Raw genomic sequence first — 53,466 nt, 5'->3', positions numbered from 1 at the left:
CCGCGCACGCATATAGCACTCAAGGACTATCTGCCCAAGAAGCTACTGCTCTTATCAAGTCCAAGAACTACAGCATTGTGATTGATACCAATGGGTACACTAGACATACCGGAATCGGTCTTTTAAGTGATAGGTGTGCACCCATTCAATGTCACTATATTGGATACCATGCAAGCACTTATGCGCCATTTATTGATTACTTTATAGCGGATCAAGTGTTAGTCCCAAAAGGCTTCGATGCTCACTTTGTCGAGAATGTTTATCGCCTGAGGCGGACATGGTTAGCTCTGTCAACAGATTTTCTACCCGATCCAGAGCTGATCCAGCAACGCTCACAAAGAAATCAGTCAATAGTCTTTGGATCATTCAGTCAAGCACCCAAAATAAGTGATCAAACATTGGAGATTTGGTCTTCTGTTCTAGATAGAGTTCCAGATTCTATCCTAGTAATTAAATCAATTAGTCTTACTGAGCCTTTAAAGGAAAAGATCCTCACCATGCTTGAACGAACTAGAATCTTAGGCAGCAGAGTACGATTTATTGCTCCGACAGAGAGCTATATAGATCATTTAAAGTTATACAATAGTATTGATATAGCCTTGGATACTACTCCTTGGTCAAGTGCCACGACTTGCTTTGAGGCGCTCTCAATGGGGGTTCCTCTTGTTGCCCTTACCGGTCGCACTTTGTCGGCTCGCATGTCAACATCAGTCTTGAATGGTGGGGGATTAGGAGCGCAAGCTACTCCTAGCATTGATGACTATGCAAATATCTGTTTGCAGCTCTCGGAGGAGATACTAATGCAGAATATAACAAAACATGGAATTCGCAAACAGGTTGAAGAATCAGAGCTATTTGATAATCGCGATCTAGCAATGCATCTCGATTCTGCCTTTCTTGATATGCATGCCAAGTTACTTGCCTCTCAAGAAGAGACTGCGTAGCTCGTTTCTTGGAGCCAGCATGGAAATGGATTAGGCTAGCATGATCTCACATTGTACAAACAAGAGAATTAAGACTCCCGGTTCAGTGAACGAACCAGATTAGTACTATGGTCATTTCGCACTAACCAGCTAAGGACAAGCCCCCCCCCGATGAATTTTCGTCGGACACTCAAAACGGTGGCTTAGCCCGCTGTCAGAAAAGATATAAGAAATCAGTATTGTCAAATAAATATTATCCACACCAGCCTTATACAAAATGGCCTTGTCCTCAAGACAGGTTAATCTGTAAAGAGCAATCACTCACAAGCAAAGAACTAAGGTAAGCCTGTTCCAAGCTTGTCCCGCAACGGCGATCTAGTTCGTTCAATAGAAAAGCCGACAAGTCAAAAGCTCTGTAAAGCTCGTGCAATAGAAATACTGCAGCCTTAAGCTGATGATTATCCCAATGAGACAACCTCCTAAAGTCTCGGATGTAAATTGCATCTGCCCAAAGAGCTTGACTAATTGGATCGTCAGGGCATTCTGATAGCTGAAGCGGCTTATAAGGTCTTCCCTTGATACTTAGAAAACGCAAAAAAGTAAAGCCTTGAGAGCGAAGAAATGAATCCACATCTGCCATCAAGGGCTGGCCCTCATACAGCTCAACAAACTCAACCTCACATTGAATCACGGATACGGATTTCAAAGTCACTTTTGCATTCTCAAGGATCATCAACTCAGCACCTTGCGCATCGAGCTTGATAAAGTCAGCAAGCTGTGCTTCCTTGATGTCATCGAGACGATGCGTTTCCAAAACTTCCTGCCTTATCACATGCATGAACTCCCCTAGACTTTGGAACAGATCCGTGGTGGAACAGGCCGGTGGAAAGAGTGAGGATGACATGGGTGCATTAGTGATGTGTAGAGTGTGTTTCTTTCCATCTCCTAAGACCCATGGGAAATGCCGTATCGCCACATCACTCCTCTGTGACTTAACATTGAGAAGATTACATTCTTCATTCAAAGGCTGAAAGACGAGCACTTCGGCGCAACCTATTTGTACCCAATGCACCCAAGGATCAGGATGGTCCTTCAGTGCCAGTGCACCCACATCAACACAACGCAATGGCTGCTGCAAACCAAGAAAATCAAACCATGCACGGACAGATATGTCCGAATCAGCTTGCTGTTTCGAGCAAGTTTCTGGTTGGATGGATGGCTGCGAAGACTGGAGATTCGCAAGCTGCTGATCCGCATGGCTAAAGCGTTTGATCACCAAATCAAGTCGACGCTGTATGTCCTCGTCTGCAAATCCCAGTGAGATCAGACTCTCCAGCCTGGGTACAGCTGATCTACCGGTGAAGAAACCAGAAAAGCTGCCGAACTTTTCCATAGCGGCCAAGGCAGAGGCTACAAGCCAAGCCCTAAGCTGATCAGCAGGATTCACAGCATCTAGGGCTGGATCGGGGCATAAAAAGGGCTCATCCAGCACTGGCTCCCTACCACTCTGAAGGTCCGAGAGCATTGCGCTCAAAGCCTCCATGGCCTGCTGGCGTTCGCCTAAAGCCAAACATATTCTTGCAAGGCTAGCCCAGCGGCTAGAGCGGCATCCGGGTTGGCATTCCCGTCGTAGTAAAGTATAGCTGTGGACTAGAGCGTCATAGCGTCTTGCAATCGGTTCATTGCAGGCCTGGGAAATGTTCCACGCGGCTAAGGCTTGGTGAATGACTGCCTGCTCAGGCTGCTGAGAATTAGCCAGCCATCGTGGCATCAGAACTTGAGCATAGGGGCTCTTGTTTAGTGCATCGTTCCAGGATGCATTATGCTGAACGGCTTGGGGACCCACTGGGATACTAGGATGTCCGATAAGTCTGCCAGCAGCTTCCAACGTTTGGACACGATCTGGCTTGGCAGCAAATAGATTGAGCAGATAGCCATCCACCCCTTTATCTGCATCAAAGGGTGCCAGGGCATTCAGACCAGGTATCAAATGAAAGCACTGGTAGCCAAGCTCTTGGAATCGGCAGACAAGATCGAGATGCAGCTCCATTCCAGCCTTCACTTCAAACATCACCAAAGGTGAGAGATCTTCGAAAAAGCGCGCGCCTCCTCGCAGAATTCTTTCCTCCTCTCCTTCGGCATCAATTTTCAATAGATCCACTATGGACCAGCCGAATTCCTCAATGCAGGAATCAAGCGTCGTAACTGTGACGGCTTCTCCAGGCCCCACCGCGAGAGTTACACCATCTGAATCACGACTGACCAGGCTGTTTAACTCAGCCTGGCCAGGCATCTGCAGCCAGGCAGTACCTTGCCGATCTGACAGCGCCTGCTGCACCACTCTCAGGCAGTCGGTGCCATTGGCCGTGACACTTTCTTCGAGCAACTTTGCTGTGTCTGTGGCTGGTTCAAAGGCCCACACCTGCCCAGACGGGCCCACCTTCCGTGCCAACGAGAGGGCATAGACTCCATAGTTCGCCCCGATGTCCACCACAACGTCCCCAGGCTTCACCAAGCTCCTCAGAAACTTGATCTCATCCTCAAACCAGTCATTCTGCTCCTGCAGTACATACGCGGTGATGTGCTCAAGCGAATCAGGCACAACCACCTTGGTCCCATCCACTAAGTCAACGGTGATCGTTGCAGCCAAATTGTCCATGAGCAAGCTTGTTGGTCACCCAAGATACCCAGGGACTCGGGGAAAATCCAGATTCATCAGATTTTGATTTCTTTCACATGCGGGAGGGCATTCGGCGCGCCACTCAGATTTCGTGATTACGAGCAAACCACCGCCAGGAATCGCTCAAATAGTCAGAACGTCCCTGAGTGATGACAGAGCCGTGATGGATTCCTTGGGCTGGATCGAGATGTTGAAGTAAGTGCTACGTGAACACAGCGAGTTCTGGTCGCGAGTCTCCTTAGTTGTGTAGTGCCACCAGGATGTTCCGGCTGACAAAGGGGTGTGAGGTCGACAGGGTTGTGGTGCAACCCAACAGCCCAAGACCTCACATCCCATGCATACACACCCCAATGCCCGCCTGACACCGATCGGTCGGGAACGCCTGATCCGGCAGCACCTTGAAAAGGGCAGAAGCCTTGCTCCGCTGGGCGCAGACCACGCGATCAGTGACAGTACAGCCCGCCAGTGGCTGGCGCGCTTTCGTTCAGATGGGCCAACGGCACTGGCAGATCGTCGCAGTGTTCGCCGCAACCAGCGTCGGACGCTTGATCCGCAGCAACTGAAGCAGGTCGTGAAGCTCAGGCACCAGCGCTGCACCCTCCGGAAGATCGCCCGACTGCTGCTGGTACCGATCAGCACCCTGGCCAGGGCGATGCGGCGCCTAGGAGGTTGCTGAAAAACCCATCCAGCTACGGGAGAATGGCGCAACGGCACAGAGCGGATGCGCGGTCAACAGGAGAGGACCGGCCCCCTGATCTCCTACGTCTCCACCGAAGAGCGGATTCCCAAAGGCCACCCTCTACGGCAGGTGCGGCGGCTGGCCGACCAGGCGCTGGATCGCCTCAATCCCACCTTCTGCAAGCTCTATCCCGAGGCTGGCCGTCCCTCAATCCCGCCGGAGCAGCTGCTTCTGGCCCTGTTGCTGCAGGCGATCTACGGGATCCGCTCGGAGCGGATGCTGATCGAGCAGCTGGATTACAACCTGCTGTTCCGCTGGTTCGTCGGGCTCAATCCCGACGAACCCGTCTGGCACCCGACCACGTTCCCCAAGAACTGTGATCGCCTGCTCAACGAGGAGCTCATGGCCAGATTCCTGGAACTGCTGCTGGCTGCGCCGGAGGTCAAACCGCTGCTGAGCTCGGAGCACTTCTCGGTGGATGGCACCCTGCTGCGGGCCTGGGCCTCCCACAGCTCGCTCGAGCGGATCGACGGAATCGACGACGACCCACCACCATCCAGTGGCGGCAACGGCTTTGGAGCTGTTCCTGCCAAGGGCAAGAAGCGAGCCAAAGTCGATTTCAGAGGTCTGCTGCTCTCCAACCAGACCCACCGTTCCAGCAGCGACAGCGAGGCGCGGCTGTTCCGCAAGTCGATCAGCACCGGGGTGGGGTTACCCGCTCCTGGAACCTGCCGACATTGATGAGGCCCTAGCTTATGCGGCCTGGCGCATGGAAGAGCGAGAAGAGGCGCTGGTCCTGAGCTGATGGCCATCAGGCCGTGCACTGGTCCAAGGTGGGCGATCCGCGAGCACCGGATACGGACCTGATGCGATTGGCCCCCTGGTTCTCTCGCTCCTCATGACCTACGCCGCCGAGATTGAGCAAGGTGCGCTGGAGGTGGCCGACAAACGCCGCGAGCGCGTTCGGATCCTGCCTCTGAACAGGCAAGGCTGACCGTCCCAGTCGATCGAGCCAGTCGATCATCAAGCCCTGCCAGGCTGCGCTTCTGGGCGCTGGCCCGGCTGCTGCTGATCCTGTGGGTTGCCGATCAGGACCCTGCGGGCAGACCCTGGCGAGCCCATCGGCCTCCAGAGCTGCATGGACTGGGTCAAGGCGTCGAACAGCTGGAGGGCTCGTCGGCGATCGGCGCGCTGGCCTACTTCACCAAGTCCCATCCGCAACGACATGGCACTGGCTGACGGCCAATGAGGAGCCCGAACCCAATCATGGGGACCCGCCGTGAACGACACCGGCCTGGGATGCGCAAGCCTCTCGGCATCGCCCTAGGCAGTGCCCTGATCGTTGAGTAGTTGGACGTCCGCTGAGCTCGATGCGATCCTCCAGCGGCTCAGCGGTCGGTGACGCGACTGTTTCTGGAGCCAATGTGCTGTTCACGGCTGCCCACAACCCAAACGGCAAGGCAGCGTTTCTGAAGTGAATGACCAATGTGCCCGGTGTCCACGACGTTGGCTGATGGCAACTCAGAAACCTGCCAGCAGAGCCTCCGCCCAATCAGGCAAAGGATCGAAATGACGCTCGATCCTTCCGTGCCTCACCGTGAAGATGTGAGTGAAGGGATGGTCTGCTGAACTATTGTCGTAAACCCTGGCAACGTCGCAGAGCGGCAGCGTTGTTCTCACATGCCGCAGCAGCCTGGGGATGCGGCTCACCACCTTGTCAGCAGGCACATCATGCCCTCCTTCGCTGACCCGCTCGCTGATGCGCGCCTGGTTCAAGGCTGGGCTATTGAGGTGAATCATCACCAAGATCACCTGGTAGCCAAGGGCCTTGGCACGGCCGACGAAGTCCACCTTGGACGGGTGGGAATACACCGTTTCAAAACAGAAGCTGACGCCTCTGAGCAGCAGGTTGTGCCGCTGCTCTTCAGCGAGCTTGGCCGCGTCATAACTGTGCGCCTCGGGAGCGTCGGGATAGGCGACCCGGGCGAGCACATCGGCATTCACAAATGGCACGCCAAGAGGCTGGAGATAGAGGCGATAGAAGGTGGATTTTCCAGCTCCATTGCCACCTACCAGCATCCACAGCTGCCTGGGCAGGGTCAACGCTCCGAGCCGGTGCAGGGCTCGTTGTCGATCGGCTGAAACGACCCATCGCGAAACGTCCCCACGAGCCGTGTGCCATCGGGGCCGATCTGTTCCAGGTGGCCAGGATGGCTGATGCAGGCTTGGTAGCGGAAGGCCGACATACTCACGCTCTGGGCCAGGGTGCCGGACATGCGATCGGCATCCAGCGCCGCAAACACCTGCCCGGGGTCAACGATCGGTGCAGCAACAGGCTCAAGCCGAAGGCGTGTCAGTCCCGCGGCCACATCCAGCAGACTGTCTGGGTCAAGCACTCGGGCCACCTGGCGACCCAGGGCTGCCCAGTATTCAATCTGCTCGGCAGCACTGCGATGGTGACGGGCCCCGATCAGGGCAGCACTCTCCATCAGCTCCTTCTGTAACCGCACGGGAGAAGCGGCTTTGGGCATGACGACGAACCCCCACAAAAGGAATCACCGTGAGACTGTAGCAGAATGCTACGTGGCCATCACGACACGCTGCGCCAACTGCTGGAAGTAATCCTGCGACCAGATCGCCAGGGGTTCGGGCTGGGCGATGAAGCGTTCGATGTCGAGGCGTGCGTTGGCGACATCCAGGTGGCCGATCCGTTCAGCCAGCAGGGCTTGCAGTGACCTGGCTGTGAACGGCTGATCCAGAGGCCAATGGCCGCTTTGGCGCGCACGCTCGGCCAGATGATCGAGATGCAGAGGGATGCCACCACGCACGTACCACTCCAGATCGAACCAATCGCGGCTCGCTGAAACACTTCACATAACACGAATAGGGCTGGAGCAACAGCTGCTCCTCGGTGCTGAATCCAAGCGGCGGATCGGTGTCCACCTCTAACTTGATCCTGAGGGACTTCGCCCCAGGGATGGTCAGCTGAACAATCGTCGTGCTGGCCTTGAGGAAAGCGGAGAGAATCGGGCTGTGGTTGGTTTTCTGCTTCTCGCTGATCTGCACATCAATCCCCAGGCCTGAAAACTCCTCCTCCAGGCCTTGCAGGTAAGGCTGCAGGCGGAAGCCTGGATCGGGCTGCAGCAGCGAAAAATCCAGATCCTCCGAAAAGCGCGGCAACTGGTGAAACAGGCGCAGGCACGTGCCGCCGTAAAACGCTGCCTTCGCAAAGAAGCCACGCCGCACAAGCCCTGCCAGGGCGATCTCCTGCATCACCTGCCGCATCGCCTGACTGCGTTCCCCGTCGCTGTCCTGCGGTAAGCGCCGCAGCATCTGTTCCACAACGTTGTTCACTGATCTTTTCTGCATCAGCCCAACTCCTGTTGCAGGGAGGCGATCACCTTCAGCAGTGTTCCCAGCTGGCGTCGCTTGTAGCCGCTCGCCTGGCACTGGCGGATCTCACGCAGGCTGAGCTGGAGGAGAAGTTCAGGATCGATCCTCAGATCCTCCAGCAGCCACTGCCGCATGGTCGCCCGCGACAGCACCGGAAGCTGCCGGCTGAGCACCAGCCGATCGCATAGGGCCTTGGTGGGACTGGCGATCAGAAAACTCAACCCAGTGGCGTCCTCGCCCAGCTTCTGCCCAATCCCGTAGTAGCGCAACGGCAGATGGTCGTACGAGAACCGCCCCAGGCCGTTGCTGATCCTGCGGGCTGGTTTCAGCGTCACGGAGGTGACTTCCGCGACCCCCTCCGGGATCAGGCCATGAAACGACAGGGCAAAGTCGAGCGAGACGTAGGAAGGACCATAGAGATGGTTAGCCAGCAGGGGCAGGCAGGCGAGGCTGGTGCGCAGGCCGGGTCCAACCAGGTAAAGGCCGCGCCGTAGCGGTTGTAGCGCCCCCTCCCGGATCCATTCGCTCACCTTGTCGTTGGGGCGCCGATAGCCACTCAGCACCTCATCCAGCACGTCGCGCGCTATGGGCAGCGAGCCAAAGCGCCGTAAGGGGTGCTCCAGCCTGGCCGCAGACGAAATGTCTGATTTGAAGGGCATCATCGGATTTTATCCGATGATGCTGGCTTCCCTGGACATCATGCGTCCTCAGCTTGGGCAGGATGCAGCCCGACGCCATGGAGCACCACACCGGCTCGCTGTCTTCGGTGAACCTGGCGGGATCCGAACTAAAATTCCTCTGCAGCATGTGTTGGGGCCATGACGCTTGATGCCTTGGCGCCCTTGCGCCTGCCTGCTGATCTGCGCCTCAGCCCCGAGCAGTTCACCGCTGTGTGCATCGCCAACCCCCAGGCGGTGCTGGAACTCAGCGCCGAAGGTCATCTCATCCACATGACGCCCACAGGCGGTGAAACCGGTGCCCGCAACAGCCGTTTGTTGATGCGCCTGCTGGCCTGGACCGACCGCGTGGGCGTCTGGAGCGCTGGCAGGACCTCACCCCGCAGCAGCGCCGCGGTTTCCCGCCCCTCTGCCCCGATCTGCTGGTCGAACTCGCCAGCCCCAGCGACGCCGGCCCCCGTGGCCTCACCGCCTTGCGCCGCAAGATGGCCGCCTACCAGGCCAATGGCGCCCAACTGGGCTGGCTGCTGATCCCTGAACAGCAGTCTGTCGAGATCTGGAGCAGCGACGCCGATGGCGAACCCCAGCGCCTCCAAGGAGCCATCGCGCTCGAGGCTGGCGAGCGATTCCCCGGGCTGAGGCTGGAGCTGGCGGAGCTCTGGGAGGCCTGAGCGGCCATCAACCAGGATCCCGTCTTACGATTTGGCCATGGATCTTGCAACCGTTTCCCCGAAATACCAGGTCGTGATCCCGAAGCGGGTGCGCGATCAATTTGGCCTCTGTCCGGGGCAGCAGTTGCAGGTGATGGCCCTGCGTGTTTTTTTTGCATGGGGAGAACACCTTCCAACGGGAGGCTGACCGCCTGTGAGCGTGGAGAAAGCCGTCGTGGATTCCTCGGGCTGGATTGAGGTGTTCACTAACGGCCCGCTGGCTTGGTGTTCAAATGGGTGCTGCTTGACGACAGTGAGGCACAGGCCATTCAGGCGGCTGCAGTGATGCAGCGAGGCCTTGTCGTGGATCTCGATAGTCGTCTCGCGATGGCCTCAGCACAACTCAGCCACACGTTGCGACTGCCCATGGCCGACAGCATCATCCTGGCCACGGCCAGAACCCATCAGGCCAGGCTGTACACAATGGACAGCGACTTCAAGGGCCTCAACGACGTGGAGCTGATAATTCGCAGCTGATGGTTCAGAGTCTCCTGCCACTGCTGTTGCTCTCCAGCCTTGGGCTGGCTGACCTTCAGTAGGCGCAGAGAGAGCCGTCGTGGATCTCGACAGTTGACTCACCCATACCAGAGGCCATTTTCCAACCTGTACATTGTGTACAGGTTGGAAAATACTTCACAGCCTCTTCCACCCTGCTGCTGCTCCCCATCCTGGAGCCGGCTGCAGCTGGAAGGTCTCAACGTCGACTGCGGACAGGAACAGGCAGACCCCAGTCTCCATCAATTCAGGGCAGTACCTGATCGGCCAGCCGTCGCAGACGTTGATCGGCGGTGAGCAGCAGAGCCGCTTCCCGCCGGGCCAGGGCCAGGTAAAGACAGTCGTAGACGGGATGGTTCAGATGGCAGGCCAGGGCCAGGGCTTCCACCTGCAGATGGCGGTCGGGCTCAATCTGATCCACCAGATCGGCGGCGTCCACCAGCAGCTGCTGGGGATCCATGCCCGCCAGCCCAACGCCGCGCTGCAGCTTCCAGAGCGCATTTGCCACCTCCGTGAGCATCAGCTCGGGGGCCAGCACCAGCGGTGCTTGTCCGAGTTGCTCCGCCCAGCCACTGGCGATCGGATCATGCGTGATCAGGCGCAGCACCGCCGAAGCATCGAGCACCAGCGCCGGTGCCATCAGCGCTCGCGGTCGCTGCGGATCAGGGATTCCGGCGCCTCCTCCCACTGCAGCGCCGGCCGCTGCTGCCAGCGCTGGGCGATCCTCTCCAGCGCCAGCTGGCGCCGCTGCCTGGGGTCCCCGCCAACAATCGCTTCCAGATCAGCCAGGGCCTGCTGACTCAGGCTGCGCTTCTGGGCGCTGGCCCGGCGCTGCAACAGTCGATGCAGGGGATCCGGCAGGTCGCGGATCTGCAGGGAAGGCATGGGAGGCTCCGGTCTTGAAGCAGTTTACTTGGAATGCATGCGGATGGCATGCTGCGGCAGCTTGAGCTCCTCTCTCACCCTCCCGCCCCCATCCGCGCCTCTGTTTCGATCCGCTGCATGCCACCCCCCGCAGGCACAAACTCCTGCCGCAGCTGCAGGCGCAGCAGGCCGTCCGGCTCCTGGGCAGCGGCCAGCCCAGGGTCGCTGAGGCCATCCAGCAGCACCCGGTTCTGGGCCGCTCCGGCGCTCGGCTCGCCGTGCAGCCCGAAGGCCGGGCCGCAGCGCATCAGCACCCGGCCCCGCCAGATGGCGCTGGGGGCGCTTCCCACCGTGTAGGTGATCGGGCCCTCCGGCGTGATGAGCTGCAACACCGGATCCCGGCCGCCCAGGCCGCAGGCGGCCCCGCTTCCCTGGGCGAGGTCGACACGCTCGGCACGCAGCAGATCGCCCCGCAGCAGGGCCAGCACCCGCCGCTGCTGGCCCCGCTCGCGCAGTTGGCGCACCATCCGGTCCACCTGGCGGCCATCTGCCACCAGCGCCTGCAGCACCACCCCCCACACCAGCAACCCAAGGCAGGCCGCCAGCAGCAGCTCCACCAGCGAGAACCCCGCCGCTGCGGTGGCTGTGATCGTCCGGCGGTTCATGGCCGCGGATCCGGCAGGCAGCCGCCCGGCCCCTGCCGTCCCAGGCGGGTGATCCCCAGCGGCAGGGCCACCACCACGCAGCGCACCAGGTCGGTGCCCTCGGTGCGCAGCAGCACGGTGCCGCCGTCGATGATCAGGCCGTTGCTGGTGAAGCGCACCGCCGCGGGCAGGTTGTGGCTGAGGCTTACCGCCGGTCCGCCGCCGACGCCCTCGCCGAGATCGATGGCTCCTCCTTCGCAGGGCGGCAGGCTGCTGGCCTGGGGTTCCTGCCAGCCCGTGGCGGTGAGCGCCAGGGCGCAGGGTTTGCCCAGACGCAGAGCAGCATCCCGCCCCCGCTCGAGCCCCAGCATCACGCGGCGGCTGGCGCCCTCCAGCCGGGCGGCGGCCAGCTCCGTGCTGGCGGTGGCCAGCCCCAGCTGGGCCAGCAGGCCCACCAGCACCACGGCCAGCAGGGTTTCGGGCAGTGTGAAGCCGCCCGGATCAGGGGTTGCCATGGCCCCCTCCCTGCGGCGCGGGCCCGCAGAGCCCCAGAACGGCCGGCACATAGAGCCGCTGCCGCGGTGTGGCCTCGCCCTCCACCGCCAACCGCAGCACCACCCCGTCGCCGCTGGGCGAAGGCTCCAGCTGGCGCGCCAGCCCCGGGGCCAGGGGATCGGCGGCCAGCCGCTGCAGCACCTGGGTGGTGGCGGTGGCGCAGTCGCCGCCGCCGGGGACCAGCTGGCGCAGGGCCGTTTCGGCCCGCAGCAACGCGGCCTCGGCCTGCTCCATCCGCTGTTGCTGGCGTTCCTCGGCCACAGCCGCGGCGCCCGCCAGGGCCCACAGCTGCAGGGAGGCTCCCGCGGAGGCCGCAAACACCGTCGATCCGATCAACAGTTCCAGCAGGCTCATGGCCCCACCCCCCGCAGGCTCACCAGGCGCACGTCGGTGATCTGCGCCGGTGTCATCTGCACCGCGAAGGCGCCCTGGCGCGCCGGCTCGTTGCCGGCGGCGGCCAGTTCCAGCAGCAGTTCAGCCGGGGCCAGCTGCGGGCGCCAGTCCACCAGCCGGTAGGAGCGGCCCAGCACCTGGCCGGCCTTGAGGGAGGCGATCGCCGGGGCGGGCGCGCAGGCCAGCCCTTGGGAGTCCCACTGCGCCAACGGCAGTGGCAGCAGGCAGGGATGGCTGCGGTAAAGGTCGGCCAGCAGCTGCTGGCCCGCCGAGGCCAACCGGTCTTCCGCCAGGCGCTGCTGCTGCTCCCGGATCCCCTGCAGGCGCACCTGGAGGCTGGCGGTGTGGGCCGAGAGGCTGCCCAGCAGCAGCACCAGGGAGGCCCCCATGGTCAGGGGCAACACGAACCCCTGTGATCGGGGGAGATGATGGCGGCAAAGCAACGAAGGCATGGCGGTGACAGCGACGTCTCCTCCAGAGTTCCCACCCAAGGACACCAGGTCCGGCCCGCCATGACCCACCTGAGGAGCAAGGACACGCGGGATGAGGTCGACGGCTTCGTGGGCCGCCATCAGCTCGACTATTCCCTGGGCCAACTGCGGCTGGTCGGGCTGCTGTTGCTGGTACTGGAGCTGAGCACCCTGCTTCTGGCGGGGAGCTTCGCGAGTGTGGAGGCTCCTGCGGGCCGTCTCAGCGGACTGATCGGCCTGTCTCCAGCCCTGCCGTTGCTACCGCTGGGATTCGGTCTGTACCTACTCGGCGGCGGCCACAGGCGTCATCATCGCGAGCAGCCCTGGACCGCAAATCTGCATCGGTTGCTGCTGCCCGTGGGACTGATCCTGCTGCTGGTGCTGCCATCGGTCACGATCCATGACGCGGCGACGGTGGCCCACCTGAAGCACGGAACGGGAGACATCACGCCGCTCCGGCACGACCTGCTCAACCCCCTTCGTCTGATCACTACCCTGCTGCTGCAAAGCGTCACCGGTGCCGGATTGCTGCTGATGCAACGGCAGGGACGGCGGCAGATGCAACGGGTGGGGCTAAGACCAGCATTGTTCTTCCGAACGGACTCCACGGGACCGATACAGCACAAACTCAACCGATCTCCTGACAGGGACTGAAACAGACGGCCACCATGCTTCCTGCCACTCATAGCAGGAAATCAATTGAAAGTATCTGAAGGGGCTAGGCTTAGAAAACTGGCACAATATTGGAGAAGCAAGAAGAGAGTAACGTATCCGCCAGCTACGTTGATCGACCGAAGTTTGCATAGATCCAACGACGCTACAGTTATGGCTCATAACCTGCAAAAACGAACATTTGATGGCAAGGATGAGAATACGCCATGCTCTTTCACCCAAGCACAGACGAAAGAACCCGACGCAATAATCTCCTGAAAACCACTGCTGCACCGATGGCTTAACTGAGGAACAAACCTACTCAAGAGCTATATCAGTTCAGTAGCTCGATGCGGATATGTGCCGGCGTAGCGCCGGATCCATACAGCACGCCCAAGGGAAGTGGAGGTCTGTCATCCAATCGACTGCACATTAAGCGCGAGGGGGAGCAGCTTGATGAATGACCTAATTATTGCAAAGGCCTGCTTCATCAGAGGCCAGATCCCTTCACTTTAGCCAGAAGCCGCCAAAGCTGGAGCTGCCGTTCCTGGCCGATTAAGGGATAGGCCTTGACAAACCGGCAAAGTTTGGACCACTGGGGAGTAGAATTGGCAAATTGCTCTCAAGCCCTAGGAGGAAGGCAGATCCCATGACCCACCGGATGCTGCTCGAACTTCTTTCTCGCAAGTCAACGAAGCATTCAACAGAACAGAAGCTCTCAGAGGATGACGGCTTTTCATTTTTGGCTGTCCTCTTTGTAGTCCTCGTTCTTACGCTTGGCACGCTGGCCGTTGCTAACCGCAATAGCCTCGGCTCACTAGGCTCTGCCTATCAAAGCCAAGGGCGCATCGCCCGCGCCGCAGCAGAGACAGGGATGACACAACTAGTAAGTGAACTCAACCGGCCCCGAAATCGGCCCTTGCTTGTCAACGCTGAATCGCTTAACTTACGAACAGTTTCTGCCATTCAGACTGCAGCGCCCGGAACTTTCTCTACACAAAGTTTGCAGGGCAAGGCCGCTCTTAATCCAGATCTCTCGGCGACCTTTGGATCAGGCACACTAGCCAGCCAACTCATTAGTGTTGGCGATGGCAGCCAACAAAGATGGCAAGTAAAAAGTATATCAACATCCAACCCAACCCTTAACTCGGTACGCCAGAACGTTACGTCGTCAAGCTTTGGAGTCGTTAACACTGGAAACTTTTCTGTTTCGGTCGGGTCAAGTACGATTCCGGCGCGTACTGGTGAGATCACATTTACGGTTGAAGGCTATGCCTACCAAGGAGGCAACAAGGTAGCCACAGCAACACTTAGAAAAACATTTGAAGTTGTGCCTAAGTGCCAAGACAGAAGTCTAAATGGCTACAATTCAGTATGGGGAAATGACACGAGGAAATGCGCCCTCGGACTCGGCCTTTTGTTTCTTGCGGGCGCGGCAAACAACGGCACTGGCACTTTCGACGTCACAGGAAATGCTACCAAGATCAATGTTACGCCTACCTGCATCACCCCCACAGGAACATGCACCCCATTTGACTTAACTTATAACCCCATTGTCTATACGCCACCAGCCGTTGACCGAGCGCTACCACTGTTAACCACAAGTCTTCAGGATGTCGTCAACAAATGCCAAAGATCATCCGCAACCTACCTTGGAAATGCAACATGCAATTTCACAAATACTGTAGATTACAACAAGACCTCACCATTAAGTACCAACAATTTCGCAGCATGGCCTTTAGCACTACGGAATATCTGTGCGCAAGAAACAATTAGCGGCAAATTAATTACCGTTTGCAGCTTCAATAGATTAACCAACTCAAGCAATCTAAGGTTTGATACTGCGGGTGGACCAATTCGCTTCTTTTTCCCGAACCCAGACATAAACGCCACGACCCCAACCGTGACCAATGGAAGCGGCAGTAATAGTATTTCCCAAATCAACACAACAACCACTGCTCCTGTAGCAGGCGATTTTGCTTGGTTCGGGTGCAACATAACCCAGTGTCCAACAATGCCCTTTAGTGATGGGAAATCGCCCAACGCACAAGTGTACGCGCAGAAGTTTGACATCAACGTAGGCAATGGATCTTTTGGCCCCGGGTTTACATATTTCCCCTATGGTCTTCTCTTTGCGGGAGGCTCTGGTGGTTTCCAAGGAGCTGCTTGGCAAAACGGCTTTGACACACAAGGGAGTACAACTTTGAATGGAACTCAAGCAGATCTGGACAGCATCGCTGCCTTGATGGGAATCACCGGTGAGGTCGGACAGGAGACCACCCCACCATTGATTGATTACGTTTTACGCTCTGTCAGAGAGTTTAGATTCTTCTAGCTATGGCTTACCTTCCTGCTTTTACTCTCGCCAAGGATGTTCGGCTGTGCCGTGCGTCTAACGGCAGAGGCTTTACACTAATAGAGTTGCTGGCATCCACATTGGTTTTAGTCATCGCCGTAGCAGGAACTGCCAATCTTTTCATACGATCCAACCAAGTATCCGCCTCAACAAATCGACGCTTTTCGCTTCAAGCGCTTGTAGATCAAGACCTTGCCAGCATACAGCGTTTGAATGATCGGTACACATGTGCAAGCGGAACGGCATGTGTAATTGCATCCGGAGATCCTACAAGAACAGGCTATTTCCCCGACGCCAGCAATGCAACGTCCGTAGCTTTTTTTGTTAATCGTTGCAATTACAGCGCTGGAGACTTAGTTACAGGCCTTGCTGGCTTGATTGGTTCGAATGTACCATCACCAGCTGGTGTTACACGAACGATTTTATCTGATGGAGCCGATGGGGCCACCAACACAACCCAAAGAGGAGCCCATAGATACCGAGTCAATTATTCGATTACGGATACTGGAGAAGGCTTACGCTCGGTAGAGTTTGTCCCTACAGCAGTGTCATGGTGCCCTTAATGCTATGAAAACGAAGTTCGGTGGATTCACACTTACTGAATTGATGGTTGTGGTTGCCCTTATTGGCATCCTTTCTGCAGTCTCCATCACTGTCTCAGGAATAGAATGGCGAAGAGAGCGCGTCAACGCAGTGGCAAGCGAGTTGGCCGGCTGGCTGCAGGCTGTGAGACGCGCGGCCATTAAAGGCTCAGTTTGTAACGTCAACATCTCTACGGGCTCCATTACAGCAGTCAGCCCAGCATTTGCCACTATTTCGAATCCATTCGTCTGCGGGACCACTCAATCTCTTCGAATCACCGCCCTATCAGGTTCAGACACTTACACGATCACAACCTCGGGTCCAACCCAGTTCAAGTTCACACCACGAGGAACTGTTAATTCGGCTGGCACAAACGTGCAAATGACCACGCCAGTTGTGCTTGCAGTGAGCATGAATGGTGCTGGGCCTACGCGCTGTGTTCGGATTTCACCAGGTTTAGGATTAATTACAATCGGTTCAAGCAACGGCCTTACCTCTGGTGCGTGCGACAACTTCGGAGTTCGATTCTGAACCATGAAAAGCTTTTACTACGCTAACAAAGAAAGGCAGCCAACCTCAGTCCATCATTTAACCTCCATTTCTGGCGGCTTTACCATTGTTGAACTCATCATTGTTTCGGCTATTGGTGCAGTAGTCCTTTTTGCCGCGACTACATCGTTGATTCCGCAGATTCAAACCAGCACCAATCAACTGATTATTCGGTCCCTGAATGATGAATGGGGCAAGATAAACTTTTTTCTTGACTCAGAGATCAGTGAGGCATCATGTGCATCTTCCAGTGGATCTACATTAAGTCTCTTTAGCACCTTTAATTGTTCCGGTACGGCGTTGATTACCTACAGCTTGGCCGGCTCAACACTTTCTCGCACTGGTCCACCGATCAACGACAACGGCTCACTAGGTACAGGTTCGGTGACGTCGGTTCTTTCTGAGAATGTAACTGCATTCACCCCAAACACTTCAACGGCACCCGCATCAAGCCGACAACCATTTTACACCGTTACTTTGTCATCAAATGGTTTGGAATACACCGGGCTAGCGAGTTCGGTACGCATGAGATTGTCCCAGTTCTAATTCTGCAATGCATAAAATGGCAATTCGGCTTTCTATGCTTTTTTCTCTTTTTCTAGTTCTTTGCTTACAAGCTTGCCAGCAACCCACGAGGCAATCAACAGCATCAGAGAGAGAGCGCTGTAGGGCTCAAGCGGAAAATGAATTCACAACCAGTGGAAGCGAGAAGTCATATGCCATTTGTCTTCAGGAGATGCGTAAGAAGCCTTCCCAAGCCGCTCCAGCATCCCCTGCTAAATCAGAGCCTTCAGTCCAGCCTGGAACTCCTACTGCAAAAACTGGCGAGGAGCGCTACATTTATTGTGTGCTACATCAACAAGAGACTATTGATCTATCTAAGCATCTAGACAAGGCGACCTCAATGGTTCTACAGGCTTCAACAAGGCCTGGATCAAGTACCAACGAATTGGTTAATGCTGAAAACGCACATTCTGCGCTGATTAAACAACTTGAACAGCTAATACCGACAGAATACCGTAATGGATTGCCTTTGATTCCTGATGCCCTAACCGCGTTCTCCAAATGCGATAAGGAGGAACTCAAGTGAACGTGCCTTGGAGCCATGGATACTGTGTTTCAACAAGCTACACGAGTGACTACTATCGAGAGTTGGCACCAAACTGGCTTGACTTTGCTGTCTTACTGAAGGGATTACGGCCTCCCAGAGAAAAAGAAGGTATCCCATTTCAGTATTTAGAGCTTGGATGCGGGACAGGCCTAGGCCTTTGTCTTCTTGCTGGTGCGTATCCTGAAGGTCAGTTTGTGGGGGTTGATTTCCAGCCAGACCACATCGTACAAGCACTGAGACTGGCCCGCCAATTGGGTCTCAAGAACATCCACTTTCTTGAAGCGGACTTTCTTGAACTGGATAAGAATCCGCAGATCCTTAGAACTTCAGACTCACCCACACGAGAGTTTCATTACATTGTTGCCCACGGAGTTGTTAGTTGGCTATCTGTACAAGTTCAGCAGGCTCTGCTGAGCATTGTCTCAAAATCACTCGCTCTAGGAGGACTCTTCTACTGCTCATACAACACGTATCCAGGCTGGCTGGCCATGTCAAACTTTCAGCACATGGTAAGCCTTGAACGCCAAAGGTACGCGGATTCTGATCTAGGGTCTGCTCTCACAGCTGCAAGAACAAATTTAATTAGTCTACTTGGCAGTCAGGAATCGCCTTTAGCACTTTTACAGTCTTCCCCAAGGCTATTCGATGAACTCGAGTCCATTGCAAGGTTTTCGACCACATACTTGGCCCATGAGTATGCATGTGAACACTGGGCGCCACTTCGTGTTGCTGACATGCATAAGTTATGCACAGAGCACAAGCTTAGATTCATTTCGTCAGCTACGTTGCCAGAGATTTTTGATGATTTAGTTGCTGATCAACTTAAGCCCACTATACTCAATGAAACAGACCCAATCATTAGGCAGACACTGCTAGATCTTGCCACCAACAAGTATTTTAGGCGTGACGTTTTTGTTCGTGGCATAGAAGTTATGCCCCCTGCTTGTGCCGCACAACGTCTTGGGGGATTGCGTTTTCGCCTTCTCGAAGCTCCAAGCGTAGAGGCTTATCGCTTCCCCACCTGCTTTGGAGAAATCCTCGGACATTTCGATGGCTGCCATACAATTGAGATGGCGTTGGCGGGCAGTCCTAGCTCTCTCTCAGATATTCAGAGCACCACTGGGGAAGCCTTGGGTGATCTCCTTCGTGCCCTTGCCCTCCTCGTCCATGTCAACCGAATCGGGATCGATCGCGGAGACGCGGCTGATCAAGCCAGAGAGTCTAGCCAGAAGATTAATCAATTCATCACCGCACAGATGCAAGAAGGTCAATCCTATTCTTGGCTGATTGCACCAAATATTGGCACCTGTGTAAGCTTCAACTTAGTAGAACTGATTAGCACGCAGGCAATCAGTGATGGCCTACAAGGCGATGTGCTTACTGCTTTTGTGCTTATGGGTCTATCTAGTTTAGGTATTGAATTAACTCGCCCTACCAAGGAGCCTATTTCAGACGCCGCCGAGCAGCGTAAGCTCATAGAATCCCTTGTAGAGAATCTTGCATCTCAAAGGATTCCTACCCTCCATTCTCTTGGTGTCTTACCATCCAATAGCAAAGATTAGTGGAAGATGCATTAATTCCGATTGGTAAGATCTTTTTGTTATTAGAATTGCATAGGCTGGCAAGCCATTCATAAAGCGAGATGCCTCCAGCGTCCCATCAATCAGCCATTTAGCTGAAACAATTATCAGGAATTAGCATCATCGTTCAAACATGTTTGCAAGGCTCATGGCAGCACAGCTTTACAGATTTCGTGCAGCCAGGATTCTACACAAAAGCACAGCCTATGTAAGCAATAAAATTGCCGATCATAGTGACCGGCAGCGAATATGAAAAGACCGGCTTTATCTTGAGAATCAGCGCCCAGAGAAAAGGCCGAGAATGGAAGGTATCTAAAAGTTGACTAGCCGTGAGGAGCCGAGGGCCCTTCTGTTCGGCTTGACTTAATCCGCATCCTAAGCTTGCGACTGAAGCCAAAGGCAAAGGCAGTACCAAGAATTGGCAACGGACCTGGAACATCGCCCGGAACTGGAGTGGCTACAGCCCAAGGGAACGGTACACCATCAAAAACAGGATCCACAGGAGGATCAAGCTGAGCGCCGTTGAGCGGAAAGGAGTACGCAACATCCCCAGTCCCAACAAAACCAAAACATGGACCACCTATGCAGAAAGCATCCATAGCGACGTCATTGGAATTCGGATCAAAATCCCATGCGAAGAAAGGACCTACGTTCTGAAAAACCGGACCCAAGCCAGAGCCCAGTGAAGTAGCAAAGAGGTTGGCAAGAGATTGATTTCCCCACCATGGCATCTGCGGCGCAGGCGGATTTAGACTAGAAAAGTTAACTTCTTGTACTTGAATATCGTAGAGGCCATACCCAGGAACAGATATGACTATTGCAGAAGCGGGTCGTTGTTCAGATAGTGCAAGCGCAACCGCACATATAACAGAAATTCTCGACACCTTCACGAGAGAGGATGCCTTCAGCCTGATTCGATCAAAAGAATGTAGAATTGCCATTGGAAGAAGTGGGTACGGAATTAAAACAAAAGGAGAATTGCTTAGTCGTGCATTAAATCATCAACGGCATATTGGCTTCTGTTTGATTTTAGCAAAGTACCAGCATTAGTCAACCGACCATATCCCTTCTTGCAAATCACTGCAGCGAAGACCATGAAATGACACTTAAGATTGCTTTACATCTTAGTGAAAGGACTTTAGCCGAGATCATAAATCCGCTGTCAACGCAATCTGCTAGAGCTGGGAATGGCGTTGTCTCTCGACAGAATCCGCTCTTTATCATGGCAAAGACTATTCATTCAGTATCACCCTCCAAAGGACTGACAACGCAGACCCGGAGACTCATTACACCAAGATGATCTGTGCCTCAATGTGGGTATTTGCGATTTGCATCAAAGCCATAAGGTGACACATGATGTATCTGCAACTAGATCTTTGGATACATGTTCTGTCGTTTCTTGTCTACTCGCGTCATTAAAGTGACAGTAACCATTTACTGGATTTTCGTCCCCACTCTCAGACTCCGCAGACGCGCTGAGAGAGTGAGATTCAAAGCCGCGCCCCTCTATGGCATCACCGCGCGTTCCGGAGACGGTTTCATAGGATGATGGCGAAGGCATGCAAGAAGCCATGGTCATCTTAGCAACAACCGAAACATTCCGTTTTCTCCCTATCTGCACATTCCAGACAAAGGAGTGACGAGCCCCCATTGGTGTTCTGTGTATAGAATAGGTTGAGATTGATGTGACTCAAGAGCTGGAATTGTGCAGGACTGAGCAGAAGCTTACATGCCAGCCAAGAATTTTCCCGAGTTGAAGATATGCTTGGAGCGACAAGCTTCAAACCCTTCACAAATGATGCTGGCCAAGGTGATCTCATCGATCGGCCCGGCAGGTTCAGGCTCAAGCCCGTCCCTGCTGGGGAGGGGTTCAAATCCAGCCGGCTCTCACACTCCTAGTGGCCATAAAAGAGATGATCGGTGGCCAGAGGGAGAACCGCTGTGTACCATTTCAGATCGGCAGCTCCCACTGTTGCAGCACCATCAACTGATCAAGATCGCTTCCCAAATGGTCATATCCGCGCCCATGGGGGCCGAACATACCCACAAGTTTGCTTGCTCAGGAAGGTGGACCTAGCTGTGCCTGCGCAACACGAACCCATTCAATGCTGGTGGTGGCATGACGTAGTCAGTGTTGACACTGGAGTCAGCCGAAATGTTCACAGGGTGTACCCGGAGTGCAAAACGGCCATGGAGCCAGCCTGGCTGAGGCGGCCTTGACCCGTAAGGACCGGGATGGCCGCCGCGTTGTACACCTCCTTGCGGTCGGCACCGTGCTACACGGATCCCGTGCAAAGTAAAGCCATGACCAACCTCACCCTTGCCCTCGACGACGCACTGCTCCAGCGGGCCCGCGAGGTCGCCCTGCGTGAGAACACAACTGTCAATGCCCTGGTGAGGGAGTTCCTCACCCACTACGTCGATGCCCGGAGCCGCCGGCTGGAGGCTCTCTCCCGATTTGAGGCCGTCGCCTCCTCCTGCCACAGTGCCAGCGCTGAACCCTGGACCCGAGAATCACTCCATGGGCGCCCCTGATGTGCGTCTTCATTGACACCAACCTGTGGGCCTACCGACTGGCTGGAGGACGTCACGCAAAAGCACGAGGTGGTGATCAGCACCCAGGTCTTGATCGAACTGCGCTCCGTCGCGACCCGCAAGTTGTGACCACCGCTCAGTGATCAGCAGATCAGTGGGCTGCTGGAGGCCCTCTCTGGATTCGAGGTGGTGAGCCCAGACAGCACCTTGGTGATCGATGCCTTGATCGTGGCAGCAGCGATCCGCAATCGCTGTGCTGTCCTCTTTTCGGAAGACCTGAGCCATGGATCCCAGACGGAGCTGACGGGTCGGCTGGCGTGGAGGAGTCCTTGCTCGCTATCATGCATGCTATCAAGAGGTGGGTGCAGCCATAGCGCAGGTTCTGATCCGCCAGTTGGATGATCAGGTGGTGGAAGCCCTCAAGGCCCGCGCCCGTGTCCAGGGTCTCTCCCTGGAGCAGAGCCTGCGCGACCTCCTCACCGACGCCGCCCGACACGGGACGTCTGGCCTGCGCGATGAACTGGCCCGCCTGCGGGCCACAACTCCGGCCGCCGGCCGCCATCTGGACGTGGCGGCCCTGATCCGGGAGGACCGGGATGGCCGCTGAACCCACCACCTGGGTGGTGGATGCGTCGGTGGCCTTCGCCTGGTTTGCCGCCGTGCCGGGCTCTGAGCAGGCCGCCTGGCTTCTGGAGCCAGGATCAGCGGCCGTGTTGCTGGCGCCCGATCTGGTGCTGGTGGAGCTGTTGAACGCAGGCTGGAAAAGCCTGCGCCTGGGGGCTATCACCGCCGAGCAGTTCCAGATGCTGGCGCACCGCGCCGCCGAACCCTTCAGCCACCTTGCGCCCTCCACGGCCTTACTGGCCCGGGCCGGCCACTGGTGCCTGGAGCTCAACCACCCGGCCTACCACTGCCTTTACGTGGCCTTGGCGGAACGGGAACGGGCCACCCTGATCACGGCCGATCAGCGGCTGCTGGGCAAGCTCAAATCGCCCAGACCCGGCCTGCCGGCCGCCATGGATCTGGCCCGCCTCACGGAGAGCCGCCCGCTTGCCAAAGCTCCAGCGATGAGCCATGGACCCGTGCGTCGCTCCATGGCAGGCCCTGATGCGCGTCTTCATTGACACCCCAGCGGCGGCGGATGAATCAGACGGCGCATCACCTGGTGCCACACAAGCATGGTCGCAACCACCAGTAGAACCTGACCACAATCGCTTGCGTTGCTAGCACTGACAGCATGACCCGCGCGGAAGTCGTTATGGCCACTCTCACGATCCGCAACCTCGACGACGCCACCAAGGCCCAGCTGCGACTGCAGGCCGCCCGCCACGGACACTCGATGGAGGAGGAAGCTCTCACGATCCTGCGCCAGGCCGTACTCCCGCCGCCCGCCACCGCTGGCAGCCCTGGCCTGGGCAGTCGTATCCAGGCCCATTTCGCCGCCCTCGGCGGGGTGGAGCTGGATCTGCCGACGTGATCGTTCTCGACACCAACGTGATCGCCGAACTGATGCGTCCCCAGCCAGAGCCGGCGGTGCTGGCCTGGGCGGATGGCCTCGCATCAGCGGAGGTGGCCATCACGGCGATGAACGAAGCCGAGATCCTCCACGGCCTCGCCCAGCTGCCGGCGGGTCGCCGCAAGCAGGCCTTGCTGGATAGCTGGCAGTCGCTGGTGACGGCCCTGCTGGGAAATCGCGTGCTGGCCTTCCACCGGGAGGCTGCCCAGTGGTACGGCGAGCTCCTGGCCCGGCGGGAGCAGCTGGGACGACCCATCACCACGGCCGATGCGGTGATCGCAGCCACCGCCCTGGCCCAAGGCGCCCAACTGGCCACCCGCAACGTGAGCGACTTCACAGGGCTGGGCCTCGACCTGATCAATCCCTGGCCTTAGCGAATGGCCAGGCCTCGATGTCTGTGGTGCTGGCGGCCATCACTCCAGCTCTGGTGGCTGTGCAAGCTTCTGCAGTCTGCCGAAATGTTTACAGGGTGTGCCCTCCGGGTAGCTGTCGGGATACCGGGTGGGGATGTAGAAGCCATCCTCACTGATTCAGCTTCAACACCGCCATGAACGCCTCCTGGGGCACCTCCACCCGCCCCATCGCCTTCATGCGTTTTTTGCCCTTGGCCTGTTTCTTGAGCAGCTTCTTCTTGCGGGAGATGTCACCGCCGTAGCACTTGGCCAGCACGTCCTTGCGGATGGCGCTGATGCTTTCGCTGGCGATGATGCGGCTGCCGATCGAGGCCTGGATCGGAATCTTGAACTGCTGCCGGGGAATCAGCTCCTTGAGCTTCTCCACCAGGCTCTTGCCCACGTTGTACGACTTATCACGATGCACGATCGTGGTGAGCGGATCGGCCCGCTCGCCATTGATCAGCACATCGAGCCGCACCAGCTCGTTGCGGCGATAGCCGATCAGGCTGTACTCCATCGAGGCGTAGCCCTTGGTGCGGCTCTTCATCTGATCGAAGAAGTCGGTCACCACTTCCGCCAACGGCATCTCATAGTGCAGCGTCACCCGGTCGGTGGTGATGTACTTCATGTCGATGAACTCACCACGCCGCTCCTGGCACAGCTCCATCAGGGCGCCGTTGTACACATTGGGGGTGTAGATCTCCAGCTTCACGTAGGGCTCCTCGATCGATTCCCGCTTCTGGGGATCGGGCAGGGTGGCGGGGTTGTCCACCATCAACGTGCTGCCGTCGATCATGTTCACCTGGTAGATCACCGACGGGGCGGTGACGATCAGGTCGAGGTCGTACTCGCGCTCCAGCCGCTCCTGCACGATCTCCATGTGCAGCAGGCCCAGGAAGCCGCAACGGAAGCCGAAGCCCATGGCGCTGCTGGTTTCCGGCTCGAACTTCAGCGCCGCATCGGAGAGCTGCAGCTTGTCGAGGGCCTCGCGCAGGTCGGGATATTGATCCGCATCGGTGGGGAACAGGCCGCAGAACACCATCGGCGTGGCTTCGGCATAACCGGGCAGCGGCTCGGCCGCTGGATTGGCCGCCAGGGTGATCGTGTCGCCGACGCGGGCATCGGCCACCGCCTTGATCGAGGCGGCCAGATAGCCCACCTCACCGGCATGGAGGCTCTCCACCTGGCGCTGGTCGGGCGCCATCACGCCCACCTCATCAAGCTCCACCACCTTGCCGCTGGCCATCAGCAGCACCTTGTCCTTGCGGGCGATCACACCGCTGATCACTCGGAAATAGACGATCACACCCCGGTAGGGGTCGTAATAGGAGTCGAAGATCAGGGCCCGCAGCGGTTCGTCCACCTGGTCCGGCGGCGCCGGCACCCGGTCCACCACCGCCTGCAGGATCTCAGGCACCCCCAGGCCGGTCTTGGCGGAGCAATTGATCGCCGTGGAGGTATCCAGGCCGATGATCGCCTCGATCTCCGCCTTGATCCGGTCGGGATCGGCCCCCGGCAAATCGATCTTGTTCAGCACCGGAATGATCTCCAGATCGTTCTCCAGCGCCAGGTACACATTGGCCAGCGTCTGGGCCTCCACCCCCTGGCTGGCATCCACCACCAGCAGGGCGCCCTCGCAGGCCAGCAGGCTGCGGCTCACCTCATAGGAAAAGTCGACATGGCCCGGCGTGTCGATCAGGTTGAGGATGTAGGTCTGGCCGTCAGCCGCCTTGTACTCCATCCGGGCGGCCTGGAGCTTGATCGTGATGCCCCGTTCCCGCTCCAGTTCCATGTTGTCCAGGAACTGGGCCTGCATGTCCCGGGCCGCCACGGTGCCGGTGTCCTGCAACAGGCGATCGGCCAGGGTCGATTTCCCATGGTCGATGTGGGCGATGATGCAGAAATTGCGGATCCGCTGGGCGGGAACGTCGGTCATAGGGGAACAGCGGCCCACCACAGGTTCGATCGATCCTAGGCAGCGGCGGCAGAGGCGATACCGAGCCGCCAGCTCAAGAGCAACCCCTCCACGGTGATCCGTGCGGCCGAGGCTGATGCCATGGCTCTGGTCCAGTCGGGTTCGATCTCCACCGCTGCCGCGACCCGGATCGCTGGCCTGCCACTGCCGCACTTTCTTGAGCTGCTCTCCAGCCTGAGGATTCCACTCAGCTCCAGCGATCCGGCCGACACCGGCTCCGACCTGGAGGCCGCCCGCCGCTGGCTCGGGCTCAACGCCACAGCCATTAGCACTTGATCCCAGCGGTGATCGCCGATACCTGGTGCGCAACGTCTTCGGGCAGGTCCTGATCACGCCGGCCGTTGCGGCGGAACTTCGGATCACAGGGCCGGAGCCAGACCTTGCTCTCTTTGCCGGCCAGGAGGATCTCGCTGCAGCCCGGGTCGAGGGCTGGCTGCACCTCAGTGAACCGGGCCGAGCAGAGGCTTACCACCCGCTCAACCCAGGCGTCGATTCTGGAGAAGCCAGCTGCATCGCCCTGGCGCTGGGGAGGCACCAGCGAGGTCTGGAATCGCTGCTGATCCTCGACGACCGCGCCGGACGCGCCGAAGCCCGCCGGCTGGATCTCGAGCTCACCGACACGGCTGCGGTGGTGGCCATGGCGCGGCTGCGCGGGCTGATCCCCGCCGCCGGCCCGGTGCTGCTGGACCTGTACAGCAACGGTTACTTTCTCAGCGACGCCACGGTTGAAACCGTCCTGGTCAGGACGGGATCGATCCGGTGGCGACCCCCCAGCAACGTGAGCAACACGAGCCAGGACACGGACAGCTCCCGATGGAGGAAGGCCCCATAGGTCTTGTCGATGGGATAGGCGGGCTTGGAATCGATCCCCTGCCACCTGCCGTGGGCGTTCGTCGGCTCTCCCGTCTGGGCCCCCTCTCGCCCCTGTGCAGATGAACGTGCACGAGGCCAAGACCCACCTGTCCCGTCTGTTGCAGCAGGTGGAGGCTGGTCAGGAGGTTGTGATCGCCCCACCGGGAGTCCTCGCTGGCGCGATCAGCGTGTCTGACGATTTCGACGCTCCTCTCGACGATCTTTTCGTCTCCAACCTTTTCCCCATCCATGGAGCCCGTGGCACGTCTGCTGCTCGACACCCATCTGGTGCTGTGGTGGCTGAGCGCCGATTCACGCCTTCCCAGCTCTGTGGTCAGCCTCTTGCAGGAAGCCGGCCAGGAGGTGTTCGTCAGCCAAGCGTCGCTCTGGGACATGGCCATCAAGACGTCGCTCGGACGCCTCTCGGCCGACCTGGCGCAGGTGGACCGCAGCATTCCGGAACAGGGCTTCCGCTGCCTGTCCCTGCGTAACGAACACCAGCTGGCGCCCTACGGACCGACCGTGCGCCTCGTCTGATCCGGCCCAGGCTTCCTAGGCTCCTGACAAATCCCTCTCCTACCCATGACCACCGAAGTGACCACCGAAATGACCACCGAAACCGCCAGCCCCGACGCCGGTACCGACCCCCGGGCCCTGACGATCGACAACGTTGAGCGGGTGCTGGACGAGCTGCGCCCCTACCTGATGGCCGATGGCGGCAACGTCGAGATCGTTGAGATCGACGGACCGGTGGTGAAGGTGCGTCTGCAGGGCGCCTGCGGTTCCTGCCCCAGCAGCACCATGACCCTCAAGATGGGCATCGAGCGCAAGCTGCGCGAAGCGATCCCGGAAGTGAATGAAGTGGTGCAGGTGCTCTGAATCTTTCCTTCATGGCTCTGAACTTTCCCTGCCGGCAGGCAGGTTTTTTTTGTCCGATTGTCAGCGTTCTCTTCAGCACCGCCCAGCGGATTCAACCCCGAAGCTCAAGAACCAGAGACGATCTGGTCCTAACTTGAAGTTGCAGTAAGAACGCTGCAACGACAGAGATTCTTGGCCCTGCTGGCGGAGGTTGGAAGCGATGACAAGCAAACTGCTTCTCCGCACACTGGCGGACTTTTCCAAAACCGCAAGCCACCTCCGGCGTCGCCCCGGTTCGCGGGGATCGATGGCGGCGACGCTCCTGATCGTCATGGCGGTGCTGCTCGGCAGTCTGGCCATCTCGAACCGATCCAGCATGGCCGAGTTGGCCTCCGCCTATCAGAGCCAGAGTCGCGACGCCAAGGCCGCGGCCGACATCGGCATGGCGGCCGTGGTCAGTGAGCTCAACCGCCACCGCAACCGCCAGCTCCTGGTCAACGCCTGCCTGCTGGAGACGGCCACGCCGACCGCCATCGCCGCCAACAACGCCATCAAGGTGGTGGATGGGCGGGCCTTCGCCAACATCGGCACCACCTTCCCCACCAGCAACGCGATCCCCACCGCCCAGACGCTCAACGTCGGCGATGGCTCCCAGCAGCGCTGGCGACTGGTGGACGTGGATTGCTCCGGAGCCACGGCCGCCCTCGTCAGGCAGGGCACGCTGGCCAACCCCATGAGCGGTGCCGCCGCCGTGGCTCCCCGCACCGGTGAACTCACCCTCACCGTGCGCGGTTTCGCCCTGCGCGGCGGGTCGGTCGTGGCCACCAGCACCCTGCAGCAGACCCTGGAGGTGGTGCCCAAGTGCCTCGACCGCAGCCTGCGCGGCCTGGGCAATGCCTTCGGTAACGACATCCGCCGCTGCGCCCTGGCCCCGGGCTTCGGCTTCATCGCCGGGGCCGCGGATGACAACACCGGCGATCTGGTGATCTCCGGAGGCGCCTACAACCTCAACGTCGATCCGGTCACCTGCATCGCCACCAGCCCATCGGGCTGCGTCGACGGCCTCTCCAGAACCAGCGTGAACGTGGTCGACATCAACCTGCCTCCCCCCCTGCCCACCGCCAACACCACCTGCCGCAGCGCCTCGCCACCGGCCAGCTGCAACGTGACGGTGAGCAGCGACCTGACCCTGGCCAGCCGCAATTTCGCCAGCTGGCCGGCCCCCTGGAACACGCTCTGCACCCGGGAGGATGTCAACGGTGGCGCCTCGCCCCCAGGCACCTTCCAGACGATCTCCTGCAGCCTCAACCGCCTCAGCACCAGCAACAACGTTGAGCTGTTTTTTGACACCAGTGGGACCACTGCTGACAGTTCAATCCCAGTGCGGTTGCACTTCCCCAACGCCTCCACCAGTGGCCAGAAGAGCGTCACGCGGGGGAATGGATCCTCGGGCATCTTCCAGTGCGATTCCAATGTCGGTGCCATCACCTGCACCACCACCACCCAGGGGGCCCCACGCGCCGCCGACCTGGCCCTGTTCGGCTGCGCCCCAGGGGCCCCCGCCCCCTGCGGCGCCCAGTTCCTGGATCTCGGCAACGGCAACGGCGCCTCCCAGAGCATGTTCCTGTACTTCCCGCTCGGCAACATCGAAATGGGCGGCACACCGGATTTCAAGGGGGTGATCTGGACAAACGATTTCAGGGCCAACGGCAATATCACCGTCACGATTTCTCCAAGTGATGTGGAAAGCGTCTGCAGCCTGATGAAGTTCTGCGGCAGCGATGATTCTTTCTACGAATCCTTTGTCATTGATTACGTCACCCGAGCCGTCAAGCGCCTCACCTATTCCTGAGCCGCCGTGAAACGTTCCCCTCCCACCGCCAAGCGTCGCCGCCCGGCCAACGGCTTCTCCCTGGTGGAACTGATGGTGTCATCGGTGCTGCTGGTGCTGGCCCTCACCGGCACCTCCGTCCTCTTCGTGGAGTCCAACCGCAGTTCTGCGGCGGCGACGGCGCGCTATCGCCAGCAAGCCCTGGTGGACACGGATCTGGCCCGGGTGCGGCGGCACAACGACCGCTACACCTGCAGCTCCGGCACCTGCACCAGCCTCGGAACCGTGGAGCTCGGCAAGAACGACTTCTTCCCCTCACCCACCTCCACGGCCGCCACGGGCAACAGCACCGCCGGCAACAGCTTTGAGGCCCTGTGCAACTCCACGAGTCTGATCACCCAGCTGGTGGCCGATATCGGCTCCGCTCCCTCAAACCTGACAACGGCCGGCATCGCTTACACCATCAACCCCAACAACCAGGGACAGCAGACCATCAGCGAATTCGGTACCAACGTCACGCGCAACCTGCACCGCTACACGATCACCTACACCAACAGCACGAGCGGTGAAGTTCTGCGCCGGGTCACCCTCGTTCCCACCACCGTCGCCTGGTGCCCCTGATGAAACACCCCTCCAATGCCGGTTTCAGCCTGATCGAACTCACCATGGTCGTGGCGGCCGTGGGCATCCTCTCTGCCGTTGGAATCTCCGCCTCCGGCAATGAATGGCGCCGCGAGCGGGTGAACGCGGTGGCGACTGAACTGGCCGGCTGGCTGGAAACGGTGCGGCGCACCTCACTCAAAGGCAATGCCTGCCAGGTGAGCATCAGCGGCGGCAGCCTGGCGGCCGGCGCCACCCTCGGCACCGCGTCCGAACTGCTCTCCAACGCTGTTGTGGCCAATCCATCCATCGCCAACAACTGCCTGACCGGCCAGCCGCTCCAGATCAGCGGAACCATGGGCTCCTCCACCTATGTGATTGCCCCGGGCGGCAGCACCAGCTTCAAGTTCACCCCCCGCGGCACGGTCAACGCCGCAGCCTCCAACACCCAGCTCGCCAACCCACTCGTGATCGAGATCTCCCTGGCAGGCACCACCGGACCCAAGCGTTGCGTCCGCATCTCCGAAGGCCTCGGCCTGATCAGCGTCGGCGCCAGCAACTCCAGCGATGGCACCTGCCCCGACAACAGCTACGGCGGAACCCTCTGAAGCCATGAACCACCGCAACACCCGCCACCGACGCCGCCCCCATGGGCACCGGGGCTTCACCCTGGTCGAATTGCTGATCGCCTCGGTGATAACGGGCGTGATCTTCGCCACCGGCAGCAATGTGATGGTGACCCAGATCCGGGTCTCCGCTCAGCAGGAATCGGTCCGGCGCCTGCAGGACCACTGGGGTCGCATCAACCATCTGCTCGAAACGGAGATCACCGAATCCGCCTCGGCAACGGCTGTTTCCGGCACCTCCCTCACCCTCACGCTCGCGGGCGGTCAGACGATCACCTACGCCTTTGACGCCGGGTCACGAACCATCACAAGGACAGGCCCGCCGATCAACGACAACGGCACCTTGAATCTCACCCCCGGCACCGCCAACGTCGCTTCGGTGCTGCTCACCAACGTGGAGGCCTTCGCCCCCACGATCACCAACAGCCGCGAGCCCGCCTACACCCTGGCCCTCAGCGATGCCCTGGGAGCGTCCTTCACCGGGCTGTCCAGCTCCAGCCGCTCGCGCACGTCCAGCTACCCCTGAACGCCCTTCTGATGCGCCGTCCGCCTGCTGCCCTGCTGGCTCTGCTGCTGCCCCTGCTGCTGATCGGCTGCCAGCGGACCCCGGTGGTGGTGAGCGCCGAGCAGCGGGCTGCCTGCCGCAGTCAGGCCGAAAGCGCCGCCACCCCCGAGCAGGCCTTGCAACGCAATGCCGCCTGCCTCGACGCGGCCATTGAGGAGCTGAAGAATCCGCCGGCCCCGTCCCCCCCCCCAGTGGTGGCGGCGGCTCCGCCACCTGCGGCGCCGATCGATCGCTACCGCTACTGCCTGTTGCACCAGGACGACGTGCGGTCGGCCTCGGCCCGCCTGACCAACGCCGCCAAGCCCCTGATGGTGGCCTCCAAGCGCTATGCCCCCGGGAGCGAGGCGGTCCGCACCGCCCAGCAGACCTACGACGCCGCGCTGGCGGAACTGGAGCGGCTGTTGCCGCCGGAGATCCGCAACGGCATGGATCTGATGCCCACCGCCGCCCAGGCCTACAGCCTCTGCGATCGCCAGGTGCTGGAGCGAACGCCTGGTCCGTAGGCTGCCCCCAAGACGATGGGCTTCCCGTGCTGGATCAGCGCCTGCTGCGCAACGACCCGACGCTGATCACCGCCCCCCTGGCGCGGCGCGGCCTGGCCACCGACCTTTCCGGCCTGCAGCAACTGGCCCTGCAGGCCCGCGACCTGGAGCAGCAACGCAGCGAGCTGCAGGCGGAAGGCAACCGCATCGGCCGCGAGGTGGGCGAGCGGATCAGGGCCGGAGCCGCCCCCGGCGGCGAGGAGGTGAAAGAACTGCGGGAGCAGGGCAACCGCATCAAGCAGCAGGTGGCGGCGCTGGAGGAGCAGGAGAAGGGGATCGAGGCGCAGCTGCTGGAGCAGCTGATGGTGTTGCCCAACCTGCCCTCGCCCCTCTGCCCCACCGGCCGCAGCGAGGCGGACAACGTCGAGCTGAAGCGCTGGGGCACGCCGCGACTCCCCGCCGGCGGCGAGCAGCTCCAGGAGCATTGGCAGATCGCTGAGCGGCTGGGCATCGTTGACACCGAGCGCTCGGTGCGCATCGCCCAGAGCCGTTTCGTGACCCTGCTGGGCCAGGGGGCAAGGCTGGAGCGGGCCCTGATCAGCTTCATGCTCGATCACCATGCCAAGCGCGGCTACACCGAGGTGCTGCCGCCGATCCTGGTCAACACCGCCAGCCTCACCGCCTCCGGCCAGCTGCCGAAGTTCGCCGAGGAAAGCTTCCGCTGCGCCGAGGACGACCTCTGGCTCACCCCCACCGCCGAGGTGCCGCTCACCTCCCTGCACCGCGGTGAGGTGCTCAGCGCCGAGCAGCTGCCGCTGAAGTACGCCGCCTACACCCCCTGCTTCCGCCGTGAGGCCGGCTCCTATGGCCGCGACACCCGGGGCCTGATCCGCCTGCACCAGTTCAACAAGGTGGAGCTCTACTGGTTCTGCCGCCCCGAGGACTCGGAAGCGGCCCACGAGCAGCTCACCTTGGATGCCGAAGCGATCCTCGAGGCTCTGGAGCTGCCCTACCGGCGCCTGGAGCTGTGCACCGGCGATCTGGGCTTCTCCGCCGTTCGCACCTACGACCTGGAGGTGTGGCTGGCGGGGGCCGGCACCTACCGGGAAATCTCCAGCTGCAGCACCTGCGGCGATTTCCAGGCCCGCCGGGCCTCGATCCGTTTCCGGGACGGCAAGCAGACCCGCCTGCTGCACACCCTCAACGGCAGTGGCCTGGCCGTGGGCCGCACCATGGCGGCCCTGCTGGAGGCCGGCCAGCAGGCGGACGGAAGCGTGAGGCTGCCGCAGGCGCTTGTTGCCTACGTCGGTGCGGACCGACTGGTTGCCGGCTCCCCCTAGGAGCCCTCCCGGGCAGCCAGCGGCTGGTCGAGGTACTGGTCAAGCATGGTTCCGGGCAACAGCGGCCCCGTCAGGAAGCGCAGTCCGATTTCGGTGTTGTAGTTCTTCTCCTTGACCCATTGCACCTGGGAAGGAACCGAAAGATCGAGGTTCAACTCGCCATCGGAGAAATCGAGAACAACATTTTCGTTGGGATCCAGTTCGATCCCGCCGCGACGGATCACGCAGGCTCCAGAACGGCTGAGATCCGTCACGGTGACATAGGCAAGCCGACCTGAAAGGGTTCTCAGACTTGCGGAAACACCCGGCGGTAGGGAATGCCGCAGGGACTGTCTCAGGTCCCCAGCGTTCGGTTCACCGTCGGGGGCGTTTTGCAGCCGATCCTCAGACACGCAATCGCCACCCGATCAATTCGCACAGACTATCCGGGCAGGTCGCCAGTGTCATGGCCGGTGCTGCCGCAGCCGGTGCTCCCCCCACCGCAGTGCCGGGGTGGTTCCCGCAGAATGAGGCCAACGGAACCGGGAGACGGAATGGGTGTACTGACGGCGTTGGCGATCCTGGCGGGCCTGATCCTGGTGCACGAGGCCGGCCACTTCTTCGCCGCCACCTGGCAGGGCATCCGCGTCAGTGGCTTCTCGATCGGCTTCGGTCCGGCCCTGATCCAGCGGCGGCGGCGCGGCGTGCTGTTCGCCCTGCGGGCCATCCCCCTGGGGGGCTTTGTGTCCTTCCCCGACGACGAGGAGGACAGCACCATCCCCGCCGATGATCCCGACCTGATGCGCAACCGGCCCCTGGCCCAGCGGGCCCTGGTGATCGCCGCCGGCGTGATCGCCAACCTGCTGCTGGCCTGGAGTGTGCTGCTGGCCCAGGGGTTGGTGCTGGGCATCCCCTCCGGCTTCAGCGCCACCCCCGGCGTGGTGGTGGCCGCCGTGCAGCCCGGCCAGGCGGCTGCGGGCTCCGGCCTCCAGCCCGGCGACCGCATTGTGGCGGTGGATGGCACGCCGCTGGCCGGCGGCCAGGAGGCCGTGATGGCCCTGGTGGGCCGCATCAAGGACGCCCCCGGCCGCACCCTGCGCCTGCAGGCCGACCGCAACGGCACGACGGTCACCCTGCCCCTCACCCCAAGCGACAGCGGCGGCATCGGCCGCATCGGCGCCCAGCTGCAGCCCAACGGCAGCGAATCCTTCCGAGCCGCCACCAGCCCGATCGAGCCGATCCTGCAGGCCAACCACGACTTCGTGGCCCTCACCCGCCGCACCGTGGAAGGCTTCGGCACCCTGATCACCCACTTCGGCGAAACCGCCCCCCAGGTGTCGGGCCCGGTGAAGATCGTTGAGATGGGGGCGTCCCTGGCCAGCCAGGGGGGCAGCAGCCTGTTCCTGTTCACCGCCCTGATCTCGATCAACCTGGCGGTGCTCAACGCCCTGCCCCTGCCCCTGCTCGACGGCGGCCAGTTCGCCCTGCTCCTTCTCGAAGCTCTGCGGGGCCGCCCCCTGGCCGACCGCTACCAGATGGCCTTCATGCAGTCGGGCTTCGTCTTCCTGGTGGGCCTCTCCCTGGTGCTGATCGTCAAGGACACCAGCCAGCTGCCCGCCATCCAGCAGCTGCTCAGCCGCTGAGGTGCCCCGCTTTCCCAGCCCCCGGACCCGGGCGCCGCTGATCCTTGAGCGGCTCGGCGAGCTCTATCCCGACGCCACCTGCTCCCTCGACTGGCGCACCCCCTGGGAGCTGCTGGTGGCCACCATGCTCTCGGCCCAGTGCACCGACGAGCGGGTCAACAAGGTCACGCCGGCCCTGTTCGAGCGCTTCCCCGATGCCGCCGCCGCCGCCGCCGTCGAGAGTGAGGCGGTGGAACCCTACGTGCAGTCCACCGGCTTCTACCGCAACAAGGCGAAGCACATCGTGGCCGCCTCGCGGCTGCTGATGGAACACCACGGCGGCGCCGTGCCCGCCTCGATGCAGGAGCTGCTGCCCCTGCCGGGGGTGGCCCGCAAGACCGCCAATGTGGTGCTGGCCCACGCCTTCGGCATCAACGCCGGCGTCACGGTGGACACCCACGTGAAGCGGCTGGCCCACCGGCTCGGGCTCACCCGCCACACCGACCCGAAGCGGATCGAACCCGACCTGATGAAGCTGGTGCCCAGGCCCGAATGGGAAACCCTCTCGATCCGGCTGATCTTCCACGGCCGGGCCGTCTGTGGGGCCCGCAAACCCCGCTGTCAGGGCTGCGGCCTCGCCGACCTCTGCCCCAGCCATCCGGCCAAGAGGTAAGGTGACAGGCTGAAGTTTCCCCCTCCTCCGGCCGCATGGCGAAGAAGTCGATGATCGCGCGTGACGTCAAGCGCCGCAAGATCGTGGAGCGTTTCGCGACGCGCCGTGCCGCCCTCAAGGAGGCCTTCGATGCGGCCGGCGATCCGATGGAGCGCCTGGAGATTCACCGCAAGCTGCAGTCGCTGCCCCGCAACAGCGCCCCCAACCGCATCCGCAACCGTTGCTGGGCCACCGGCAAGCCCCGCGGCTACTACCGCGATTTCGGTCTCTGCCGCAACCAGCTGCGCGAGCGGGCCCATAAGGGTGAACTCCCCGGCGTGGTCAAGTCCAGCTGGTGAGCCGGGGGCTTCGGCCCTTTCACCGCAACGGCTTTCGGTCGCAGCAGGCGCCCCACAAGGGCGCCTTCTTCATGGCCGGGCGGGGGCGGATGCGAGAATGGTGCGTGACAACAAAACGGACATAACGCCCAGTGCAAGGACACACTCAGTCGATCTCCTTCGATGGTCGGGAGATCCGGCTGACCAGCGGCCGATTTGCGCCCCAGGCCGGGGGCTCGGTAATGGTGGAATGCGGCGATACGTCGATCCTGGTCACCGCCACCCGCTCGAAAGGCCGGGAGGGCATCGATTTCCTGCCCCTGATCTGCGATTACGAAGAGCGTCTCTACGCCGCCGGGCGCATCCCCGGCAGTTTCTTCCGTCGTGAGGCCCGCCCCCCCGAGCGGGCCATCCTCACCTGTCGCCTGATCGACCGGCCGATGCGGCCCCTGTTCCCGGGCTGGCTGCGCGACGACCTTCAGATCGTCGCCACCTGCATGTCCCTGGATGAGCGGGTCCCGCCCGATGTGCTCGCCGTCACCGGCGCCTCGATGGCCACCCTGCTGGCCAAGATCCCCTTCATGGGCCCGATGGCCGCCGTGCGGGTGGGCCTGCTGGGTGACGACTTCGTGCTCAACCCCAGCTTCCGCGAGATCGAACGCAGCGAACTGGATCTGGTGGTGGCCGGCACGCCCTCCGGCGTGGTGATGGTGGAAGCGGGTGCCAACCAGCTGCCCGAACAGGACGTGATCGAGGCGATCGATTTCGGCTACGAAGCCGTGGGCGAGCTGATCCGCGCCCAGCTGGCCCTGCTCAAGGAGCTGGGCATCGAGCAGGTTCTGCCGGAAGAGCGCAGCGACGATCCCACCCTGCCCAGCTTCCTGGAGAAGGAATGCGCCCAGGGCATCAGTGAGGTGCTCAAGCACTTCGAGCAGACCAAGGCCGAACGGGACGAGAAGCTCGACGCCATCAAGGCCGAGGTGGGCGAGAAGATCGCCGCCCTAAACGGGGAGGATCCGATCAAGGTGGCTGTGAGCAGCAACAGCAAGTTGCTGGGCAACTCCTACAAGAGCCTCACCAAAAAGCTGATGCGTCAGCAGATCGTTGTCGAAGGCAAGCGGGTGGATGGCCGCAACCTCGATGAGGTGCGCCCGATTCAGGCGGCCGTGAGCGTGCTGCCCAAGCGCGTGCATGGCTCGGGCCTGTTCCAGCGTGGGCTCACCCAGGTGCTCTCCTGCGCCACCCTCGGCACCCCGAGCGATGCCCAGGAGATGGACGATCTCAACCCCATCAGCGAGAAGACCTACCTGCACCACTACAACTTCCCTCCCTACTCGGTGGGTGAGACCCGGCCGATGCGCTCCCCCGGTCGCCGCGAGATCGGCCACGGCGCCCTGGCCGAGCGGGCCCTGATTCCGGTGCTGCCCTCGAAGGAGAGCTTCCCCTACGTGCTGCGCGTGGTGTCAGAGTGCCTCAGCTCCAACGGCTCCACCTCGATGGGTTCGGTGTGCGGCAGCACCCTGGCCCTGATGGATGCCGGCGTGCCCCTGGCCGCCCCCGTGAGCGGCGCCGCCATGGGTCTGATCAAGGAAGGCGACGAGGTGCGCATCCTCACCGACATCCAGGGCATCGAGGACTTCCTCGGCGACATGGATTTCAAGGTGGCCGGTACCGAGAAGGGCATCACCGCCCTGCAGATGGACATGAAGATCAGCGGCCTGGCGATCAAGACCGTCGCCGAAGCGATCAACCAGGCCCGCCCGGCCCGGCTGCACATCCTCGGCAAGATGCTCGAGGCCATCGACAAGCCCCGCGACACCCTCTCCCCCCACGCCCCGCGCCTGCTCAGCTTCCGCATCGATCCGGAACTGATCGGCACCGTGATCGGCCCCGGCGGCCGCACCATCAAGGGCATCACCGAGCGCACCAACACCAAGATCGACATCGAGGACGGCGGCATCGTCACGATCGCCAGCCATGACGGCGCCGCCGCCGAAGAGGCCCAGCGCATCATCGAGGGCCTCACCCGTCGCGTCAGCGAAGGGGAAGTCTTCAACGGTTCGGTCACCCGGGTGATCCCGATCGGTGCCTTCGTGGAGATCCTGCCCGGCAAGGAGGGGATGATCCACATCTCCCAGCTGTCGGAATCGCGGGTCGAGAAGGTCGAAGACGTCGTCAACGTCGGCGACCAGGTGACGGTGCGGGTGCGGGAGATCGACAACCGCGGCCGCATCAACCTGACCCTGCGGGGCGTGGAGCAGCAGGAGCCGGCGGCGGTCTGATCAGCGCGGCGTCATCGCCCCTAAACTGGTTGGCAACTGGTTGAAAGCTGGCGGTGAAAACAGTCGGTGCCTTCGAAGCCAAGACCCACCTCTCCAGCCTGCTGGAAGAGGTGGCCGGCGGCGAGGAGATCCTGATCACCCGCCACGGCAAACCACTGGCACGGCTGGTCCCGGTCGACTCGGATGGGCGTGAGCGGCGACTCGAGGCCATCGCCCGTCTGCGCAGCTTCGCAACGGGCCGGCGACTCAACGGCCTCTCCATCGCTGCGTTGCGGGACGAAGGCCGCAGGTGCTGAGCTTCGTCCCTGACGTTTCAGCCGTGTGCGCCTGGTGTTTTGAAGACGAGCGCACGGCGGCTTCGGAGGCGCTCCTGGCCCGATTGCCGGAGTGCGCACTCTGCGTTCCGGGGCTGTTTCTCTGGGAGCTGGGCAACGTGTTGCTGATGGCCGAACGGCGCGGCCGGATCACCGCGGCGGATCGGAGCCACTTCCTTGCCCTGGTGGTTCAACTCAACCTGGAGATTGATCCTGCCGATCCGCACATCGTCTGGCACGACGTGTTGAGCCTGGCGGCGCAGCACGGCCTCACCTGCTACGACGCGGCCTATCTGGAACTGGCGATGCGTGCAGGTCTGCCCCTGGCCAGTCGCGACAACGCGCTTCTGGCGGCCGCACGGGCCTGCGGGCTGGAGCTGCTCGCCTGCTGAATCGGCGGGCTCCCGCTCACACGGCAAAGCCGGGATCGATCCTCGCCATCGCTTCAGCGGCACGGCGGCAGATCGCGGCATGGGCCGGGCCATGGCTGGCGATCAGGCAGCCCGCCTGGCGTACATCGCCCGTGTTGTAGAGAAGTGGCTGGCCGTCGGCATGGTCGAAGCCGCCACCGGCGGCCCGCAGGACCGCTTCCGGGGCCGCCATGTCCCAGTCCTTCGGGGCACTGCGCCCCGACAGGGAGATGTAGAGGTCGGCCTCGCCCCGCAGGATCGTGGCCACCTTGCCGCCGACACTGCCGATCGCCAGGCTGCGGGCGGGCCGCAGGTCGGCCAGCAGCTGCTCCAGGCGGTCGTCGCGATGGTTGCGGCTGGCCACCAGCACCAGCTCCTCGCTGCGGCCGCTCAGGGCAGGGGCGAAACACTCACCCGCCCGGTTCTCCCGCCAGGCCTCCCCCGCCCCAGTCCCGGCCCCCCCGGCGCCCAGCAGTCCAAACCAGAGCTCCTCCGGCTCCGGCAGCAGCACCACCCCCAGCACGGGACGCTGGCCGTGCACCAGGGCCAGATGGACGGCGTACTCGCCGGTGCCCTGCAGAAAATCCTTGGTGCCGTCGAGGGGATCGAGGATCCACAGCCATTCGGCGTCCAGCGGCCGGCCCGGCACCAGCACCTCGGCGGCGGTCTCCTCACTCAACAGGGTCCAGCCGGCGGCCGGGAAGGCCGCCGCCAGGCCATCCAGCAGCCAGCGGTTCACCGCCAGATCCGCCGCCGACACGGGCCCCTCGCCGCCATGGTCGACGCTCAGGGCCGGCGGAAAGCCGTAGGGGGGCACTTCGCCGCGAGCATAGGCCCGCAGGATGTCGGCCGCGCCCCAGGCCAGCCGGCGCAGCTCCACCAGCAGCGGTTCACAGCCGATGCCGTCGGGCAGGGCGAAGGGAGACGGCATCATGGAAGCGGGAAACAGGCATTGTGCAGGAACCGGTGCAGGAGCAGGAACCCGCCGCCGGCGTTCTCTATCTGGTGGGCACCCCCATCGGCAACCTCGACGACCTCTCCCCCCGGGCCCGGCGCGTGTTGGCGGGGGTCAGCCGGGTCGCCTGCGAGGACACCCGCCGCAGCGGTCTTCTGCTGCACCACCTCGGCCTGCGGGTGCCGTTGCTGAGCTTCCACCAGCACAACCAGACGGCCCGCATCCCCCAGCTGCTGGCGGCCCTGGAGGCGGGCGAAGCGATCGCCCTGATCAGCGATGCCGGCCTGCCGGGGGTGTCGGATCCCGGCCAGGAGCTGGCGGCCGCCGCCCGCGCCGCCGGCCGCCAGGTGATCTGCATCCCCGGCCCCAGTGCCGTCACCACCGCCCTGGTGAGCAGCGGCCTGCCCTCGGGCCGCTTCTGCTTCGAGGGGTTCCTGCCACCGAAGGGTGGGCCCCGGCGCCAGCGGCTCGAGGCCCTGGCCGGCGAGGAGCGCACCATTGTGCTGTTCGAAGCCCCCCACCGGCTGCTGGCCCTGCTCGAAGACCTGCTGGCGGTGCTCGGCGACCGGCCCCTGCAGGTGGCCCGGGAGCTCACCAAGCGCCACGAGGAACAGGTGGGCCCCAGCGTGGCGGCGGCCCTGGCGCACTTCCAACGCACCCCGCCCCAGGGGGAATGCACCCTGGTGCTGGGCGGTGCCCCGCCGGCGGCGACCCCCGCCTGGGACGAAACCGCCCTGCGCCGCGCCCTTGATGAGCTGGTGCGGGGCGGCCTCAGCAACCGGGAGGCCGCCCGCAGCCTGGCGATCAGCAGCGGACACAGCCGCCGAGCCCTTTACGCCCTGCTGCACCAGGAACCGGCAGACTGCTCCCCTCCCCCTGCGACGCCGTGATGCTCCTGCGCCTGCGCCTCCTGTGCGGCAGCCTGCTGGGCGGCAGCCTGCTGCTGGCCCTGCTCTGCCTGGGGGCCCAGAACCTGGAGGAGCGGCCCCAGCTGCGCTTCGGCTTCGCCCGCAGCGCCCCGTTGCCGGCCGGTTTCATCGTGGGCGTGGCCCTGGTGCTGGGGGTGATCAGCGGCGGCGCCAGCGCGGCCCTGCTGCTGCCCGGCAACGCCCCCGCCGACGAGGGCTGAAGCCTCAGCTGCCCGGCAGGGCGTAGAGGGCTCCCTCGATCACCACCCGGCTGATGCCCTGGGCCAGCAGGTAGGGGGCCGTGAGTTCAAACACCTTGAGGTCGGGCACCTTGATCACCCGCTGGGTGCGGCCGCACTGGCGTTTGGCCTGGCGGGGGTTGAGGAACACCACCAGGGCCTGGCGCTCCAGCTCGGCGTCCGGAAGCCGGCCCAGCTCGGGAAACTCGCTCAGCGGCCGCGCCTGCAGCTCCACCGTCTTGTCGACCAGCATGTAGGCGCTGGCGGGCAGCGCGGCGGCCACCAGGGGCTGGAGCCGCCCCTCACCAGCGGCCGTGGCTCCGTCGTCGAGCAACACCACGGGGATCGGCTGGAACGGGTTGATCTCCTCGTCGTCGCTGTCGTCGCTGGTCAGCAGGTCGTCGTCATCGGCACCGAAATCGTCGGCATCCTCAATGGCGAGCACGGCGGGGCCGTCCTCCGCCTCCACCTCAGCCCTCACCGGGGCTTGCACGGACAGGCGGCGGGGGGGATCGGGCAGGACCTTGCGAACCGGTGCGGGCGTGGGCGCCATGTCGGGCTCAGGCTCGGGCTCCTCGCTGGCAAGGGCCTCCGTGAGTTCCGGGGTGGGTTCGTGGGCCGGCGGCTCTGGGGCGGGTTCTGGGCTGCTGATCTCCAGGGCCGTCTGCAGGGCCTCCGGGGTCTCGGCGGCCTCCACCGCCGACCGACTGCGCCGGCGCGAGCGCTCGGCCTTGAGTCGCTCGTACGCCTCATCCCCCAGCTCCGTGCGCACCACCCGGATGACCGTGTTGGGGCTGCAGCCGTAGGTGTCCGCCAGCTCCTGGCTGCTGGAACCCTCCCGGAAGCGCCCAACCAGTTCGGTTTTCTGGCTGTCGCTGAGCCGGGTGGCGGCCATGGAACGGTTCAAGCGCGGTTTCCCACTGTACGGGTGGCTACTGGAGTGGCCTGGCCCCGGAACGCTGCCACAATGCGCTCCGTGCTCCCTTAGCTCAGCTGGATAGAGCAGCTGCCTTCTAAGCAGCCGGTCGATGGTTCGAATCCATCAGGGGGCGTTGGCAGAAACGGGTGGGGGGCTGGGACACAAAGCCCAGCCAGCTGATGTAGAGTCACGTATCTACAGCCTGTCGGCAACGGCCGAGCTGGACGCCTTGACGCTGCCCCAGTCCAATCAACCCCAACCCAGTCGACGACAGCAGGATCCTGTCCGGCACTTCCAGCAGTCGATCCGCCGCTGGGGCAACAGCCTGGCTGTCCGGATCCCGGCCGAGTGCCTGCGTCAGGCTGGCCTGCGGGAAGGTGACCGGATCGAGATCGTCGTCGGAGCCGACGGCCGGCTGAGCCTGGAGCCCCTGCAACGGCTGGACCGCCGAGCGCTGGCCGCCGACCTGCGCCAGCTGCAGGCCACCATGCCGATCACCCCTTCGGTGATCGAAGCGTGCCGGGACCAGGAGCGCTGGTGAGACCGGGCCCGCCGTGATCTACCTGGACACCAGCGTCGTGGTCGCCCTGCTGACCCCGGAAGCGTCCAGCCCACGGGCGCTGGAATGGCTGGAGCGGTGCCGCGACACCCTGATCAGCAGCGACTGGCTGATCACCGAAACCCACAGCGCCCTGGGCCTCAAGCAGCGCCACCAGGGCCTCAGCCCGGAAGCCCGCAGGGCCGCCAGCGAACATTTCGAGCGCCTGTTGCAGGGCGGGGTGGAAATGCGCTCACTCGACCGGGACCGATTCCGCCAGGCCGCTGAGCTGCTGCAGGATCCCTCGCTCAGACTGCGCGCCGGTGATGCCCTGCACCTGGCGGTGGCCCTGCACAGCCGTTGCTCCCAGCTGGCCAGCTTCGACGGGCGGATGCGGCAGGCCGCCGCCGCCCTTGGCCTGGCTCCAGCTCTGGACTAGCGACTCACCAGCACCACCTGCAGGCCAGGCAGAAGACGCTCGCGAAGTCCCAGGCGTCGTAGTCCCTGAGGGCGATTCGTGTTGTCTGGTTTGCCCCTTGGGGTGAACGCGCCATCCTGAGTGACCGGCGCGAACGCCAAAACCATCCGCTGGCGCCCCCCCTTTGCCGTTCAACTAGCGGAGCAGCCGGCCGGCGCCTTCAGAGACGACGGCATCTTCCCCCTTTCGGCTGGGGCGGTCAATCTGCTGGCTGGGGAAGCCAGAACAGGGTTCCATGCACCGATCGAAGCTCAGAGCTCAGAAACAGCTTGGCCTCCGATGAAGCCAGAAGCAGATCAAGGGAGCCGACCAGGAGGGCCTCGTTGAGCAGCCAGTTGCGGTTGATGGAGGCCGCGGCCGGGTGCCACACAGGAGCATCGGGATTGAGCCAGACAAACGAGCTGCGCAGCAGGTCGCCATCCGCCTGCACTTACGACTTAAGAGAAGCCTTCGTCTACAACATGCGCTCGAAGTAAATGCCGTGATCGCTTGCAGCATTAGGGCCAGCGGCAGCGCCTCTGGTTGAAGATGCCGGAGAGAAGTTAGTGCCGATTCGCTCCTGCTGGCCGCGCACACTCTCTGTACCGGAAGAACACTTCGCCGAGACTGGGGTGGTTTTTGTCTGCGGCCTCCACTACAAAACGATCGAGACACAGCACAGGAAGAGGAGCGCTGCCGGGAGCAGCCCAAAACGGCTCATTAATCCGTTACAACTCACAACAACGATAGAAAGGCCACAGAAGTTCACAGCATAGTTGTCATGATTTATCCAATAGGCGTCAATGACAACAGGTCCTGCGCAAGGTCAGTCCCAAGCGGACGATGGCTACTTCCCTGCTGGCAAAGTTTATCAACAATATCGCCATGCCATACGCGACTACAAGGCGGAACCCGAAAAACTCGACATCCCAGACGTTGATATATCAAAACACGGCACGTATGAATCCTATCCATACTACGCCTTCATTGAAGACAATGGCAAGAAGTTTATCGTCTCAGATGGGCGCCTATTGGGTCAACTTACTCTCATTCCAGGTCCGCGCTTTCGCGATGGCAAGGATGGCACTAAAGGTAAATGGCTGACTGCCAAGTACAAGGTTGACATCCTCCGCAGCGACAGCGGAGTCAAGCCGAGCCCAGGCACGACCATTCTGTCGTTCAATGACCCGGCCTGCGGCGAAGTGCTAGGCTTTTTGATCACCAAGACTGACTCCAGCGGAACGGACATCAGCGAAACTGACCATTACCCAGATCTTCCCTCAGGCAACAACCCCCTCACCTGTTATCGCTTGAAGGTTCCGACTCCGGACGAACTTCACGATCCTGACATTACACCTTGGGGCAGCTCCTTCACAGCTCAGGAACATTTCGAACCGCTCTACTATCTGACCGGAAGCTGGAATGTCAAGAAGCTGCCCTATCTTGACTATCAGCATCAATATACTGACAGGCCTGACATATTTGCTTTGCCATCAAGGTCCTCCAGAAATTGGTGGAAAGCAACAGGAGCGCTGTCCCTACCTTGGGGCTGGTATTTCGACCTCACAGATTACAGCAATGATGACACTGTGACAACCATGATCAGCACGAGTCGCGATCTCATGAACGCGATGAAGCGATCCACTGGCTTTAACGTCTCAGGCTCTGTTGACGTCAGCTACGGTTTTGTTGATGTTGAAGCGTCATTCAGCTACAACAGCTCCAACTCGGATATGACGAAGTTCAACAGCATGCAGGCGAATAAGACCGCGTTCACCCAGAGTCAATATAGTCACATTGAATACGCTGTAGTGGTTAACAAGATTGACCTACCTTTATCCGGCAATTTCAAGGAAGCGATTGGATTTTTACTGGATGGCTTGGAGGCCGGCACGCTGTCAGACCAAATGCTGACTGATTTTATTGAAACTTGGGGCACGCATTATGCGTATGCACTTACTTACGGTAGCCAAGGTTCGGGCACATACCGCTTTTCCGAGGATCAGATGAGCCAGATGGTGGAGAAAGGTGTGAATTATTCCCAAGCCTGGGAAGCGAATGCAAAAGTCAAGGTCATGGGGTCAGGTGGCTCCATCGGTGGTGGCTCCTCCAACGAGACCGACAATCAAATGCAAAGCAGCTTCGCAAGCATTGTGCAAGACAGCGATGAACACTACATCTGTAGTGGGGGCGCCAGTTGTGAAGGCGGAGAACCAAAGGGCGACCCCAAGGTTCCCATCTACCTGGACCTGCGGCCCATCTCGCAACTTATGGGCCCACCTTTTTACCATGACCCGAAGATTGTGTTGCAGATTCGCGATCGTGTCCATGATGCTATCCAGAGTTACGCGTTTGTCCAGCTACAGGATCGTCCAGCCGCTTATATGACATTTGAACTCACTTTCCAGCCACCAGGGTATAGCTTAGTAGAGGGTCACCCCCAGGCTGGAGTTGAAGTGACTTGGGGAGAAATATGCATTTCCGTGGATTCGGGCTCCCTTATCCCAAAAGCCAACATGCAACCCTCAGCTGCTAATCCTTCCGTCTTCACGCTCAATTTCAATGGAGGTCTGCCCAAGGCCGTTCTCTTGACCCACAGTAACAACATCACATTCACTGGAACCTACAGTACCATCTCCTACAAGATAATCCCTACAGACCCTCATATTCCAGGGGGAGGAGAAGAGTGGAAGCCACAATCACCGAGCCTAGATTTTGAGGCGATTACTATCCCGACCCAGGCCACCCCTTCATCCGTCACGCTAACGGGGAAGCCGAATCAATTTTATCTATCAATTTCTCCAACGCTTCAATTTACAGTTGAGCCTGTGAGTCTCAGTTCAGTAATCGGCGCCTCGAAATAACCCTGAGAAAACCCATCCCGACGAGTATCATCCATCATGATCAGCTCAGAACGTTTCCTCGCTGAGATCAGGCACGCGTTTTCTGACAATGTCACAATCTACCTATCTCCTGCCGATACAACATCCGAGAATGCTGAAGGCATCCAGCTTGTACCTGTATCTGAGCAAAACAACAACAACGACACCGACATCCTCACGCTAACCGCACAAGACGGGCTCATCTCAAACGATGACCTTGGTAGAGCTATTGAATGGCTCAATAGATATGCGAACCCAGACGCAGATTCTTCGGAGCAGGCAGCTATCGGGACTTTGAGCACCTTTTTAGATGAGCGGCGCGATCTATCTAATCTTTTTAATGATCTTGATCTCATAGAGGAACCTCTCGACGAGCAACTTAGTGGAATTTTTACAGCAGGAGGTTTACGGGTAGGGGAGATCGAGGGAGGCAAAAATGCTTCACAAGGTGAAGTGTTCGACAGCGTGATGGATGCCGTGTCTGAGCAGTGGATCGCCGACGGAAGGCCTGCGGCTGTTCCTGCCAGCTTCGCCAGACAATCCTCATTGATCTCTGACGCCAGAATGGAAAGCATGATTGGCGCCTTGGGGAAGACTATTGGGGATGACCAGAAGCTATCCAGTGACATCAAAAAAGAACTGAATCAAGACACCGTTGGCAAACTGTATACTGCCGTCCTGGAACGTACCCCTAGTTCCGGCAATCCATCATTTCCCGTCACAGATCTTCCCTCCATGCTTAAGCAAGCGGGCATTCCAGATCCGGATGTAACCGTCAATGATGGGAAATTTGATAAAGCGAAGAGTGCTTTTGGCTTTGGCACGCTCACTGTTCGTTCTGGAAAAGAAGTTTTAGCTGTCATTCCGTATAATTCAAGAACCCAGAGTATTGAAGGCAGAGGAGCCGCTGCATTGCTAGATCAACTAGGGAAACGCGTTGACACACTCACGAAAACCCAAGCGGTCTTTCAAGAGGCTGCTAAGCAACTTGCTGCTGTCGAGTCATTCGTGGATATCCGATGGGCGGACCCATGGAAAGACCCCACATCGACCGAATCGACCGATCCTCCACCGACCGATCCAGAACAACCAGGAACGGCGGATCCAGAGCATTCAGAATCGGGGGGAGGAACCAGCAACCCCCAGAACGAGCAGGGGGGGTAACCCTCGATCCGACCAAGGGCTCCGTGGCCTTGACCCTCCCTTAGCGCCGCACAGGCACCACCTGCATCCCGATCGGGGCCAGGGCGATCAGGGCCAGCTTGATGTGCTGGATGCCGAAGGGGATGCCCACGATCGTCACGAAACAGGCCACCGCGGCACTGAGATGGCCGATCGCCAGCCACCAGCCGGCCAGCAGGAACCAGATCACGTTGCCGACCAGCCCCAGCGGACCGGTGCCGAAGTCCATGCGGCCGGTGAGCTCCCGGCGGCTGACGGCCTCGTAGCCGAACGGCCAGAAGGAGAAATTGCCGATCACGAAGCAGGCCCGGGCCCAGGGGATCCCCACGATCGTGACCGCCGCCACCAGGCCGGCCAGCCACCAGCCCAGGCCCATCACGAAGCCCCCGAGCACGAACCAGAGAACGTTGAGCAGGAAGCGCAGCATGGGGAGAGCCGGAGCTGCGCTCCAGCATGACGCCGCTGGGGCCTTCAGCCGCAGGGCTCGGCCGGGGCGGTGCAGCTGGCGGCCAGGGTGGCGAGCCAGGCCCGCAGGCGCTCCAGGGCGTCGGGTTGCAGGCGGTAGTACACCCAGCGGCCGCTCTGGCGGTCGGCCAACAGGCCCGTCTCCTTGAGCACCTTGAGGTGGAACGACAGCTTCGACTGGGCCAGGCCCAGGTCGGCGGTGAGGTCGCAGACGCAGCGCTCGCCGCCGCCCAGGGCCTCGATCACCTGCAGGCGGATCGGATCGGCCAGGGCCCGCAGCAGCAGGCGCGCCTCCTCGGCCTCCAGGGGGGCCGAGGCGCAGGCGATCGGCTCAGAAGCGGTGGTCCTTAACCCGGCCATAAATCGATCAACTCTGTTTGATGCGAGGGTACGGACCTGTCGCGGCGGGCGCTGTGAGGATCGGCATCAACGGGTTCGGGCGGATCGGTCGTCTGGTGTTCCGCGCCCTCTGGGGGCGGCCGGGCCTCGAGCTGGTTCACGTTAATGACAGCGCCGGGGACGCCGCCGGCGCCGCCCACCTGCTGACGTTCGACTCGGTGCACGGCCGCTGGAGCCGGGCGGTGATGGCCGAAGCCGACGGCGGGGGCTTCATGGTGGACGATTCGCGGGTGGGCTGGTCGCAGCAGAGCGATCCGGTGCTGGTGCCCTGGCAGGCGGCGGGGGTGGAGCTGGTGCTCGAGTGCAGCGGCAAGGTCAAGACCTCCGAGGCCCTCGCCCCCTACCTGCTCCAGAGCGGCGTGAAGCGAGTGATCGTGGCATGTCCCGTCAAAGGGGACCTGGACGGCGTGGAGATTCCCAACATCGTCTTCGGCATCAACCACAGCACCTACGTGCCGGAACGGCACCGGATCCTCACCGCCGCCTCCTGCACCACCAACTGCCTGGCGCCGGTGGTGAAGGTGGTGCACGAGAGCTTCGGCATTCGCCACGGCTCGATCACCACCCTGCACGATGTCACCAACACCCAGGTGGTGATCGACAGCTTCAAGAGCGATCTGCGCCGTTCCCGCTCCTGCCTGCAGAGCCTGATCCCCACCAGCACCGGCTCGGCCAAGGCCATCGGCCTGATCTTCCCCGAGCTGCAGGGCAAGCTCAACGGCCATGCCGTGCGCGTGCCCCTGCTGAATGCCTCGCTCACCGATGCGGTGTTCGAACTGGAGCGCCCGGTGACGGTGGAGGAGGTGAACGGCGCCTTCGCGGCGGCGGCGGCGGGCCCGCTGCTGGGCATCCTGGGCTACGAGGAGCGGCCCCTGGTGTCGGTCGACTACGTCAACGACAGCCGCAGTTCGATTGTCGATGCCCTCTCCACGATGGTGACGGGCGGCACCCAGCTGAAGGTGTACGCCTGGTACGACAACGAGTGGGGCTACAGCTGCCGGATGGCGGATCTCGCCTGCCATGTGGTCGGACTGGATGGGCCCGTGGGGGCGTGATCGGGCCATGAAACTGCCCGGATTCGGCCATTCGCTCACGGCCCTGCAGCAGTACGGCGTCGTCACGGCCAACTACTGGTGTTTCACCCTCACCGACGGTGCCCTGCGCATGCTGGTGGTGTTCCACTTCCGCTCGCTGGGCTACAGCACCCTGGAGATCGCCTTTCTGTTTCTGTTCTACGAATTCTTCGGCATCCTCACCAACCTCTACGGCGGTTGGCTGGGGGCCCGCTTCGGTCTGCGCGTCACGCTCTGGGCGGGCACCCTGATGCAGGTGGCGGCGCTGTTGATGCTGGTGCCCGTCGCCGACAGTTGGCCGAAATGGTGGAGCGTCGCCTATGTGATGGTGGCCCAGGCGCTCAGTGGCATCGCCAAGGATCTCAACAAGATGAGCGCCAAAAGTGCCATCAAATCCGTGGTTCCGGAAACCCCTGACGACCACAGCAAGGGCGAAAATCAGTTGTTCCAGTGGGTCGCGATCCTCACCGGCTCCAAGAATGCCCTCAAGGGGGTGGGCTTCTTCCTCGGCGGCCTGTTGCTCGCCACCATTGGTTTCAATGCCGCCGTTGGCGCCATGGCGGCCGGCCTGTTCCTGGCTTTCCTGTTCACCCTTGTGCTGCCCGGCGACATCGGCCGGATGAAGCAGAAGCCCGCCTTCACAGCGCTGTTCTCCAAATCCCGCGGCATCAATGGGATCTCGCTGGCCCGGTTCTTTCTTTTCGGCGCCAGGGATGTGTGGTTCGTCGTGGCCCTGCCGGTGTTCCTGCAGACCAGCCTCGGTTGGCGCTACTGGGAAGTGGGCGGCTTCATGGGCCTGTGGGTGATGGGCTACGGCGTGGTGCAGGGGTCGGCTCCGGCCCTGCGGCGCAGCTGGGGCCAGAGCGCTCCGCCGGGCGTCTCCGCCGTGACCTTCTGGAGCGGACTGCTCACCGCCATTCCGGCCCTGATCGCCATCACCCTTTGGCGCGAGGTGGGGAATCCCGGTGTGGCGGTGGTGCTGGGACTGGCGGCCTTCGGTGTGGTGTTCGCCATGAATTCCTCAATCCACAGCTACATGATCCTGGCCTACACCGATGCCGAATCGGTGAGCATGAACGTCGGCTTCTATTACATGGCCAATGCCGCTGGCCGCTTGCTGGGCACGGTGCTCTCGGGTGCCCTGTTCCTGGTGGGGGGCCTGCAGGCCTGCCTGTGGAGCTCGGCCCTGCTGGTGGGGCTCGCGTGGCTGGTGAGCACCCGGCTGCCGGCACCGCCGCGGCAGGCCCAGCCCAGCCCCCTGGCCGCCGGCTGAGCCGCCCCGCTGGCCGGGTTGGTTTCGCCATGCTGGAGCACCCTCCCCTGCCTGCCATGACGTTGAGCGCCCCACCGCGCCAGAGGTTGCTGGAGGTGAACGGCGGCTGCTGGGAGGGCCTGTTCACCCGCCTGGGCCCCGACGGCCGCGAGATCGACCGGTTTCCCACCCGCCTGCTGGTCACCGACCAGGACGGCACGATCGAGGCCGCCCTCACTTACCTCGCCTCCGGGCGCACGGTGCCGATGCGCTTCAGCGAGCCGCCGGCGGCCATGCAGATCAGCACCGCCGGCCACTGGAGCCTGGGCATCGATCGCACCGGTCCCTGGCCATGGATCGCCGAACTCTGCGTCGCCCGCGGCGACCGCCGTCGCCGGATCGTGCTGCGCCATGGCGTGGACAGCCTGGAGAGCCTCACCTACGCCAGGGAATGGCGGCCGGGCGTCCCAGATGCCGGCCCGGATGCGCCGCTGGTGGCCAGCCTGGAGGCCATCGAGGCGGACGGTGCCACCACCACCCGCTGGAGCATGGACGGCAACGTGGAGGTGCTGATCGTTCATCACCCCAGCCAGCCGGGGCCCGTGCAGGTGTCGCTCAGCTGGCAGGTGGACGCCAACGTGGGCTGCCGGATCGAGCGCCGTTACTCCCCCTACGGCCTGCTGGAGCCCCTGGCTGCCGACTGATGGGCCCGCCGCTGGTGTATCACCCGGCCTATTCGGTCCCCCTGCCCGATGGCCATCGCTTCCCGATGCAGAAGTTCCGGCTGCTGAAGGAACGACTCGAGCAGCTCGAACTCGCCGCCCCCGGACAGATCCACCAGCCCCTGCCGGTGCCACGCCGCTGGCTGGAACTGGTGCATGGCCGCTGTTACCACGAGGCCTTCGCCCGTGGTCTGCTCAGCCGGCAGGAGCTGCGCCGCATCGGACTGCCCGTGTCCTGGCCCCTGGTGCGACGCAGCTGGCTGGCGGTGGGGGGCACGCTGCTGACGGCCCGGCTGGCCCTGCGCCACGGCCTGGCCTGCCATCTGGCGGGCGGCACCCACCACGCCTTCCCGCTGCATGGCAGTGGCTTCTGCATCTTCAACGACCTCGCCGTGGCGGCCCGGGTGCTGCTGGCCGAGGGCCGGGTGCGCCAGGTGCTGGTGGTGGATCTGGACGTGCACCAGGGGGACGGCACGGCTGCGATCTTCGCCGCAGACCCCCGGGTGTTCACCTTCTCGATGCATGGGGCCAGCAATTTCCCCCTGCACAAACAGGTGAGTGATCACGACCTGGCCCTCGAGGACGGCGTGGCGGATGACGCCTACCTGCGGGCCCTGCAGCACGCCTTGCCGGATCTGCTGGAGCAGGTCCGGCCCGACCTTGTCCTCTACAACGCCGGCGTCGATCCGCACCGGGACGACCGCCTCGGCCGGCTGGACCTGAGTGATGACGGTCTGCACCGGCGGGACTGGCTGGTGATCGACGCCGCCCTGCGCCGCCGCATCCCGGTGGCCACGGTGATCGGTGGTGGCTACGACCACCTGCCCACCCTGGTGGAGCGGCACACCCTGGTGGTGCGCGCCGCCGATGCCCTGGCTCGGATCCACGCCACCGGGATGGAGCTGTCATGTCCGGTCACAGATGGCCCCTACGCCGGTAAGGAGTGAGTCATCTGGAAGCGTTTGGCTTGGTGGGCAACGGAGCTTCCACCATGATCAGCCGTTCTTCCCGCCTGCTCCATGCCGCCCTGGTGGTGGCCTGTGGCGCCGGCATCGTCTACGCCCCGGTCCAGGCCCAGACCTCCCTGACCCTGCAACTGGGCCAGCCCGGCTACTTCGGCCCGATCAACCTGGGCAACCTGGCCCCGCCGCCCGTGTACGGCTTCAGGCCGGTGATTGTCAGGCCCGACTCCAGGCGACGCGACGGCTGGACCCAGGCCGCCACCCAGCCGGTCTACCTGCGGGTGCCCATGAATCAGGCCCGGGACTGGGGCCGCTACTGCGGCGTTTATCAGGCCTGCAACGTGCCGGTGCAATTCGTCCGTGACGACTGGTATCGCAATGTCTACGCACCTCGGGTGCGGGCCGCCCAGGCCAGAGCGGCCAAAGAGGCCCGCGACCGCTGGCGAGACTCCCGCAAGGACAACAAGAGGGTGCTGGTGACACCCCAAGGGCGTGCCTACGGGTTTGAGCGGCGCCGCGACTGGGATGACGACGACGATTGAGAACCATGTCGCCAGTGACACTATGGGGCCCGCCACGGTTATCAAACCGGGCGGGCCTTTTTCTGTTCTGGGTCGGGGTCAGCGGCGGCCCAGCAGGTCCTCCCAGGTGAGGGGGTGCTGGGAAGGGTCGTGGCGCGGCGGCCTGGCCACCAGCAGACAGCTGGGATAGGCGGTGCCCCGGCCGGAGACGGCGGGGGAGGCACTGGGGCGGGTCGAAGGCGACGGACGCCTGGAGAGGGTGTTCATGGGAAAGGACACAAGGAATATGGATCTCGCACCGGGGTGCTGCCGTTCCCACGCGGGGAATCGCACACGGCAGCCATTGCTGGACCTGGTGGACCGTCCCCAGGAAGCGCGGGGCGGCTCGGTGCTGGCTCCGGCGAAGGCGAACAACAGGTTCGCCGGCTTCTGCAGGAGCTCATAACCCTAACCGATCTTCGTGCTGCTCCACCCGGGCCGGATCAGAACCCCCCAGCAATCAGATGGTGGCCAGAAAAAATCCCAGACCTACAGTTGCTCGAGGCTCTCGATTCTCTCCACGGAAAGGGCCTGTTGCGCCATTCATGTCCCAAGACCAGCATCCCGAGGGGAAACGAAGCACCCCAAGGCTTCTTGTGCCCGTCGGTGTCTCCGTCAGCCTCACCCTGCCCTCAAAGCAGTCAGTGTTTGTCAATCTCCGCGACGTCAGCGAGAAGGGAGCCTGTGTGATGCGTATGGGCGGTCTTGACATCCAGACGGACGACAACGTCATCTTCGAGGCCCGCGATTACGACTCCGGCTCGACGATCAGACTGCGCTGCAAGGTGCGCTGGGTGAGGTCAACGGGATTCAGCATCCAATTGGGGCTTTCCTTCCTGAGTTCGTCGCTGTCGGAGGACTCCATGACCAGGCTCGTCTCCTGAGACAACCCCCTCAAGCGTCGACGGCGGCTCCACTGCCCTTGACCGGAAAGGGGCCATCATGGCGCCTCTGGCACAGGTCAGCCTCGCTGAAGTCGGCCCCGTCGAGCCTGGCGCCCCTGAGATCCGCCAACGACAAACACGCGCCGGTGAAATTGGCACCACAGCACCTGGCGCATGATGGCGGACGACCATAAAAAACCCCCTGCTCGCGCAGGGGGTGAAAAACTCAGAGAGCAGGATTGGATCAGCCGATGGCCGGGGCGGTCAGGGCCACAGGAGTGGCGCTGGCAGCCGCCAGGTCGAGCGGGAAGTTGTGCGCATTGCGCTCGTGCATCACTTCCATGCCCAGACCGGCACGGTTGAGCACGTCGGCCCAGGTGTTGATCACCCGGCCCTGACCGTCGAGGATCGACTGGTTGAAGTTGAAGCCGTTCAGGTTGAAGGCCATCGTGCTCACGCCCAGGGCGGTGAACCAGATGCCGATCACGGGCCAGGCCGCCAGGAAGAAGTGGAGGCTGCGGCTGTTGTTGAACGAGGCGTACTGGAAGATCAGGCGACCGAAGTAACCGTGGGCAGCCACGATGT

Annotated in this window: 66 protein-coding genes, 1 tRNA gene and 2 pseudogenes (1 of these 69 only partly in view); 47 read left to right on the top strand and 22 right to left on the bottom strand. The window is 61.6% G+C overall.

From position 1 onward, the window contains the following. Positions 1-944, top strand: the 3' end of a protein-coding gene (locus KUG43_RS01930; protein ID WP_216905520.1) for an O-linked N-acetylglucosamine transferase, SPINDLY family protein. 1,285 nt of this gene lie to the left of the window's left edge; the window shows 944 of its 2,229 coding nt (coding positions 1,286-2,229); its start codon lies off the left edge, out of view; it ends in the stop codon at positions 942-944. Positions 945-1,212: 268 nt separating this feature from the next. Here the strand turns inward: KUG43_RS01930 and KUG43_RS01925 are convergent, their stop codons facing one another. After that, entirely contained in the window at positions 1,213-3,582 is a 2,370-nt protein-coding gene (locus KUG43_RS01925; RefSeq protein WP_216905518.1) for an FkbM family methyltransferase, read from the bottom strand. A 355-nt stretch (positions 3,583-3,937) separates the two neighbouring features. Between KUG43_RS01925 and KUG43_RS01920 the strand changes: the two genes are divergently transcribed. Together KUG43_RS01920 and KUG43_RS01915 are read left to right on the top strand one after the other, a co-directional pair. Then, positions 3,938-4,279 (top strand): helix-turn-helix domain-containing protein, encoded by a 342-nt coding sequence (locus KUG43_RS01920; protein WP_216905516.1) that lies wholly within the window; start codon positions 3,938-3,940, stop codon positions 4,277-4,279. Between the two features lie 45 nt (positions 4,280-4,324). Beyond that, a pseudogene (locus KUG43_RS01915) lies at positions 4,325-4,975 on the top strand (transposase); the annotation flags it as partial. Positions 4,976-5,803: 828 nt separating this feature from the next. Here KUG43_RS01915 and KUG43_RS01910 read toward each other — a convergent pair. From KUG43_RS01910 to KUG43_RS01895, 4 genes are all read right to left on the bottom strand, one after another. Beyond that, complete coding sequence (locus KUG43_RS01910) at positions 5,804-6,385, bottom strand: ATPase (RefSeq protein ID WP_216905514.1); 582 nt, start codon at positions 6,383-6,385, stop codon at positions 5,804-5,806. Next, entirely contained in the window at positions 6,382-6,813 is a 432-nt protein-coding gene (locus KUG43_RS01905) for a TA system antitoxin ParD family protein (RefSeq protein ID WP_216905512.1), read from the bottom strand. The genes KUG43_RS01910 and KUG43_RS01905 overlap by 4 nt, the downstream gene beginning before the upstream one ends. Positions 6,814-6,994: 181 nt before the next feature. After that, complete coding sequence (locus KUG43_RS01900; protein WP_216905510.1) at positions 6,995-7,651, bottom strand: nucleotidyl transferase AbiEii/AbiGii toxin family protein; 657 nt, start codon at positions 7,649-7,651, stop codon at positions 6,995-6,997. Beyond that, a complete protein-coding gene (locus tag KUG43_RS01895; protein WP_216905508.1) occupies positions 7,651-8,334 on the bottom strand; it encodes a type IV toxin-antitoxin system AbiEi family antitoxin domain-containing protein in 684 nt (227 codons plus the stop codon). Before KUG43_RS01895 ends, KUG43_RS01900 begins: the two co-directional genes overlap by 1 nt. A gap of 353 nt (positions 8,335-8,687) precedes the next feature. On the opposite strand from KUG43_RS01895, the gene KUG43_RS17195 reads away from it, so the two are divergent. The 3 genes from KUG43_RS17195 to KUG43_RS01880 all read left to right on the top strand — a co-directional run bounded on the left by KUG43_RS17195 (position 8,688) and on the right by KUG43_RS01880 (position 9,539). Beyond that, positions 8,688-9,023, top strand: coding sequence for a Uma2 family endonuclease (locus KUG43_RS17195; protein ID WP_353617901.1), 336 nt, complete (start codon positions 8,688-8,690; stop codon positions 9,021-9,023). Between the two features lie 37 nt (positions 9,024-9,060). After that, the gene (locus KUG43_RS01885) at positions 9,061-9,210 is read left to right on the top strand and encodes an AbrB/MazE/SpoVT family DNA-binding domain-containing protein (RefSeq protein ID WP_286194304.1); all 150 of its coding nucleotides are present in this window, start codon (positions 9,061-9,063) and stop codon (positions 9,208-9,210) included. A 77-nt stretch (positions 9,211-9,287) separates the two neighbouring features. Continuing rightward, positions 9,288-9,539 (top strand): type II toxin-antitoxin system VapC family toxin, encoded by a 252-nt coding sequence (locus KUG43_RS01880; protein ID WP_216905506.1) that lies wholly within the window; start codon positions 9,288-9,290, stop codon positions 9,537-9,539. Positions 9,540-9,804: 265 nt separating this feature from the next. Here the strand turns inward: KUG43_RS01880 and KUG43_RS01875 are convergent, their stop codons facing one another. The 6 genes from KUG43_RS01875 to KUG43_RS01850 form a co-directional block, all read right to left on the bottom strand. After that, positions 9,805-10,197: a type II toxin-antitoxin system VapC family toxin gene (locus tag KUG43_RS01875; protein WP_216905504.1), complete on the bottom strand. Its 393-nt coding sequence runs from the start codon at positions 10,195-10,197 to the stop codon at positions 9,805-9,807. Continuing rightward, positions 10,197-10,442 carry a FitA-like ribbon-helix-helix domain-containing protein gene (locus tag KUG43_RS01870; RefSeq protein ID WP_216905502.1) on the bottom strand — a complete coding sequence of 82 codons (246 nt, stop codon included), beginning with the start codon at positions 10,440-10,442 and terminating at the stop codon, positions 10,197-10,199. Before KUG43_RS01870 ends, KUG43_RS01875 begins: the two co-directional genes overlap by 1 nt. Before the next feature lie 74 nt (positions 10,443-10,516). After that, positions 10,517-11,086 carry a prepilin-type cleavage/methylation domain-containing protein gene (locus KUG43_RS01865; protein ID WP_216905500.1) on the bottom strand — a complete coding sequence of 190 codons (570 nt, stop codon included), beginning with the start codon at positions 11,084-11,086 and terminating at the stop codon, positions 10,517-10,519. Next, complete coding sequence (locus tag KUG43_RS01860; protein WP_216905498.1) at positions 11,083-11,580, bottom strand: GspH/FimT family protein; 498 nt, start codon at positions 11,578-11,580, stop codon at positions 11,083-11,085. The genes KUG43_RS01865 and KUG43_RS01860 overlap by 4 nt, the downstream gene beginning before the upstream one ends. Next, positions 11,567-11,974: a type II secretion system protein gene (locus tag KUG43_RS01855; RefSeq protein WP_216905496.1), complete on the bottom strand. Its 408-nt coding sequence runs from the start codon at positions 11,972-11,974 to the stop codon at positions 11,567-11,569. Before KUG43_RS01855 ends, KUG43_RS01860 begins: the two co-directional genes overlap by 14 nt. Further along, complete coding sequence (locus KUG43_RS01850) at positions 11,971-12,402, bottom strand: hypothetical protein (protein WP_216905493.1); 432 nt, start codon at positions 12,400-12,402, stop codon at positions 11,971-11,973. Before KUG43_RS01850 ends, KUG43_RS01855 begins: the two co-directional genes overlap by 4 nt. A 123-nt stretch (positions 12,403-12,525) precedes the next feature. Between KUG43_RS01850 and KUG43_RS01845 the strand changes: the two genes are divergently transcribed. The 7 genes from KUG43_RS01845 to KUG43_RS01815 all read left to right on the top strand — a co-directional run bounded on the left by KUG43_RS01845 (position 12,526) and on the right by KUG43_RS01815 (position 19,294). After that, positions 12,526-13,137, top strand: coding sequence for a hypothetical protein (locus tag KUG43_RS01845; protein WP_216905491.1), 612 nt, complete (start codon positions 12,526-12,528; stop codon positions 13,135-13,137). A gap of 646 nt (positions 13,138-13,783) precedes the next feature. Then, positions 13,784-15,469, top strand: a complete 1,686-nt coding sequence (locus tag KUG43_RS01840; RefSeq protein WP_216905489.1) for a hypothetical protein — start codon at positions 13,784-13,786, stop codon at positions 15,467-15,469. A gap of 2 nt (positions 15,470-15,471) precedes the next feature. After that, complete coding sequence (locus KUG43_RS17190) at positions 15,472-16,053, top strand: prepilin-type N-terminal cleavage/methylation domain-containing protein (protein ID WP_216905487.1); 582 nt, start codon at positions 15,472-15,474, stop codon at positions 16,051-16,053. 4 nt (positions 16,054-16,057) lie between these two features. Continuing rightward, a complete protein-coding gene (locus KUG43_RS01830; protein WP_216905485.1) occupies positions 16,058-16,603 on the top strand; it encodes a GspH/FimT family pseudopilin in 546 nt (181 codons plus the stop codon). A gap of 3 nt (positions 16,604-16,606) precedes the next feature. After that, positions 16,607-17,167, top strand: a complete 561-nt coding sequence (locus KUG43_RS01825) for a prepilin-type N-terminal cleavage/methylation domain-containing protein (RefSeq protein WP_216905483.1) — start codon at positions 16,607-16,609, stop codon at positions 17,165-17,167. A 190-nt stretch (positions 17,168-17,357) separates the two neighbouring features. Next, entirely contained in the window at positions 17,358-17,711 is a 354-nt protein-coding gene (locus tag KUG43_RS01820) for a hypothetical protein (protein WP_216905481.1), read from the top strand. Positions 17,712-17,773: 62 nt separating this feature from the next. Continuing rightward, complete coding sequence (locus KUG43_RS01815; protein WP_216905479.1) at positions 17,774-19,294, top strand: class I SAM-dependent methyltransferase; 1,521 nt, start codon at positions 17,774-17,776, stop codon at positions 19,292-19,294. 341 nt (positions 19,295-19,635) lie between these two features. On the opposite strand, the gene KUG43_RS01810 is transcribed toward KUG43_RS01815, so the two are convergent. Continuing rightward, positions 19,636-20,253, bottom strand: coding sequence for a hypothetical protein (locus KUG43_RS01810; protein WP_216905477.1), 618 nt, complete (start codon positions 20,251-20,253; stop codon positions 19,636-19,638). Positions 20,254-21,616: 1,363 nt separating this feature from the next. Between KUG43_RS01810 and KUG43_RS01805 the strand changes: the two genes are divergently transcribed. The 5 genes from KUG43_RS01805 to KUG43_RS01785 all read left to right on the top strand — a co-directional run bounded on the left by KUG43_RS01805 (position 21,617) and on the right by KUG43_RS01785 (position 23,737). After that, the gene (locus KUG43_RS01805) at positions 21,617-21,847 is read left to right on the top strand and encodes a hypothetical protein (protein WP_216905475.1); all 231 of its coding nucleotides are present in this window, start codon (positions 21,617-21,619) and stop codon (positions 21,845-21,847) included. 358 nt (positions 21,848-22,205) lie between these two features. After that, the gene (locus KUG43_RS01800; protein WP_216905473.1) at positions 22,206-22,454 is read left to right on the top strand and encodes a FitA-like ribbon-helix-helix domain-containing protein; all 249 of its coding nucleotides are present in this window, start codon (positions 22,206-22,208) and stop codon (positions 22,452-22,454) included. Then, positions 22,444-22,971, top strand: coding sequence for a type II toxin-antitoxin system VapC family toxin (locus KUG43_RS01795; RefSeq protein ID WP_216905471.1), 528 nt, complete (start codon positions 22,444-22,446; stop codon positions 22,969-22,971). Before KUG43_RS01800 ends, KUG43_RS01795 begins: the two co-directional genes overlap by 11 nt. Positions 22,972-23,084: 113 nt before the next feature. Next, positions 23,085-23,324, top strand: a complete 240-nt coding sequence (locus KUG43_RS01790) for a FitA-like ribbon-helix-helix domain-containing protein (protein ID WP_286194303.1) — start codon at positions 23,085-23,087, stop codon at positions 23,322-23,324. Continuing rightward, positions 23,321-23,737: a type II toxin-antitoxin system VapC family toxin gene (locus tag KUG43_RS01785; protein WP_216905470.1), complete on the top strand. Its 417-nt coding sequence runs from the start codon at positions 23,321-23,323 to the stop codon at positions 23,735-23,737. The genes KUG43_RS01790 and KUG43_RS01785 overlap by 4 nt, the downstream gene beginning before the upstream one ends. Positions 23,738-23,885: 148 nt before the next feature. Here the strand turns inward: KUG43_RS01785 and lepA are convergent, their stop codons facing one another. Next, complete coding sequence (lepA, locus tag KUG43_RS01780; RefSeq protein WP_216905468.1) at positions 23,886-25,694, bottom strand: translation elongation factor 4; 1,809 nt, start codon at positions 25,692-25,694, stop codon at positions 23,886-23,888. A 120-nt stretch (positions 25,695-25,814) separates the two neighbouring features. Here lepA and KUG43_RS01775 point away from each other — a divergent pair, with 120 nt between their 5' ends. From KUG43_RS01775 to serS, 10 genes are all read left to right on the top strand, one after another. Continuing rightward, entirely contained in the window at positions 25,815-26,009 is a 195-nt protein-coding gene (locus tag KUG43_RS01775; protein WP_502988569.1) for a hypothetical protein, read from the top strand. A gap of 25 nt (positions 26,010-26,034) precedes the next feature. Further along, positions 26,035-26,565, top strand: coding sequence for a PIN domain-containing protein (locus tag KUG43_RS01770; protein WP_216905457.1), 531 nt, complete (start codon positions 26,035-26,037; stop codon positions 26,563-26,565). Between the two features lie 278 nt (positions 26,566-26,843). Next, on the top strand, positions 26,844-27,122 hold the full coding sequence (locus KUG43_RS01765) for a type II toxin-antitoxin system VapC family toxin (protein ID WP_216905455.1): 279 nt from the start codon (positions 26,844-26,846) through the stop codon (positions 27,120-27,122). Between the two features lie 69 nt (positions 27,123-27,191). Beyond that, positions 27,192-27,464, top strand: a complete 273-nt coding sequence (locus KUG43_RS01760; RefSeq protein WP_216905543.1) for a NifU family protein — start codon at positions 27,192-27,194, stop codon at positions 27,462-27,464. A gap of 286 nt (positions 27,465-27,750) precedes the next feature. Then, positions 27,751-29,295 carry a hypothetical protein gene (locus tag KUG43_RS01755; RefSeq protein WP_216905453.1) on the top strand — a complete coding sequence of 515 codons (1,545 nt, stop codon included), beginning with the start codon at positions 27,751-27,753 and terminating at the stop codon, positions 29,293-29,295. A gap of 6 nt (positions 29,296-29,301) precedes the next feature. Beyond that, the gene (locus tag KUG43_RS01750) at positions 29,302-29,895 is read left to right on the top strand and encodes a prepilin-type N-terminal cleavage/methylation domain-containing protein (protein WP_216905451.1); all 594 of its coding nucleotides are present in this window, start codon (positions 29,302-29,304) and stop codon (positions 29,893-29,895) included. After that, a complete protein-coding gene (locus KUG43_RS01745) occupies positions 29,895-30,482 on the top strand; it encodes a pilus assembly FimT family protein (protein ID WP_216905449.1) in 588 nt (195 codons plus the stop codon). Before KUG43_RS01750 ends, KUG43_RS01745 begins: the two co-directional genes overlap by 1 nt. Positions 30,483-30,486: 4 nt before the next feature. Further along, on the top strand, positions 30,487-31,026 hold the full coding sequence (locus tag KUG43_RS01740; protein ID WP_216905447.1) for a PulJ/GspJ family protein: 540 nt from the start codon (positions 30,487-30,489) through the stop codon (positions 31,024-31,026). An 11-nt stretch (positions 31,027-31,037) separates the two neighbouring features. Beyond that, positions 31,038-31,568: a hypothetical protein gene (locus KUG43_RS01735; RefSeq protein WP_216905445.1), complete on the top strand. Its 531-nt coding sequence runs from the start codon at positions 31,038-31,040 to the stop codon at positions 31,566-31,568. Positions 31,569-31,594: 26 nt separating this feature from the next. Next, the gene (gene serS, locus KUG43_RS01730; protein WP_216905437.1) at positions 31,595-32,887 is read left to right on the top strand and encodes a serine--tRNA ligase; all 1,293 of its coding nucleotides are present in this window, start codon (positions 31,595-31,597) and stop codon (positions 32,885-32,887) included. On the opposite strand, the gene KUG43_RS01725 is transcribed toward serS, so the two are convergent. After that, positions 32,884-33,279, bottom strand: a complete 396-nt coding sequence (locus KUG43_RS01725; RefSeq protein ID WP_216905435.1) for a PilZ domain-containing protein — start codon at positions 33,277-33,279, stop codon at positions 32,884-32,886. The two genes, serS and KUG43_RS01725, sit on opposite strands and share 4 nt — an antisense overlap. A 141-nt stretch (positions 33,280-33,420) precedes the next feature. On the opposite strand from KUG43_RS01725, the gene rseP reads away from it, so the two are divergent. From rseP to KUG43_RS01695, 6 genes are all read left to right on the top strand, one after another. Beyond that, entirely contained in the window at positions 33,421-34,509 is a 1,089-nt protein-coding gene (gene rseP, locus KUG43_RS01720) for an RIP metalloprotease RseP (RefSeq protein WP_216905433.1), read from the top strand. Position 34,510: 1 nt separating this feature from the next. Beyond that, positions 34,511-35,161 carry an endonuclease III gene (gene nth / locus KUG43_RS01715; protein WP_216905430.1) on the top strand — a complete coding sequence of 217 codons (651 nt, stop codon included), beginning with the start codon at positions 34,511-34,513 and terminating at the stop codon, positions 35,159-35,161. Between the two features lie 35 nt (positions 35,162-35,196). Beyond that, positions 35,197-35,499, top strand: a complete 303-nt coding sequence (gene rpsN, locus KUG43_RS01710; protein ID WP_216905428.1) for a 30S ribosomal protein S14 — start codon at positions 35,197-35,199, stop codon at positions 35,497-35,499. Between the two features lie 131 nt (positions 35,500-35,630). Then, a complete protein-coding gene (locus tag KUG43_RS01705) occupies positions 35,631-37,760 on the top strand; it encodes a polyribonucleotide nucleotidyltransferase (protein WP_216905426.1) in 2,130 nt (709 codons plus the stop codon). A 53-nt stretch (positions 37,761-37,813) separates the two neighbouring features. Further along, positions 37,814-38,056, top strand: coding sequence for a type II toxin-antitoxin system Phd/YefM family antitoxin (locus KUG43_RS01700; RefSeq protein WP_216905424.1), 243 nt, complete (start codon positions 37,814-37,816; stop codon positions 38,054-38,056). Then, on the top strand, positions 38,050-38,466 hold the full coding sequence (locus KUG43_RS01695; protein WP_216905422.1) for a type II toxin-antitoxin system VapC family toxin: 417 nt from the start codon (positions 38,050-38,052) through the stop codon (positions 38,464-38,466). The genes KUG43_RS01700 and KUG43_RS01695 overlap by 7 nt, the downstream gene beginning before the upstream one ends. Before the next feature lie 16 nt (positions 38,467-38,482). On the opposite strand, the gene KUG43_RS01690 is transcribed toward KUG43_RS01695, so the two are convergent. Then, on the bottom strand, positions 38,483-39,418 hold the full coding sequence (locus tag KUG43_RS01690) for a 3'(2'),5'-bisphosphate nucleotidase CysQ (RefSeq protein WP_216905420.1): 936 nt from the start codon (positions 39,416-39,418) through the stop codon (positions 38,483-38,485). Positions 39,419-39,450: 32 nt separating this feature from the next. On the opposite strand from KUG43_RS01690, the gene rsmI reads away from it, so the two are divergent. Beyond that, positions 39,451-40,329 (top strand): 16S rRNA (cytidine(1402)-2'-O)-methyltransferase, encoded by an 879-nt coding sequence (gene rsmI, locus KUG43_RS01685; protein ID WP_353617899.1) that lies wholly within the window; start codon positions 39,451-39,453, stop codon positions 40,327-40,329. Continuing rightward, positions 40,329-40,568, top strand: a complete 240-nt coding sequence (locus tag KUG43_RS01680; protein ID WP_216905541.1) for a hypothetical protein — start codon at positions 40,329-40,331, stop codon at positions 40,566-40,568. The genes rsmI and KUG43_RS01680 overlap by 1 nt, the downstream gene beginning before the upstream one ends. 4 nt (positions 40,569-40,572) lie before the next feature. On the opposite strand, the gene KUG43_RS01675 is transcribed toward KUG43_RS01680, so the two are convergent. Continuing rightward, complete coding sequence (locus KUG43_RS01675; protein WP_216905416.1) at positions 40,573-41,481, bottom strand: hypothetical protein; 909 nt, start codon at positions 41,479-41,481, stop codon at positions 40,573-40,575. Between the two features lie 83 nt (positions 41,482-41,564). On the opposite strand from KUG43_RS01675, the gene KUG43_RS01670 reads away from it, so the two are divergent. The 3 genes from KUG43_RS01670 to KUG43_RS01660 all read left to right on the top strand — a co-directional run bounded on the left by KUG43_RS01670 (position 41,565) and on the right by KUG43_RS01660 (position 42,482). After that, a tRNA-Arg gene (locus KUG43_RS01670) sits at positions 41,565-41,638 on the top strand. 96 nt (positions 41,639-41,734) lie between these two features. Beyond that, positions 41,735-42,046: an AbrB/MazE/SpoVT family DNA-binding domain-containing protein gene (locus KUG43_RS01665; RefSeq protein ID WP_286194302.1), complete on the top strand. Its 312-nt coding sequence runs from the start codon at positions 41,735-41,737 to the stop codon at positions 42,044-42,046. Between the two features lie 13 nt (positions 42,047-42,059). Then, positions 42,060-42,482: a type II toxin-antitoxin system VapC family toxin gene (locus KUG43_RS01660; protein WP_216905404.1), complete on the top strand. Its 423-nt coding sequence runs from the start codon at positions 42,060-42,062 to the stop codon at positions 42,480-42,482. 238 nt (positions 42,483-42,720) lie between these two features. Here the strand turns inward: KUG43_RS01660 and KUG43_RS01655 are convergent, their stop codons facing one another. Next, positions 42,721-42,951, bottom strand: coding sequence for a hypothetical protein (locus KUG43_RS01655; protein ID WP_216905402.1), 231 nt, complete (start codon positions 42,949-42,951; stop codon positions 42,721-42,723). A 352-nt stretch (positions 42,952-43,303) separates the two neighbouring features. On the opposite strand from KUG43_RS01655, the gene KUG43_RS01650 reads away from it, so the two are divergent. Together KUG43_RS01650 and KUG43_RS01645 are read left to right on the top strand one after the other, a co-directional pair. Further along, positions 43,304-45,364: an MAC/perforin domain-containing protein gene (locus tag KUG43_RS01650; protein ID WP_216905400.1), complete on the top strand. Its 2,061-nt coding sequence runs from the start codon at positions 43,304-43,306 to the stop codon at positions 45,362-45,364. A 36-nt stretch (positions 45,365-45,400) separates the two neighbouring features. Next, complete coding sequence (locus tag KUG43_RS01645; protein WP_216905398.1) at positions 45,401-46,546, top strand: hypothetical protein; 1,146 nt, start codon at positions 45,401-45,403, stop codon at positions 46,544-46,546. A 40-nt stretch (positions 46,547-46,586) separates the two neighbouring features. On the opposite strand, the gene KUG43_RS01640 is transcribed toward KUG43_RS01645, so the two are convergent. Further along, on the bottom strand, positions 46,587-46,991 hold the full coding sequence (locus KUG43_RS01640; protein WP_216905396.1) for a YccF domain-containing protein: 405 nt from the start codon (positions 46,989-46,991) through the stop codon (positions 46,587-46,589). Positions 46,992-47,035: 44 nt separating this feature from the next. After that, complete coding sequence (locus KUG43_RS01635; RefSeq protein WP_216905394.1) at positions 47,036-47,389, bottom strand: ArsR/SmtB family transcription factor; 354 nt, start codon at positions 47,387-47,389, stop codon at positions 47,036-47,038. A 53-nt stretch (positions 47,390-47,442) separates the two neighbouring features. Here KUG43_RS01635 and KUG43_RS01630 point away from each other — a divergent pair, with 53 nt between their 5' ends. From KUG43_RS01630 to KUG43_RS01610, 5 genes are read left to right on the top strand one after another with little or no spacing between them, the layout of a single operon-like run. After that, the gene (locus tag KUG43_RS01630; RefSeq protein WP_216905392.1) at positions 47,443-48,483 is read left to right on the top strand and encodes an ArsJ-associated glyceraldehyde-3-phosphate dehydrogenase; all 1,041 of its coding nucleotides are present in this window, start codon (positions 47,443-47,445) and stop codon (positions 48,481-48,483) included. A 7-nt stretch (positions 48,484-48,490) separates the two neighbouring features. Then, positions 48,491-49,774, top strand: a complete 1,284-nt coding sequence (arsJ, locus tag KUG43_RS01625) for an organoarsenical effux MFS transporter ArsJ (RefSeq protein WP_216905391.1) — start codon at positions 48,491-48,493, stop codon at positions 49,772-49,774. Positions 49,775-49,830: 56 nt separating this feature from the next. Further along, on the top strand, positions 49,831-50,457 hold the full coding sequence (locus tag KUG43_RS01620) for a DUF3598 family protein (protein WP_216905390.1): 627 nt from the start codon (positions 49,831-49,833) through the stop codon (positions 50,455-50,457). Continuing rightward, a complete protein-coding gene (locus KUG43_RS01615; protein WP_216905389.1) occupies positions 50,457-51,422 on the top strand; it encodes a histone deacetylase family protein in 966 nt (321 codons plus the stop codon). The genes KUG43_RS01620 and KUG43_RS01615 overlap by 1 nt, the downstream gene beginning before the upstream one ends. Before the next feature lie 44 nt (positions 51,423-51,466). Continuing rightward, positions 51,467-51,979: a hypothetical protein gene (locus tag KUG43_RS01610; protein WP_216905388.1), complete on the top strand. Its 513-nt coding sequence runs from the start codon at positions 51,467-51,469 to the stop codon at positions 51,977-51,979. 78 nt (positions 51,980-52,057) lie between these two features. Here KUG43_RS01610 and KUG43_RS01605 read toward each other — a convergent pair whose 3' ends face one another. Then, positions 52,058-52,225, bottom strand: coding sequence for a hypothetical protein (locus tag KUG43_RS01605; RefSeq protein WP_216905387.1), 168 nt, complete (start codon positions 52,223-52,225; stop codon positions 52,058-52,060). A 317-nt stretch (positions 52,226-52,542) separates the two neighbouring features. On the opposite strand from KUG43_RS01605, the gene KUG43_RS01600 reads away from it, so the two are divergent. After that, a complete protein-coding gene (locus KUG43_RS01600; protein WP_216905386.1) occupies positions 52,543-52,881 on the top strand; it encodes a PilZ domain-containing protein in 339 nt (112 codons plus the stop codon). A gap of 10 nt (positions 52,882-52,891) precedes the next feature. Here KUG43_RS01600 and KUG43_RS01595 read toward each other — a convergent pair whose 3' ends face one another. Then, positions 52,892-53,095: a pentapeptide repeat-containing protein gene (locus KUG43_RS01595; RefSeq protein WP_216905539.1), complete on the bottom strand. Its 204-nt coding sequence runs from the start codon at positions 53,093-53,095 to the stop codon at positions 52,892-52,894. A 30-nt stretch (positions 53,096-53,125) separates the two neighbouring features. Beyond that, positions 53,126-53,466: pseudogene (locus tag KUG43_RS01590) on the bottom strand (photosystem II q(b) protein); the annotation flags it as partial.

It is taken from the genome of Synechococcus sp. CCY 0621 (assembly GCF_019038465.1).
In the GTDB taxonomy this organism is placed as follows: domain Bacteria; phylum Cyanobacteriota; class Cyanobacteriia; order PCC-6307; family Cyanobiaceae; genus Cyanobium.
This window is presented reverse-complemented; position numbering and strand designations above follow the sequence as displayed.

What these genes read in the sequence shown, in the direction of transcription:
- KUG43_RS01900 (WP_216905510.1), bottom strand. Translation starts at nt 7,651, where the DNA reads ATGCAGAAAAGATCAGTGAACAACGTTGTGGAACAGATGCTGCGGCGC.
- KUG43_RS01825 (WP_216905483.1), top strand. Translation starts at nt 16,607, where the DNA reads ATGAAAAGCTTTTACTACGCTAACAAAGAAAGGCAGCCAACCTCAGTC.
- KUG43_RS01680 (WP_216905541.1), top strand. Translation starts at nt 40,329, where the DNA reads ATGCTCCTGCGCCTGCGCCTCCTGTGCGGCAGCCTGCTGGGCGGCAGC.
- KUG43_RS01610 (WP_216905388.1), top strand. Translation starts at nt 51,467, where the DNA reads ATGATCAGCCGTTCTTCCCGCCTGCTCCATGCCGCCCTGGTGGTGGCC.
- KUG43_RS17190 (WP_216905487.1), top strand. Translation starts at nt 15,472, where the DNA reads ATGGCTTACCTTCCTGCTTTTACTCTCGCCAAGGATGTTCGGCTGTGC.
- KUG43_RS01740 (WP_216905447.1), top strand. Translation starts at nt 30,487, where the DNA reads ATGAACCACCGCAACACCCGCCACCGACGCCGCCCCCATGGGCACCGG.
- KUG43_RS01860 (WP_216905498.1), bottom strand. Translation starts at nt 11,580, where the DNA reads ATGGCAACCCCTGATCCGGGCGGCTTCACACTGCCCGAAACCCTGCTG.
- KUG43_RS01790 (WP_286194303.1), top strand. Translation starts at nt 23,085, where the DNA reads ATGACCCGCGCGGAAGTCGTTATGGCCACTCTCACGATCCGCAACCTC.
- KUG43_RS01870 (WP_216905502.1), bottom strand. Translation starts at nt 10,442, where the DNA reads ATGCCTTCCCTGCAGATCCGCGACCTGCCGGATCCCCTGCATCGACTG.
- KUG43_RS01850 (WP_216905493.1), bottom strand. Translation starts at nt 12,402, where the DNA reads ATGGGGGCCTCCCTGGTGCTGCTGCTGGGCAGCCTCTCGGCCCACACC.
- KUG43_RS01895 (WP_216905508.1), bottom strand. Translation starts at nt 8,334, where the DNA reads ATGCCCTTCAAATCAGACATTTCGTCTGCGGCCAGGCTGGAGCACCCC.
- KUG43_RS01645 (WP_216905398.1), top strand. Translation starts at nt 45,401, where the DNA reads ATGATCAGCTCAGAACGTTTCCTCGCTGAGATCAGGCACGCGTTTTCT.
- KUG43_RS01810 (WP_216905477.1), bottom strand. Translation starts at nt 20,253, where the DNA reads ATGGCAATTCTACATTCTTTTGATCGAATCAGGCTGAAGGCATCCTCT.
- KUG43_RS01855 (WP_216905496.1), bottom strand. Translation starts at nt 11,974, where the DNA reads ATGAGCCTGCTGGAACTGTTGATCGGATCGACGGTGTTTGCGGCCTCC.
- KUG43_RS01840 (WP_216905489.1), top strand. Translation starts at nt 13,784, where the DNA reads ATGACCCACCGGATGCTGCTCGAACTTCTTTCTCGCAAGTCAACGAAG.
- KUG43_RS01690 (WP_216905420.1), bottom strand. Translation starts at nt 39,418, where the DNA reads ATGATGCCGTCTCCCTTCGCCCTGCCCGACGGCATCGGCTGTGAACCG.
- arsJ (WP_216905391.1), top strand. Translation starts at nt 48,491, where the DNA reads ATGAAACTGCCCGGATTCGGCCATTCGCTCACGGCCCTGCAGCAGTAC.
- KUG43_RS01820 (WP_216905481.1), top strand. Translation starts at nt 17,358, where the DNA reads ATGCGTAAGAAGCCTTCCCAAGCCGCTCCAGCATCCCCTGCTAAATCA.
- KUG43_RS01830 (WP_216905485.1), top strand. Translation starts at nt 16,058, where the DNA reads ATGAAAACGAAGTTCGGTGGATTCACACTTACTGAATTGATGGTTGTG.
- KUG43_RS01845 (WP_216905491.1), top strand. Translation starts at nt 12,526, where the DNA reads ATGACCCACCTGAGGAGCAAGGACACGCGGGATGAGGTCGACGGCTTC.
- KUG43_RS01925 (WP_216905518.1), bottom strand. Translation starts at nt 3,582, where the DNA reads ATGGACAATTTGGCTGCAACGATCACCGTTGACTTAGTGGATGGGACC.
- KUG43_RS01735 (WP_216905445.1), top strand. Translation starts at nt 31,038, where the DNA reads ATGCGCCGTCCGCCTGCTGCCCTGCTGGCTCTGCTGCTGCCCCTGCTG.
- KUG43_RS01745 (WP_216905449.1), top strand. Translation starts at nt 29,895, where the DNA reads ATGAAACACCCCTCCAATGCCGGTTTCAGCCTGATCGAACTCACCATG.
- KUG43_RS01640 (WP_216905396.1), bottom strand. Translation starts at nt 46,991, where the DNA reads ATGCTGCGCTTCCTGCTCAACGTTCTCTGGTTCGTGCTCGGGGGCTTC.
- KUG43_RS01775 (WP_502988569.1), top strand. Translation starts at nt 25,815, where the DNA reads ATGGCTCTGGTCCAGTCGGGTTCGATCTCCACCGCTGCCGCGACCCGG.
- KUG43_RS01600 (WP_216905386.1), top strand. Translation starts at nt 52,543, where the DNA reads ATGTCCCAAGACCAGCATCCCGAGGGGAAACGAAGCACCCCAAGGCTT.
- KUG43_RS01865 (WP_216905500.1), bottom strand. Translation starts at nt 11,086, where the DNA reads ATGAACCGCCGGACGATCACAGCCACCGCAGCGGCGGGGTTCTCGCTG.
- KUG43_RS01885 (WP_286194304.1), top strand. Translation starts at nt 9,061, where the DNA reads ATGGATCTTGCAACCGTTTCCCCGAAATACCAGGTCGTGATCCCGAAG.
- KUG43_RS01805 (WP_216905475.1), top strand. Translation starts at nt 21,617, where the DNA reads ATGACCAACCTCACCCTTGCCCTCGACGACGCACTGCTCCAGCGGGCC.
- lepA (WP_216905468.1), bottom strand. Translation starts at nt 25,694, where the DNA reads ATGACCGACGTTCCCGCCCAGCGGATCCGCAATTTCTGCATCATCGCC.
- KUG43_RS01875 (WP_216905504.1), bottom strand. Translation starts at nt 10,197, where the DNA reads ATGGCACCGGCGCTGGTGCTCGATGCTTCGGCGGTGCTGCGCCTGATC.
- rseP (WP_216905433.1), top strand. Translation starts at nt 33,421, where the DNA reads ATGGGTGTACTGACGGCGTTGGCGATCCTGGCGGGCCTGATCCTGGTG.
- KUG43_RS01905 (WP_216905512.1), bottom strand. Translation starts at nt 6,813, where the DNA reads ATGCCCAAAGCCGCTTCTCCCGTGCGGTTACAGAAGGAGCTGATGGAG.
- KUG43_RS01635 (WP_216905394.1), bottom strand. Translation starts at nt 47,389, where the DNA reads ATGGCCGGGTTAAGGACCACCGCTTCTGAGCCGATCGCCTGCGCCTCG.
- KUG43_RS01760 (WP_216905543.1), top strand. Translation starts at nt 27,192, where the DNA reads ATGACCACCGAAACCGCCAGCCCCGACGCCGGTACCGACCCCCGGGCC.
- KUG43_RS01795 (WP_216905471.1), top strand. Translation starts at nt 22,444, where the DNA reads ATGGCCGCTGAACCCACCACCTGGGTGGTGGATGCGTCGGTGGCCTTC.
- KUG43_RS01605 (WP_216905387.1), bottom strand. Translation starts at nt 52,225, where the DNA reads ATGAACACCCTCTCCAGGCGTCCGTCGCCTTCGACCCGCCCCAGTGCC.
- KUG43_RS01920 (WP_216905516.1), top strand. Translation starts at nt 3,938, where the DNA reads ATGCATACACACCCCAATGCCCGCCTGACACCGATCGGTCGGGAACGC.
- KUG43_RS01620 (WP_216905390.1), top strand. Translation starts at nt 49,831, where the DNA reads ATGACGTTGAGCGCCCCACCGCGCCAGAGGTTGCTGGAGGTGAACGGC.
- rpsN (WP_216905428.1), top strand. Translation starts at nt 35,197, where the DNA reads ATGGCGAAGAAGTCGATGATCGCGCGTGACGTCAAGCGCCGCAAGATC.
- KUG43_RS01650 (WP_216905400.1), top strand. Translation starts at nt 43,304, where the DNA reads ATGACAACAGGTCCTGCGCAAGGTCAGTCCCAAGCGGACGATGGCTAC.
- KUG43_RS01615 (WP_216905389.1), top strand. Translation starts at nt 50,457, where the DNA reads ATGGGCCCGCCGCTGGTGTATCACCCGGCCTATTCGGTCCCCCTGCCC.
- KUG43_RS01675 (WP_216905416.1), bottom strand. Translation starts at nt 41,481, where the DNA reads ATGGCCGCCACCCGGCTCAGCGACAGCCAGAAAACCGAACTGGTTGGG.
- KUG43_RS01755 (WP_216905453.1), top strand. Translation starts at nt 27,751, where the DNA reads ATGGCGGCGACGCTCCTGATCGTCATGGCGGTGCTGCTCGGCAGTCTG.